The sequence below is a fragment of the Nonomuraea sp. NPDC003709 genome, from assembly GCF_040610775.1.
GTDB classification, from domain to species: Bacteria; Actinomycetota; Actinomycetes; order Streptosporangiales; family Streptosporangiaceae; genus Nonomuraea; species Nonomuraea angiospora_A.
Genome location: NZ_JBEXMW010000032.1, coordinates 57,672 through 115,342 on the forward strand (window position 1 = coordinate 57,672; position 57,671 = coordinate 115,342).

Below are 57,671 nucleotides of genomic sequence, written 5' to 3' on the forward strand. Positions count from 1 at the left end.
GGCACCGGACAGGTGAGCGCGGCGAGGTAGGCGCAGGTCACGGCGTCGAAGGCATCACCGTCCAGGCGGGCGAGCAGCCGTCCAAGGGTGCTGGCGGCCAGCTGGACGGTGGCTGGGAGCCCGAGGTCGGGTGCGCAGGCCGGGGGTTGTATCCGGCGATAAACCGGGTGATCTTCGCCAGGGATGTCGCTCCGCTGAGGACGGCGAGCAGGGATAACGCGAGCAGCGGGCCGAGTCGGTAGCGACGTCCTCGGCGGTGCCGAGGGTCGGGTACGGCATCCAGCACCTGGGCCAGGGTGGGCAGGTCGGAGGCGGGGTCGGTGAGGGCGACGTGCTCCAGGTGGCGGGAGAGCACGTCGATCGTGGATGATGGCACGCGAACGCGGCCCCTGTTCTTGATCGACTGGCTAGACACCGACGATCATGAGGGGTCGCGTTTGCCATATGCGCACCGAGGCGCCCTACTCGCCCACCCGGCTCAGGGGTACAGCAGTCTCACCAGTCGAGAACGCAACGGCCCTGTCGTGACAGGCGTGATCGAAGGCGCCTGCCGCCATCTGATCGCCGACAGATTCGATCTCGCCGGGGCACGCTGGGGCCTGGCCGGAGCCGAAGCCGTCCTGAAACTCCGCGCCCTGATCGCCAACGGTCACCTCGACGAATACTGGCGTTTCCACCTCGCCCGGCAACACGAACGGGTCCACCAGAGCGACTACCAGGACGGATACTCCCTCACGGCTTGATCGCTCCAAGTCGTTGAGGAAGAGCCACACCCTTTGTCGCTCTACGTCCACGTCCTGACACAGATAACGATCTTTACTTTTAGTTCCGCTTTATGTGATGATCATTCCGTTTTGTCCGGTTATTGAAGGGTTGTGAGTGAAGAAACACCGCAATGCATCAGGTTTATCCATCCGGACGCGCCACCGAGCCGCTCTGATCGCCGCCTTTTCGCTGCCCCTCTCGTTGATGACGGCACCGGCGATCGCTCAGGACCTCACGCCACCCCCAACGCCGTCTGCCCCCTACAAGGTCACGGAAGCTGCCCCCAGCACGCCGGCTGCCGCAGCAATGGCTCAGGCCAAGGAGGGCAATAAGCGCGTCGAGATCGAGACGCTGCGCTCGGAGACCGGCACCTACTACGCCAACCCCGACGGTAAGACTCTCACTGCCGAGGTGGCCAGCGCCCCAGTCCGGGTGAAGAGGAACGGCGACTGGCAGTCGATCGATCCGACCTTGATCGAAGAGAACGGCGTTCTGCGGCCCAGAGCCACCAAGGGTGACATCACTTTGTCCCTCGGGGGCGACACGACCGCCGTGGCCTACAGCGGCGAGAAGGGCAAGGGGAGCGTCTCCGTCCCGGACGTGCTGCCGAAGCCGGTGGTTAAGGGCAACACCGCAACCTACCCCGACGTCTACGGCACCGGCGCCGACCTCGTCATCAGCGCCCACCCGGAAGGCTTCCGGCACGAAATCGTGCTGCGGCAACGCCCCACCAAGGAGCTCAAACTTCGCATCCCGCTCGGCCTACCCAAGGGGCTCAAGCTGGGCAAGGGCAGCGACAAAACGCCAAGGGTGCTGGACAGCAAGGGCAAGGAGATCGCCGACCTGTCCTCCACACTCGTACTGGACGCCACCGAGATGCGCGAACCCGCCACCGGGCGCATGAGCCAGGCCAAGACCAGCCTGGACGGCGACGGCGCTCTGGTACTCAAGCCCGACGCGGACTTCCTGGCCGACCCGGCCGTCACCTACCCGGTCACGCTGGCCGCGCCGCTGGAGGACTGGGTCGGAACGGGAATCGCCGGCGACACCTTCGTCAGCCACAGCTACCCCAGCAGCGCCAGCAACAAGGGCCTCAACCGAATCATCGTCGGCCGCTCCAACAGCGGCACGGTCACCTGGCGCGGCTACATCCGCTTCAACATCAAGGGCACGCCGCTGGAAGGCGGCACCGTCGACAACGCCGACCTGCGGCTGTGGAACTACGACACAAACGACTGCAGCGACACCGCCACCGCCGGCATCGTCGTCCGCCGCATCACCAAACCCTGGGACATCAACACGATGACCTACGGTAGCGGACAACCCGACGTCACGCCCAACGGCCAGAGCGGCGAGAAGGGCGCCTACGGGGTGGACTGCCCCGAAGGCGAAGGCGAGATATGGCACACCATAGAGAGCATCACACAGGAATGGATGAACGGCGCCGACGACTACGGCGTCCAACTGTCCTCCGCCAGCGAAAGTGTGCCCACCAACTGGCGCTGGTACCGCTCCGACGAATACGGCGGCTACGACACCTACCCCTTTACTCCCCGCGGCCCCGTCCTCATCATCAAGTACACGCCCAAACCGGTAGAGCCTCTAGGCGCCGTGGCCTGGACCGATCCTGACGAGCCAGGCATAGAAACGCGGGAAGACATCGAGCGGATCAACGCTGACCCGGACAGCGTCGGTGCCACGGATACTGAGCCTGCGGTGCCGTCGATCACGGACAGAGAGGCGATCGAGGCAAGAGAGGAATCGCCTCAGGACACCATCGACGTATCGGTCGAAGACGCTGCTCAGGACGACCCCGAAGCAGACGAGCCAGGACCTGCCCCCAACCCGGACAGCACGGCTCCGATGGTCCTCTATACCGATCCGCGCACGGGCGCTGAAGGCATCTACACCGATTCCGCGGTTCAGGTGACTTTCAGCGAGGGGGTGACTGGTGCGGCGGTGACGTTGACGAGTCCTTCGGGGGAGGTCGTCGCCGGCACCACCACGATGGGAGAGGCCGACAGCCTTCTCGTCTTCAAGCCTACTCAGAACTTGAGCGAGAACACGGTCTATTCGGCCACCGTGAAGGATGCCGCAGACACTTCCGGCAACACGATGACGACCCCTTACACATGGTCGTTCACCACAGGCGGTGCGGCACCGGCGGAGACCACGGTCACCCTGCCCCTGCAGACTGACCTGTTCATCAACGATGATCTGTACGGCGATGATCAGGGAGACTCGCTGTGGGTGGGCCGGTACGACGACGGTGACGATACGTCCTGGCACGAAGAAGCATATCTGAAATTCGATGCCGGCCAGCTCGCAGGGAAGACTGTCACCGAGGCCAAACTCCAACTCTGGAACAGCGGAACGTACGGATGCGGTGATGAGGCGTCAGCGATCGCCGTGCGCCGTGTCACCGGAAACTGGAGCGCCACCACTATAGATTGGAATACCCGTCCTTCCTCGACCGATGAAGGGCAGGCCTTGGCCGATGATGGCGAGGAATGCGAGAAGTACGATTCTCAGTGGGAGTGGCCGGCAACGGACATAGTCCGGGCGTGGGCCTCCGGCCAGCCCAACCACGGCCTCGTGCTACGCGGGACGGATCAGTCGGCCGATGCTCCCTTGTACGATCGTGGGTTCCACTCGTCGGAGTCGTCGGTAGACGCTTCCCGACGCCCCACTCTGGTCGTGACCTACACGGGCCAGGGCAGCCCTCCCCCAGGGGACGACACGCTGCCGCCATCAGTCGTTGAGGTGACGCCGGAGGACGGCGCCGAGGGCGTGCCGTTCGACACAGCGATATCCGTACGGTTCAGTGAACCGGTATCGCACGCGTCGCTGCTGTTGCGCGAGGTCATCTTCGAGGAGGATGTGCCAGGCACCGCCACCCTCAGCGATGACAGAACGGTGCTCACGTTCGAGCTCTCCCAACCCTTGGACGGGTTCTACTACGAGGCCACCGTCTCCGGAGTCGAGGACGACGCCGGAAACTCGATGCCCGACTACATGTGGTCGTGGTACACACAGGACTGGACCAGCGCCGCCGGCAAGGCGAAGTCAGCGAGCGCGGCACCGGTAGTGAAGCAGCCTCGCGTTCGTGCGGCCGTCACCTCAGAGGCTACGACTCCCTCTTTGCTGGTGAACGTAGACGGCCCGCAGCGCCTCGCATCGTCGGTGACCTTCGAGGTTGCTCAACCACCTGCTGGTTCGTTCGGCGCTCGCAACACCATCTGGTCCACGACCGTTGACCGAGTGGCCGCGGGGCAGATCGCAAGCGTGCGAGTGCCCGCTGACAAGCTCATGCCGAATCGCGTCGTGCACTGGCGCGCCCGCGCCGAGACGGCAGGAGCGGAAGGATTCTGGTCGGACTGGCAGACGTTGACCACCCCGGCAGCTCTGCGCGCGCGGGAATCGGCGTCGGGAACCAGCGCCGCGGCGTTGTGGCCGCCCGCGGAAAATGTGCCGAAGAAGGCATCTCAAATCTTCGAACGGCTCACACCTGCGAAGTGCGCCGAGCGTAAAGCGCTCTCCGGCCGGGGAATCGGGTGGATCTCGAACCACTTCTCCTGGTGTCAGATGGGAGTCATCACAGCTACCTACGACTACGGTATGCAGTTCGAAAGATACAAGGCCGATGTGATACTGATTGGGTACACGTTCAACGGTAAGGGGGACCGCAAGAAGCAAGGTGAGACGTCACGCGATCTGGTGGTGGAGGCTTATCTCTATAACCAGGAGGTGCGCGGCACCCCGGTCGGTGCGAGGACCATGGTCCTCAACATGGACATCGGGAACCGCCCGTACTGCGAGAACGTCACATCCTGGAACGGCAATACCGTCTCGAATCGCCAGTCGCGTCTGATCAGCTCATGGGCGGTAAACGGGCGAGCGACGTTCCGCTTCAAATGCGATCCGCTCAAGGCGGCAAGCAAGCGCGAGATCAAGTGGAACGAGGCGAACAGCCAGGGAAACACTTACGAGCAGATCGACAACGATGATCGTGTCTCCTACGGCACCTTCCGGGCGTGGGCTGAATTCCCCAACTGGCCTGGCACCACGTACAGATACGTGATGGCCAACAAGGACGTGCAGGGATTCAAGGGAAATACCATCCGCTGCGACAACGCGTCGGGCACCAGATACTCGACCGGCGGATGTATCTTCTATCTCACGCGGGCAGCGGTGCAGTGGAAGTTCACGGCGCAGGCCAAGGACCGGGTCCTGTACATGAAGCAGGCATACTTGCATTACTGGAATGCCTGCTCGGACGCGGACGGTGAAACGTATCCGGATAATCCCGACAAGATAATCAGCGGTTGCGACGTCCCGGGATCGGGGCGACCCCTTGACAAACAATACATACAGCGAGTATCCGCAACGGAGACGGAGAGCAATCACAACAAGACGACCCCTATATGCAAATCTATATTCGGCACGGCATATCCGGGCCAGGGGAAGGAGTGTGATGAGTTCCCCTTCGCCTCGACCCGTGAGCGCACCAACGGCCCCAACACCGGCAATTGGTCGTTCTGCCCCATCGCGGCCCAGCAGAACGGCGATGCCGGTACCGCCCTTCAGGAGTTCTATCAGAAGGATCGCGTCATCCTCGGAGACGAGTTCACCAACAGATTCGCCGAGACCGATATAGAGGCCCTCTCGAGGGAGAACCTGTGTGGCGGCCCCTAGACCGTCGCATATAGGTGATGATAGGGTGCGGAATGCCGCATTCCGCACCCTATTCGTGTGAGATCACCCTTGAATGTTCGTGAAGTTATTGAGCATTACGACTCTGTTCTGACAGTGGATGAGTGGATTCTCTGGAACCCTGTGACCTGGATGGTGGCCGAGCCGTTCGGCGGCCCATGGTCGCTTCAGGAGATCGGAAACAAGGTGTCGGGCGAGCACGACTTCCACGTGGAAGGCATACATGTCAAGGAGGGAATGGAAGACGAGGACAATCCTCATCTGTTCATCGACTTCCAGGGGGATGCCTTCTTCCTGTTCGACACCTACGACATCACCGATCGGCATGGACGACTGCAACGCCTTCTGGGGGACGACTCGCTCGTCTGGAGCGTGCATTTTGCGGGGCCGGCGCGGTACACGTTCAATTATCTGGTCAACGGGCAAACCCAGATGAGCACAAACGACATTCTTCGTGAAGATACACTTGGCGTGGGTGTGCCGTTGGCGGATGACATCGAAGAACTTCGTGTCGCCTGGCGGGCGCAGCCCGGTAAGTATTTGAGCTCGGCAGCGCTCACCATCATGTCCACGGCGAGCGGCGTCACGCTCTCGAGTGAGTGGCTTGACAGCGTTCAGCGGACATTGGTGACGGAGAATTTCCCCTAAGCGCCTATCCAGAAATTCTCCGCGTAACGGGGTATCGGATCATCCGCCCGCGGCACCGGCCGCCGAGGACTGGGCCGCCGGTCACGCTCTGGCCCTGCTGGCCGGGCACACCGGCCACGTCATCACGGCGCTGACAGGCCAGGTCATCACCACGGCCGCCCACCGCCGCGAGGGCATCGACGCGTGCATCCGCTTCCTCACCTACAACCTTGAGTACCTGCGCTACGACCAGGCGCTGGAGGCGGGCTGGCCGATCGTGACAGGCGTGATCGAAGGCGCCTGCCGCCATCTGATCGCCGACAGATTCGACCTCGCCGGGGCACCCTGGGGCCTGGCCGGAGCCGAAGCCGTCCTGAAACTCCGCGCCCTGATCGCCAACGGTCATGTGCCGTTCGAATATTGAGTTATGGGTCCTGAGCTGCGGTTAAGCGGCGTGGTGGTATTCGCTGATCATGCTGGCAGCGACGGGTTTTCGGCGGACGATCCGCTGGTCGTTGAGGTCGGTCACGTCGTGAGCGGGCTGCGCTGCGATGTCCGGGGGACGTTGCTGCCGGGACTGGTGCGGCCGGTGCCGGTTGTAGTGGATCAGGTACTCCTGGAGCACGCGGGCCAGGTGGCGTTCATTGAGGATCAGAATCCGCTCCAGAAGTTCACGGCGCAGCGTGCCGATGACGCGCTCGCAGATGGCGTTCATCCTCGGCGTCCGCGGCAGCGTAGTGATGATCGGCAGCCCTTCAGCTGTGAAGACCCTGAAGGGTGTCAAAACTGGGCCCAAGGCCTTGACCTGCTCTTTCTTAACTGCATCCAGTTGGTCAGCTGGCTCGCTGGTATTCGTTGATCAGCCCGTCGAGGATTTGGCGGCGCTCGATCCGGCCCAGCGACAGCGGGATCACGTCGGAGTCGTCGTCGTTGGGAGGTCGGAGGCCGAGGGAGCGGTGCGGGCGGTGCCGATTGTAGTGATCGGTGTATTCGGCCAGCACGGTGCGAAGGTGTCGTTCGCCGAAGATCAGCAGTCGGTCGGTGCACTCCGTGCGTGCGGTGCGTACCCATCGCTCGGCGAACGCGTTCGCGCGAGGCGACCGTGGCGGGATCTTCAGCACGTCAATGCCGTCGCCTGCGAACACCTCATCAAAGCTGTCAGTGAACTTCGCGTCCCGATCCCGAATCAAGGACCGGAACGTCGCTGCCCGGTCCTTAAGATCGGCGAGAAGGTTTCGGGCTTGCTGGGCAACCCATGCGCTATCAGGGCGGGCGGTCACGCCGAGCACGTGCACGAATCGGGTGCCGACCTCCACCACGAAGAAGACGTACAACCAGCGCAGCGTGACGGTGTCCACCGTGAAGAAGTCACACGCCAGCGTGCTCGCGGCATGGGCGCGGAGGAAATCGCGCCAGCGGTCGTCGGCCCGTCGCGGCGCCGGACCCAGGCCGCTCGTTTCAGGATGCGGCGGATCGTCGCACCACTCACCTGGTGGCCCAGATGCCGCAGTTCGCCGCGGATGCGCTCGTAGCCCCAGCGCGGATTCTCCCGCGCCAACTACTGGATCAACGCCACGACCGCCGGATCGGTCGCAGGCCGTCCCATCCCTCGGTTCGGGTAGGTCCAGTGACGCGCGATCAGACGTCGGTGCCAGCGCAGCAGCGTCCCCGGCGTCACCAACCGGTGGGCACGTAGCGTCGCCGGCAGTGCCCGGGCCAGTGCGGACATGATCGCTCGATCCGCCCACGACAGCCTCGGACGGTCTACCCGGCGGCGCAGCACCGCGACCTCGTGACGTAGCACGAGGATCTCCAAGGTCTTGGACGCGTCGCTACGGGGCAGCAGCGTCAGCCAGCTGACTACTATGCGGCAGAAGATCATGTAGAAGAGACGGAATGCCACGAGCCTCGAGCATGCCCGACTTCGCCCACTGCTTCGGTCAGGGGGCCTGGACAGACCCGCAGCTCACAACCGTGCACGGAGTATTGACACCCTTCAAGCGGTGGGTCGGCAGCGTACGACGCGAGTTACTCGACCGGATCCTCATCCTGAACGAACGCCACCTGCGCACGATCAGGCAAAGGCAACCAGCCGCCAACCTGGCAGAAGATCGTATCGACAAGACACAGCGCCACGAGTACCCAGCATGCCCGATACCGACACCGCTTCGACTAAGGATGCGAGAACATCACCGCAGGTCACAGCCATGAATCGAGTATTGACATCCTCGCCCATACTCAGCAGCTCAGACCGATGACGGGATATTGGCACCCCACGGCCTTGGGTTCCAAGGCGCTAAGGTGCGCAAAAGTCACATATGGGACAGCAGCTCAGTCGTCCGCCGCGACCTGTTCGATCATGAAAGCTTGTACGGCGGCCAGCACGGCGGCGGCGAAGGGCAGGGAGTGATGCGTGGCTCCCCAGCCAATGCCGAACACCACGGAGGCGGGATCGTTGTTGGGGTTGGAGGGGGCCTGCTGCCCACGGATGCGCAGCCGCAACGACCCGCGAGCCTCCTCCAGTGCGTTCCACTCGACGCCCTCGATCTCGGTGATCGGGTAACGCCGGTCGCCTGCCGTGAACTTGGCCGGCGAAGCTCCAGACGAGAACCAGGTGAAGGTGACAGCCTGCCCGTCGAAGGCGGCCTCACCGTCCCATGCCTTGAAGCTACGCGGCACCGAGGGGCCGGCGATCAAGAACCGCTCAGCCGGACCGCGCTCGGACAGGGCCGCGCGCATCTCGTCGGCATACTGGTCGGCCAGCCTCTTCGTGGCGGCGGGCAGCACCAGCCGGTACGGATCGAGCGACTCCTGGAGCTGCCCCGTTGCCGCGGACATGACCGGATCGGCTTCCTCCCGGGGAACCACCCGCAATACCACCCTGCCGCGTGCACCGGGCTCCATCAAGACATCGGCCAGCGCTTCGTACGGCACGAACCGCTCACCGAGCTCCATGCTCAGCTTCGACGCCTTACCCGGCTCAGGCGTAATGCGCAGCCCCTCGTCCTCGAACTCCCACGCGCAACCTCGCCCTTTCAGTACGTCACCCATGCAAGCAGGATAGGTGCTCGACAGTGGCGGCTGCGCGGACGTGCGGCCACCGTGATGAGCCGGCTGGGCCCGCGCACGTCGCTGGCCGCCGCGTTCGGCTCCGTCCCTTACCGGCTGGAATCACCACTTCTCAAACACGCCCGACCTCCGATGACCGCGGTACCGGTGATGACGGTCGGGGCCTTCCCGACTCACGTCCCGGTGGGCTCGAGACCCGCGCGCAACGCCTCATGTGAGAGTTGACCGAGGTGAGGTCCCGTGACGACGTCGACGACGGTGAGAGCCATCGCCAGGGCGCCGTCGATGGCGGCGCGTTCCGCAGCCGGGCCTGTCGCGTCTGCGGCGAACTCGGGGGTGTGTGGCGAGGACGTACTCCCGAGGACCGCGATAAGAGGGTGAATCGATGGCACCACGTGCGACACATTTCCCATGTCGGTGGACCCAGCCGCGGGGCGCGGCCGTTCGCGTATTTTGCGGCCGAGCGATGCAAGGCTGCGGTCCCATGCGGCTGCCAGGATCGGATCCTGCCGCATATCGGCGTATGTCGGCTCCGCTTCATCCCAGCTCCATGTGCATCCCGCCGCCGTCGCTCCTCCCTCGAAGCAGGTGAGAATTCGTCGTCGTGTCTCTTGCAGGTCCTCAAGGGTGTCGGCCCGAACCTCGACACGCACGGCGGCCGCGGCGGGGATGACATTGGTCGTCTGCCCGCCCTCGGAAACGAACGCGTTGGCGCGAACGCCGTCGGGGAGATGCTGGCGGAGCAGACCGAGGGCGACGAGTGCGATTGTCGCCGCGTTTGAGGCGTTGTCGCTGGTCGGAGTGGGCCCGCCCGCATGTCCCGGCCGGCCTTGGAACATGATGTGCAATCGGCACACGGCCTGCGTGCGGACATCGAGGCAGCGGACGTCCTCGCCGAGAGCACCGTGCACCATCAGGGAGAACGTGACGTCGTCCCACGCGCCCGCGTCCAGCATGATCGCCTTTCCGCCGCCGTGCTCCTCCGCGGGGGTGCCGAGCAGCTTGATACGGAGGCCGATTCGATCGGCGACAGCCGTCAGTGCGATGACCGCGCCGACGGCTGCCGCGCCGATGATGTTGTGACCACACGCGTGACCGATGCCGGGGAGCGCGTCGTACTCGGCGCAGATCGCCACGGTCACGTCGCCGCTCCCATAGGTTGCCTCGACCGCGGTGTCGAGTCCGTACGCGCCGATCGCGACGTCGAAGCCCGCCGCCTCGAGCTCTCGCGCGACGAGGGTCGACGCGTGGCGCTCCTGGAAGGCGATCTCGGGAACTCGGTGTATCTCTCGGCTGAGTGCGATCGCAGACTCCTCCCATTCCGTCCGGGAGGCGAGGATTGCCTCCCGGACAGAGCTGGACGATTCTGGACTGGAAGGGCGTTCTGCGATGGTCATCTTTCCTCGATCGGTTCGGCGGTGGATGTCTCGTCGGTGTCCGGTTCTCTCGCCACGCGCATCCGCAGGGCGAGGGTGGAGAGCGCCAGGGAGATCGCCAGGCAGATCCCCCAGACGGCGAAGAACGACAGGGGCGTCGAACTCACTGCGGTCGATCCTTCGACGCTCCGCGTGGTGACGAAGAGAGACATCACCAGCGCGAAGATGGCGCCCGCGGCCGCGCCCGCCGCAGTGCGCGCGGTGTTGAACAACGCCGAGGCGATGCCCACGGAATCGGCGGGTGCGTTGCGCACCACGATCGAGGGGAGGACGGCGAGGAGGACACCGGCGGAAAGACCGCCCAAGGCCATCCAAGCGATGAACATCGCCGCCGATCCGGAGAAGATGATCATGATGGCGAAGCTCGCCCCCGCGACGACGCCGGCCAGCGCGACGGCTCTCGGCGGGGCGACCCACCGTGCAAGGCGTTCGCCGAGCAGCGTCCCGGCGAACGCGGCGATCGCGTAGAGCACGATGATGGCACCGGCAGCGGCCGGGGGCAGACCGAGTCCGTATCCCTCCCGGGTCGGATCGCTGAGAAGCCAGAGGAAGCTCGCGGTTTGCCCGCCGTAGGTCTGCGCTCCGAAGAGGGCGGATACGACGATCGGCAAGCCGATGCCGCTCTTCGCCAGCATTGACAGATCGACCAGGGGGTTCTCCACCCGGCGCTCCACGAACACCCAGAGCGTGAGCACGGCGACGCCGCCGAGCACCAGAGAGAGGGTCCTCGCCTCGAGCCAGCCCCAGGCGCCGCCGTTCGAAATTCCCGTGAGGGTGGCGAGGAGACCGGCCGTGAGCAGGATCGCGCCCGCCCAGTCGATGCGGCCTTTCTTGCGTACGGTCGTCTCGGGCACGAGGAAGATCACCACCGGAACGCACAGGGCGATGAAGATCGCGGGGAACAGCAGGACCACGTTCAGGTTCTGCGTCGAGGCGTACAGCAGGCCAGAGGCGAGCGAGCCGACAGCTGCGCCAAGAGTGAGGGCACCGACCAGGACGCCGATGTTCCTGCTTGCCGACTTCGCGTCGCGGGAGCGGACGATCGCGAACTCGAGCGGCAGGAAAGCCGCAAGCGGCGCCTGAAGCGCGCGACCGAGAAGGAACAGCTCGAAGGTCGGCGCGAGAGCGACGACCAGCGAGCCGACGGCAACGAGTGCTGCCGCAGCGACGAGGAGCCGCTTGTGACCGAACATGTCTCCGAGCTTCGCCAGGATCGGGACGCACGCGACCGTGACCAGCATGTACATCGCGTTGACCCAGTTGAGGGAACTCGCACTGATGGAGAACTGCTGCCCGATCGCGGCGAGCAGAGGCGAGAACCACCCCTGCAGCATGCCGCTCCCCAGCTCCATGACGACCAGGAAGCCCACGACGCCAAACGGCGATCGGGAGCGGAGGGCGAATCGCATCATCAATGACTCCAATGTCAGCACGGACGTAGACGCTTCATCTCACGCAGGCGCTCGCGCGCGCCGTCGCGCAGGTTCACGGGTCGGTGCCGCACGTCACGGTGACGGTGGAGCCGATGCCGCCACCGGCCGGGGTGATCGCGCCCGGCGTCGCGGTTGCCCGTGTAGACGGAGTGGGTGCGGACGTCGATCAGGCTCGGCGTGACGAGCGCACCGCCGAGGTTCTCCAAGTCCTCGCGGTGACCGTATCGCCGAGACCATGATCAGGTGATTTCCGGCCGGTTATGTGCTGATAGTCGTACGCTGACGGCACTAAAGTGACGGTTTATGGATGAAGAAGACATAAATCCGCAGATTCGCGGCCTGGATGAGATCGACCGGCGACTGATCCACGCGCTTCAGATCCACCCTCGGGCGCGATGGGCGGCGATCGCACCCATCGTGGGGGTGGATCCGGTGACTCTTTCCCGCCGCTGGGAACGCTTGTCCGGCGACGGCCTTGCCTGGATCACCGGGCATCCGGGGGCTGACGCTCGCGGACCTTCCGCGATCCTCGAAGTGGAATCCCACCCTGGTTCGACCCTTGAGATCGCTCGGGCACTGGCGGCCGATCGGGAGGCGTTCACCGTCGACCTCACAGCAGGCGGCCGCGACATGCTGGTCATCGTGGGCGCCAAGAGCCTGGACGCCCTCGGCGAGTACGTCATGACCCGGATGAGCCGGCTTGAGGGCGTCCGCACGACGCGGACACATCTCCTCTCCTCGCCGTTCACCGACGCGGGTCAGTGGCGACTCCGCTCGCTGAGCGCCGCCGAGGTCGCCGCGGTCAAACGCACGGTCTCGGCTGACACGCCCGCACCCGCGCGCATCGACCCCCAACTTGAGCGTGAACTTCTGAAACTGCTCGGTGTGAACGGGCGTGTGACCATCGCCTCGATGGCGAGGGTTCTGGATGTCAGTGAGCGGCGCGTGCGGGAGACCATGGCCGCGCTGGCGAGCAGCGGCCGCCTGGTGGTTCGTCTCGACCTCGCGCGGGCGCACTCCGGCTGGCCCGTGCACGCATGGTATTTCCTGCGGGTCCCTGCCAGGTTGACCGCTCGGGCGGGGGCAGCCCTCGCCGGCATCAGCGAGATCCGCCTCGCCGTCTCGACTATCGGCCCGTCCAATCTCGTCCTCTCCGTCTGGATGAAAACGCTGGCGGACGTTCAGAGGCTCGAGGTGGCGATCGAAGAGAACATCCCGGAAGTGGCTATCGCGGATCGATCGTTGGTGCTGCGGACGCTCAAGAAGGAGGGCCGCCACCTCGACGCGAACGGGAATGCAACCGGCGATTTTGTGCCGCTTCCGATGTCTTCCCCACGTACGGGAGCGCCTCTGCGATAGAAACCTGCATCGCATGGATCGGGACCGCCATGGTGCGTACGGTCGCCATTTATGACTGTCTCGGAGCCAACTGTCGGCGTGTTCGACCTTTTCAAGATCGGTATCGGCCCTTCGAGTTCGCACACGGTGGGCCCCATGAGAGCCGCTGCCGAGTTCGTCGATCGCCTCGCGGGCGAGACGATCATCGATCGGGTGGACAAGGTACGCGTGGAGATCTTCGGTTCCCTCGCCGCGACCGGTGCCGGACATGGCACATTCAGTGCCGTGCTCCTCGGGCTGGAGGGAGTCCGGCCCGATGCGGCGACCCCAGCGGAGGTCACTGCAAAGCTCGCCGTGATCGAGGACACGGGGTCTGTCGCTCTCGGCGACCGTCATCGCATCCGCTGCCGCGTCGAAGACTTCGTCCTCCGCCCGCTGACGGTCCGCGCCCGGCACAGCAACGCGCTGTCCTTCACCGCGTTCGACTCCACCGGCGCGGAGCTTGCCACGGATACGTACTACTCGATTGGTGGCGGCTTCGTCGTGCGGGAGGGTGACGAGGAAAATGCTGGACCTCCGGCGGCGCGTCGGCCCTTTCCGTTCCGCACCGCGGCCGAGTTGCTCACCGTCTGCGAGGAGACCGGGTTCAGCATCGCTGAGGTAATGATGGCGAACGAACGGGTCCTGCGCTCGGAAACCGACATTCGGCACTTACTGCGAGGTCTGTGGGAGGTCATGGAGTCGTGTGTCCGCTCGTCGATCGCCCGCGACGGCATTCTGCCTGGCGGCCTTGGCGTACGCCGCCGCGCCGGGGAATGGGCCGCCCGTCTCGCCGCGGAAGACCCCGACCACGCCAACGGGTACTGGCAGCAACGAGTCAACCTCGTCGCCCTCGCCGTGAACGAGGAGAACGCGAGCGGCGGACGTATCGTCACGGCGCCTACGAATGGCGCCGCGGGCATCATCCCCGCCGTGCTGTACTACGCCTTGCACAACACGCCGGCCAGCCGATCCACGACCACCAGCGAAGACGACATCGTCCAACGGTTCCTGCTTACCGCCGCGGCGATCGGCACCCTCTACAAGGCGAACGCGTCCATCTCCGGCGCAGAGGTCGGCTGCCAGGGCGAGGTCGGCTCCGCCTCGTCGATGGCCGCCGCCGGCCTCGCCGAGATCCTCGGCGGCACGCCCCAGCAGGTCGAGAACGCCGCCGAGATCGCCATGGAACACAATCTCGGCCTCACCTGCGACCCTATCGGCGGACTCGTCCAGATCCCGTGCATCGAACGCAACGCCATCGCCGCAGCCAAAGCCATCAACGCCGCGAACATGGCGCTCTGGGGGGACGGCGAACACCACGTCTCCCTCGACCAGGTCATCGCGACCATGCGGGAGACCGGCGCGGATATGAGCGACAAATACAAGGAAACCGCCCGCGGCGGCCTCGCCGTCAACGTCGTCGAATGCTGATCGGCGCCCCATGCGCCCAGCCGGATCAGTCCAGGAGAAGCGAGCCCGCATGCACTCTCGTACCGTGTTCAAGAACGGCGTCGTCTTCGACGGCACGTCCGTCTCCGACGCCGATGTCGCCGTGGCCGGTGACCGCGTCGTCGCGATAGGCGTGGACCTGGATGGTGACGAGGTCATCGACTGCACCGGAATGTCGATCGTCCCGGGCTTGTTCGACTGTCACGTCCACGTGATGGCGCGCGATCTCAACGTCGCGCGCACCGAACAGCAAGCCTTCTCGCTTCAGTACTTCGAAGCCGGTCGCAATCTGTCCCTGCTACTGGACCAGGGCATCACCTCCGCGCGAGACGCTGCGGGGGCGGACCTCGGCGTCAAGCAGGCGATCGAGCGCAAGCTCATCGAGGGGCCGCGGCTGCAGATCGCCATCGTGATGCTGTCACAGACCGGAGGGCACAGCGATCTGCATCTCTCATCGGGCGGAGAACGCTCGGTGCCGATGATGCTCGAGCATCCTGGCCGACCACGCTCGATCGTCGATGGCGTGGACGGCCCCGGCGGCGTCCGGCGTGGCGTCCGGGAGGTCCTGCGCGCCGGCGCCGACGTGATCAAGATCGCTACGACTGGCGGGGTCATGTCGCCGGGAGACGATCCTCGGCATTCACACTTCCGTGACGACGAGCTCGCAGCCATCGTGGCGGAGGCTACGGCAGCCGAAACCTACGTCTTCGCTCACGCGCAGGGGACCGAGGGGATCAAAGCGGCATTGCGTCACGGGGTTCGCTCGATCGAGCACGGCTACTATCTCGACGACGAGGCGGTCGCCCTCATGCTGAAGAACGAGGCCTGGCTGGTCCCCACGCTCTCGGCGACGCGCGCCATCATCGACGCGGCGGCAAGCGGGGTACCGATACCGGCCGAAAGTCTCGCACTCGCCCAAGAGGCGCTCGAGGCTCACCGCGCGAGCTTCGCGCTGGCGGTCGACGCCGGCGTGAAGGTCGCAATGGGAACGGATACCCCGCCGTACTGGAGCCCGTCCGCCAGCAACCTGGACGAGCTGGGACTCATGACCGAGGCGTCCTCCATGTCGGCGATCGAGGCGTGGCGAGCCGCGACGTCGAGCGCGGCGAAGCTGCTCGGGCACGACGATCTCGGCGTCATCGAGCCGGGCGGGCTGGCTGACATCGTCGTCGTGGACGGCGACCTGCTCGATCTTCGAGGCATTCGAGGCCGGATCCGTCAGGTGTGGCTCGCGGGTGTTCGCGTCCGCTGAGAGCTCGTTCAGGGAACGGATCCCCGCCGGGGACCCGTTCCCTGCACTAATCCGAGCCGGTCAGGAAGGCTGCGATCAGCGCGGCCGCCGATTCGGGTCGTTCGCTCTCCCATGCGTGACCCGCGTCCGTGAGCTGCAGAACGCTGGCGCCGGGGATCTCCTCCGCCATCGCCAGGACGTCGGCGACCCGTATCGTTGCGTCCCGTCGACCGTGCACCACGAGGGTCGGCGACGTGACGGAGCCGAGGAGGCCACGCGTGTCGAACCCGCGCGTGGCGGCAAACCGTCGCACGAGCTGCTCGCTCGCGGACTCCGGCGGATCCTCTTCCGGATCCCGCGATCTCGCAGCGGCGGGGGCCATCTGAGCCAGAAGAGTTCGGGCTCGCGCGTGATCGCCCGTTTCAAGCGCCCCGAGAAGGGCGCGGACGCCGTCAGGAAGCCGGTCGGGGTCGAAGGGGAACCGATTCGTGGAGCCGAGGATGAGCCGGTCCAATCGATTCGGATGCCGCAGTGCGAACGCCTGCGCGATCATTCCCCCGTAGGAGGTGCCCAGGACGTGGGCCTGGTCGAAGCCGAGAGCTGAGATCAGCGCGGCGAGATCATCAGCAAGATCGTCGATCGTGTACGGCTCCGGGGCGAAGACACTGGCACCCCGATCGCGCTGATCGTACGTTACGACCGTGAACGTGCCGATGAGGTGACGGCGGAGTGCGTCGAAGAGGTCCTGCCCGATCTGCAGTCCGTGGACGAGGACAACCGGGGGCCCCGCTCCGTCGATCCGGAAGGAAGTGCGGCCACCGTTGGTAACGGTGACCGCCCCCTCACCCCCGGGCACCGTCTCACCAGACCTTGCGCTGGCGGGCGTCCGCGACCAGATCAGGGTCGGGGATCAACGCCTTCGACCCGACCGTCGCGAGCGACTGCTGCGAGAAGTGGAAACCGAAGTCCTCCGCGACGAGCTTGCGCCAGGGGCGGTTGATGATGTTGTGCGTCGCCCATCGTGCGAATCGCGGCCGCTTCATGATCTCGCGCGCGAGCTCCCACGCCTTGGGCAGCAGTTCCTCGCGAGGCAGGACGTCGCTCACGAGCCCGTACTCAAGCGCCTTAGGTGCCGGGATGGAGCTGCCCCTGTAGATCGCGTAGGCGGCGCGCTTGCTCCCCATGAGATGCTGCAGCGCGAGCGCGAGACCGTCACCGGGGGCGGTGCCGACCATGAAATGGGGATCCATGAAGTCGGCGTCCTCGGCGGCCAGGGTAACGTCGCACATGAGTGCGAACTCGGTGTGAATGCCTGGCCCGTTCACCGCGGCGATCGTGGGGATGTCGATGTTGTTGACGAAGTTCTCAATCAGCTTCCAGGCGTCGATCGTCTGCTGAAAGATGAAGTCGGGTTCCTCCTCGACCAGCGGCTTCGGCCACGTCTGTCGCGGGTCGCCCTGGAACCAGGTCTCACCCGTGCCGGTGATGATGAGCACGTGGTTCTCCGAGTCGTTGCCCACGTCCTGCCACACGCGGCTCCACGCGTTGTGGGCAGCCCAGTTGTGGACGTACGGGCCGCCGTCGGTGTGGAGCCGCAGCTCGATGATCCCGTTCTCGCGACGCATCTTGAAGAACGCCGCGTACTTCTCGGAGTACTCCTCAAGCGTCGCGGGCGGCACGTGACCGGCCCATCCGAAGCTGGACGCATTCGCCATCATGGCTCCTTTCGCCGAAGCGAGCCGACCTCGCTCGTTAATGAGACAAAGTATCTCTTTAGGTGCGGTCGGTCGGCCTCCACCGCGCGGCGCGCAGGGAACGGCACTCGAGCGCGCGCTCGCGAAGATTCCGAGACCTATACGGCATCTCCGTGCCGCAAACCGGCGAGGACCACGCCGACGACCTTGTCCGCGTCGTCCCTGGTGAATGGTCGAGTCCGGCGGACAAGGAACCACTGCACAGGTCCGGCGAGCATCATGTTGACGAAACGCGCATCGACGGCTGGAAGCTGGCCAAGGGCCGCTGCCGCATCGAGCCGGAGTTGCAGATCATCCGTGCGCCGCTCAAGAAGTTCCAGGGCTACCTCGCGCAGGCCGTCGCTCTCGTCGGCCTTCCGCATCAGGATTTGCAGGACCGCGCGACCTTCCGGAGTGGCGGAGGCCTCGGCGAAGGCATAGACGAACGCGACCAGATCGTCGTGGATGTCACCGGAGTCGTGGAGGGGGACAAAGGCCTCCGCGAACCGCGCGAGTATGTCGCGGAACAGGTCCCCTCGATTCGGCCAACGTCGGTACACCGTCGCCCGAGCGACCTGTGCTCGCGCGGCGAGGTCCTCGTACTGGAGGCCGTCAACCCCCTTCTCGGCCAGGATCTCGAGCGTGGCCGCCCACAGACGCTTGCTGATCAGCCGCGTGCGGCCCCCCGGCCGGCGTGCCGGTTGTGGTTCTGCGCTCATTCTCGTCGCATCGACGCGGATCCGGCCGGTACGGCCGCATCGATGACTCTCCCTCCGCTTCTCGTCGGCGTGTACCGCCCGAATATTGAGTTACGTGCTTTGAGCTGCGGCTATGCGGCGTTTGGTATTCGTTGATCATTCCTGTAACGACGGGTTTTCGGCGGATGGATGGTAGGTCGTCTAGGTCGGAGGCAGGCTGCGTTGCGATGTCCGGAGGGCGTTGGTTCCGGGACTGGTGCGGACGGTGCCCGTTGTAGTGGATCAGATACTCGCGGAGCACGAAAGTCAGGTGGCGTTCGTTGAGGATCAGGATCCGGTCCAGGAGTTCGCGGCGCAAGGTACCGATGACTCGCTCACAGATCGCGTTCATTCTCGGCGTCCGCGGCAGCGTGGTGATGCTCCGTAGCCCTTCAGCTGCAAAGACCTCACGAAAGGCCGAGGTGAAGAGCGGGTCCCGATCGTGGATCAAGAACCGCGGCCCGGAGATGCGGTCACCCAGGTCCATGACCAGGTTGCGGGCCTGCTGCACCGTCCATGCTCCGGTTGGGCGCGCGGTTACTCCGCCCAGGTGCAGTCTCCGGGTGCCGTGTTCGATGAAGACCAGCACATACAGCCGCTTGAGCAGCACCGTCTCGACCACCAGGAAGTCGCAGGCGATGATCGCGTGGGCTTTGGCGGTCAGGAATTGCCGCCAGGTCGGCCCGCTCCGGCGGGGCGCGGGATTGATGCCGGCGCCGTGCAGGATCTCCCACACCGTGGAGGCCGCTATCGAATAGCCCAGGCGCGCCAGCTCACCCTCGATTCGCCGGTGCCCCCAGGCCGGGTTCTGCTGTGCCATCTGCACGACCAGTTTCTTGACCGGCTGGCGAGCGCAAGGGTGTCCCGGGTGTCGTCTGTCAGTGAAGGTCCACTTACGCCTCACGAGGGTGCGATGCCAGCGTAAGATCGGTCGCCGGAGTGACCGGGAACATCTCCGCCCACGGGCAGCGGCTGATCAACCGCGACAACGCCGCGAGCCAGAGCCGGTCGGCGTGTCCCCACCGCGGACGGCCATTGAGCTGCCGACGGAGCGCCTGGTTTTCCTGGCGGAGCACCAGCAGCTCAACGTCCTTGGACAAATCAGAGCGGCTCAGCACGGTCAGCAGGCCGAACAAGCCCCTAAGTAACCGGTAAATCAGCGACAACAACACCTCGAGATGGTCGCGGCCACCGCTCTGATCATGCAGTAAAAACCCAGCTCACAGCGCAAAACCGTGTTTTCGAACGAGACGGCCTCGTGACAGTACGGGCGTTGCCTGATCGGACCGCCTTCCCGGACTGCAGGGGGCTGGCCTCGCATCACTGCGTGCAGGTGTCTTGATACGGCAGGGCGGGTATGTAATGGGTCCACTGTTCGTGGTTCAAGCCGCCGCCGGTCACCAGGCACGCGGTCGCGGCCAGCCGATGGCGTAGGTCGTACACCGGACGCAGGTCCCATAGGGCGACGTCGCCCTGGGTGCCGGAGATTGCCAGCGTGTCGCCGTCGGCGGAGAACACCATGTGCCCGATGGCGTCGAGATTGGCGGCCAGGGCGATGCCCAGTTGCCGGGGGAGGATCCGGTTACCGAGGTCCCACAGGAACGCGTTTCCGTCGATGCCGCCGGTGACCATGATGTCGGATGAAGGGGCGACCGCCAGGCTGAATCCATTGCGGCCGTACGGAACGAACGGGTCGCCGAGTCGCCGGGCATGGACGGGGTCGCTGAGGTTCCAGAAGATTGCGGCGCCCTGATTATCGGCAGTGATCAGCAGGTCCCCGGACGGCGACAGCGCCGCACTGGCCACGTCCCCGCGGTGCCCGATCAGCCCGAGGCCTAACTGCCGCGGATGCGCAAGGTGGGTAATGTCCCACAGCCTGGTGCCCTTCTGGCCGTTCAGGCCGCCACCTGCGGGTACGGCTAGCGGGTCGTGGAGGCCGGGCTCGGGCTCGACGCCGGTTCCCCGGACGACGGCCAGTATTCGGCCGTCCTTGACCTGCCAGATGCCGATCACCTGCAGTTGTTCGAGTATCAGCGCCAGGCGGCGTGCCCTGGTCGGGTTGCGGACGTCCCAGAAGATCGTGCCGCTGTCGCCGCCCACGATGAGGGTCGCGCTGTCCGGGGAGTACAGGAGTGACCGGACGATGCCGGTCGGCCCGGTGAGCGAGGGCGCCAGCCGTCGAGGGCGCGCCCGGTCGGCCAGGTCCCACAGGATCACGGTTCCGGTGCCGTCGCCGGTGGCCAGCATGGTGCCGTCCGGTGCGAACGCGACGCCGCCGACCGCACCGGTCTCGTATGGGCCGTGGTGGCCGGTGAGCGCGCTGAGCCTGCGCGGCATGGCCGGGTCGGCGGTGTCCCACAGTTCGACGGTCGTGTCCCGTCCGCCGGTCGCGACCATCGAGCCGTCCACCGCCAGCGCAAGCGCGTAAATATCCTTATATTCACCGTCCTGGTGCCCGACAAGAGGCGGGCCGTACGTGGCCGGCCGACCAGCTCTCTCCAGGTTCCACAGCGTGATTCGGCCGTCGCTGTCGCCGCCCGCGATCATCCGGCTGTCCGGAGAGAACGCCAGGCGGCCTTGGTCCGCATCCACGCGCAGTTGGTCGGGTTGCCGGGGCGAGACGGGGTTGGCCGTGTCGTAAAGGACTACCCCGGTGTCGCGCAGGCCCTCCGCGGCCAGGGTGGTGCCACGCGGGGCGAACGCCGCCCTGACCGCGAGTACCGGGATCGTGCCTACGGCCTGCGGGGCGGCAGGGTCGCGTATCTGCCACAGCGCCACGCCCTTGAACCAGCCGCCCAGGGCAAGCTGCTCACCGTCCGCGGAGAACGCGAGGCTACCCACGATGTCGTTCTGCTTGGACAGGCTGCTGAGCAGCCGCTGCCGTTTGAGGTCCCAGATCGTCACCGCGTCGCTCGGGCCGTTCCCGGCCATGGCGACCCGGCCACCGTCGGGGGAGGACACCAATTGGTCGATCAGTGTGCGCGCGCCGAGCCGGGCTCCGAGCTTGCGGATCCGGCCGGGCTGCGAGAGATCCCACAGTTGCAGTCCGGGGGTCTTCTCGCTGGATGTGCCGAGCATCGACCCGTCCGGCGACAGCCACGCGCCCGCCTGCTGGTTGGGCTCGCCGATCACCCTCCGGCCCAGCCGCCGTGGTCGTGCCGGATCGGCCAGATCCCAGATCGTCACGGCCGCGTCGGCGACACCGGTGATCAGCTGGTCGTCGCCCGCCGAGAACCCCAGCACGCCCACGTACGGCGCGTAGATCTCGGCGTTGCCGGGATCTACGAACGGCGTGCCGACCTGACGCGGGCGAAGTGGATCGCCCAGATCCCACAGCATCACGGCACCCGAGCTGAAACCGGCCGCCAGATAACGCCCGCTGTGCGCGTACGCGATCGAGGAGACCTCGCTGCGAACCCCGGTCAGCTGCCCGGCGTACGGTGTGGTGGTGATCGCCCGCTGAAGTGCGGAGTAGGTCTCCGGGTCCGGGTGGATCCGGTGCGCGGTCACGTTCAGCATTAGCGCGGTCTGCGGGTCGGTGTCCAGCGCCGCCTCTGCCTTGGCGATCAGCTGCCGGGCGATGGCGACCCGCTGCTGTTCCTGCGCCGCCTGCCGCTCCTGCCGCACCGACCGTACCTGGACCACAGCGATCCCGGCCAGCAGCACCGCGACAGTGAGCAGCCCGCTGAACAGGGCGCGCACCCGACGGCGCTGCCGCCGGCTCCGGGTTTCCGCGCGGACTCCGGCGTCTAGGAACCGCGCGGCGGTTCCGGTCAGCGGGTTGTCCCGCCAGCGCGACCTGGCGTTCAGGACAGCGGTCAGCCGCTCCCCCCGGTACAGGTAGGCGGCAGCCTGGCCGCTGGCGTCCCAGTCGAAGGCATCGTCGATCAGCTGGCTGCGCAGCGCGTGGCCGGCCAGGTCGGCCTCCAACCAGCCGCGCAGCCTGGACCAGTTCGTCAGGAGCGCGTCGTGTGCGATTTGCGCGGAGCCGGTGTCGGCCACGATTAGCCGCCGCCCGGCGTACACCTCGAGGACCTCGGCGAGCCCCGGCTCATCGGTCAGCGCCATCGTTCGGCGGGTCAGCCGCCCGTCGGGGGAGACGGCCGTCAGCCGCTGGAACAGCTGCCGGGTCAGCTCCCGCCCGGCCGGGTCGAGGCCGTCGTAGGCCAGCTCCGCGCTGGTCGCCACGGCCCGGTTGACGCCGCCGGTGCGCGCGTACCCGTGGCTGGTCAGCCGGTCGTTCTGACCCCGGTTGCCACGGTGCTGAACACGTGTTTACTATAGTAAACGTGTGTTCAGCCACTTCGGCGGATCTGACCGCCCAGGCCAAGATCCGTAACGCCGCCATCGCGCACTTCGCCCGCGACGGCTTCCAGAAGACGAACCTGCGTGCCATCGCGGCCACCGCGGGGGTGAGCGCCGCCCTGGTCATCCGGCACTTCGGCAGCAAGGACAACCTGCGGAGCGTCTGCGACGAGCACGTTCTGCAGATCCTGGTGCGGAGGGCCCGGACCGTGGCCGACCTGATCGGCATGCGGGATCTGTCCCAGGAATATCTGTCGGACTCGGAGGAGTACCGCCTCCATGTGCAGTACATGGTGCGCGCGATCGAGGAGGACTCCTCCGCGGCCACCACGTTCGTCAACACGCTGGTGGAGGAGACCGAGCAGCTCTTCCGGGACGGGATCGCCGGCGGCTCGATGCGCCAGTCCTCCGACGTGCGGGCGCTGGCCGTGCTCACCGTGCTGGTGAGCCTGGCCACGCTGACCATGGCGCCACCCCTGGCCCGCGCGCTCGGCTTCGAGCGGATGGGTCCCGACGTGCTGCGGCGCATCGGGCTGCCCATGCTCGAGATCTACACCCACGGCTTGTACGCCGACGACACCATGGTCAAAGCCGCCCAGGCCGCCTGGGAGGCCCAGCGGGGAGACGATCTCTAGCCCTCTCCTCATCACCACCACGCAAGGACACTCATGATGACTGAGACCGATGCCATCTCCATGGCCGGATTGGTCAAGTCGTTCGGCCCGGCACGGGCACTGAACGGCCTCGACCTCGTCGTACGGACTGGCGAGGTGCACGGCTTCCTCGGGCCCAACGGCGCGGGCAAGAGCACCACGATCCGGATTCTGCTGGGCCTGATGTGCCTCGACGCGGGCACCGCCCGGCTGCTCGGCGGCGACCCCTGGACACAGACCGCTGAGCTGCACCGCCGCCTGGCGTACGTGCCCGGCGACGTCACCCTGTGGCCCAACCTGTCCGGTGGCGAGGCCATCGACCTGCTCGGCCGGCTGCGCGGCAGCCTCGACCGGCGGCGCCGGGACGAGCTGATCGAACGCTTCGACCTCGACCCGCGCAAGAAGGGCCGCACCTACTCCAAAGGCAACCGGCAGAAGGTGGCCCTGGTCGCCGCGCTGGCCTCCGACGCCGAGCTGCTCATCCTCGACGAACCCACCTCCGGTCTGGACCCGCTGATGGAGGAGGTCTTCCGGCAGACGATCCAGGAGGTGCGGCGCGCGGGTGACCGTACGGTGCTGCTGTCCAGCCACATCCTCTCCGAGGTCGAGGCACTCTGCGACCGGATCACGATCATCCGCGACGGCCGTACCGTCGAGACCGGCACCATGGCCGAGCTGCGGCACCTCACCCGCACCTCCATCGACGCCGAGCTGGCCGCCCCACCGGACGGGCTGGCCGGCCTGCCGGGCGTGCACGGCCTGCGCGCCGACGGCGGCCGGGTACGCTTCAGCGTCGACGCCGCCGCGCTGGACCTCGCACTTCGCCACCTCACCAAGGTCGGCGTGCGCAGCCTGGTCAGCCGGCCTCCGACGCTGGAGGAACTGTTCCTGCGGCACTACGACCGCGCGAACGTCAAGGGCCGGCACACGGAGGCAGGACGATGAACGCGTTCGCCGGCACGGGAAAGCTCATCCGCCTGGTGCTGCGGCGCGATCGTGTGCTGCTGCCGCTGTGGGTGGCCTTCATCTGCATGATCCCGGTGGTGTTCGTCGGCGCCTTCACCGGCGCGTACCCCACGGCCGAGGCCCGCCAGCACTACTACGAGACCAGCGTCCACACCAGGGCCTTCACCATCGCCTACGGCGTGCTGAACGGATCCAGCCTCGGCGAGCTCGTCGCCTGGCGGTCGGGATTCGTCACGTTCATGGTCGCGCTGTTCGCCCTGCTCACGGTCATCCGGCACACGCGTACGGAAGAGGCGGCCGGGCGGCGCGAACTGGTCGGGGCCACAGCGGTGTCCCGCCACGCCGACCTGGCCGCCACCCTGATCGTCACCTGCGGGGCCGCCCTCGTCCTGGGCATAGCCTCGGCGGTGGCGCTGATCGGCCAGGGCCTGCCCGCCGCCGGCTCCCTGGCGCTCGGACTCGGGTTCACGGTGGCCGCCTGCGCGTTCGCCTCGATCGGCGCGGTGACGGCGCAGCTCACGACCAGCGCGGGAGGCGCGCGCGCCATCGGGATCAGCACGCTTGGCGCCGCGATCCTGCTGCGCGGCGTCGGCGACGTCGCCGCGCAGTCCGGTGACGGGCCTGCCTGGGTGTCCTGGATGACGCCGCTCGGCTGGGCGGAGGCGCTGCGGCCCTACAGCGGCGAACGCTGGTGGGTGCTCACGCTCGCGGCCGGCGCTGTGCTGGCGCTGATCGTGCTGGCCGTGGCGCTGTCGGAGCGGCGCGACCTCGGCGCCGGCATGTTCCAGGCCCGCCTGGGCCCGGCCGCCGCCGGACCCCGCCTGCGCAGCCCGCTGGCGCTGGCCTGGCGGCTGCACCGCGGGCCGCTGATCAGCAGGCTCGCCGGACTCGCCCTGGTCGGGCTCGTGGTCGGCGCGATGTCGGCGAGCCTTGGGACGCTGATGGACAACAGCGGCGCCGCGGCCCGAGAGGCGCTGGCCCGGCTCGGCGGTCCCGGCACGCTCGTCGACCAGTTCCTCGCCCCCATGATGACCATGCTCGGCCTGGTCAGCGCCTGCTTCGCCATCCAGGCCGCGCTGCTGCTCAGGAACGAAGAGCGCGACGGGCGGGCCGAGCCCCTGCTGGCCACCCCGGTGCGCCGGCTGCGCTGGGCGGGCAGCCACGTCGCGTTCATACTGCTCGGCCCAGTGCTCGGGTTGATCGCCTTCGGGACGGCCGCCGGTCTGGCGCACGGACTCAACACCGGCGACGTCGCCCGTGAGCTGTCCCGCCTCCTGGCCGCCGCTCTCGTGCAACTCCCTGTGGTGTGGGTGTTCACCGGAGTCGCGTTCGCCCTGTTCGGGCTGCTGCCCCGGCTGGTCGCCGGCACGTTCGCGGTGGCCATGGTGAGCATGTTGTTCGGCTGGGTCGGCCTGGAGTTGCAGCTCGACCAGTGGGTCATCGACCTGTCGGTCTTCGAGCACGTACCGAAACTCCCCGGCGGGGTCATGACTGCCACGCCACTGATCGTCATGACCGTCGTCGCGGCGGCCCTCGTCGCGGCCGGCCTGGCCGGATTCACCCGACGCGACATGCCCACCACCTGAGCCTGGAGGACATCATGGGGGTGACCCTTCCTACCCTGACCCCGCTGCAGGAAACCCTGTGGGTGACGCTGTGCGGCCGGGCGCTCGACAGCCGCCTGCCACGCCCCGTACTCGGCGACCGCATGGCCTACGAGATCATCCACAAGACCGGCTACGACCACCGCAAACTCCGCTGGAGCGCGGCCTCGGCCATCGACGTCGCCCAGCGCGCCAAGAAGCTGGACGAGGTGGCCCAGCAGTTCATGGCCCGCCACCCCGACGCGATCGGCATCGATCTGGGAGCCGGCCTCGACACCCGGGCCCTCCGCATCGACCCGCCGCCCACAGCGGACTGGTACGACGTCGACTTCCCCGAAGTCGTGGACGCCCGGCACCGGGTCATCCCCGATCGGCCGCACACGCACAGGATCGGCGCGGACCTGACCGAGCCCGGCTGGCTGGAGGCGCTCCCCGCCGACCGCCCCGCCGTGATCGTCGCCGACGGCGTGCTGCCCTTCCTCTCCCAGGAAGAGATGATCACGCTGCTGGACCGTCTCACCAGCCACTTTCCCAGTGGGGAGATAGCGTTCAACGTCTACACCAGATTCACCGTCTGGGCAGCGAAACACTACTCCGGCAGCCGGTTCCTGGTCCCGCTCTTCAAGTCCCCCGGCTTCGACCGCCTCGACCCCGTACGGTGGAACCCGCGACTGACCCTGATCCGGCACATCCTGCTCACTCGGGAGCCCGAGGTCGACCAGTTCCCTCCGGCCCTGCGCCTGTGGACCCGACTGTCGGCGCTCAGCGCGGCCTTCTCCAGGCTGGGCACCACGGTCGCGCACTACCGTTTCTGACGATTCCGGTCGGCGACTCACGCCGGGTCGGGCAGGTCCATCGCCGCCAGCCGGGCCGGGTCGACCAGGGCCGCGATGCCCGTGATCCGTCCGTCGGCGACGATGAACATGAGGACCGATAGTGGAGTGCCGTCCTCGCGCCGGGAGAGCATCCCGGGGAGGCCGTTGACCAGCACCGCCCGCCCCGCGTGGCCGAGCCGGAGAGCAGCTGCGCGCGGCCTGCGATCTCGGTGGCGCCGAGGGCGACGACCACGCCGCCGGGGGTGTCGACGGCCAGCTTCACCTCGGGGTCGAGCACGCGCAACCGCGCGGTGGCTCGACCGAGCACAACGGCACAGTGAACGCGCCGAGCTACGGACACTGGCCGCCACCTGCCCGGTGCCGGTTCGCCTCGTCACCGGCGAATTCGATCCGCTGATCGACGCCACCCTCGACGCCCGGGTGACCGTCATCCCCGGAACCGGCCACCATCCACAGCTCACCCATCCGGCCCACGTGGCCGCCGTCGCAAAAGCAAACGTCCCGATCTGCTGATCCCAAAAACTGGGGAGAACCTCGCGATCGAGATTGTGGATGCTGCGCTGAGATCTCGGCGATTCTCTGCGCTGGACATCCCGAAATACGCCGGTAACGCTGACTTCTGCGCTGACTTTGAGAAATGAGGATACGGGTGAATGGAGAACAAACGTCTCGTTCGCGTGTGATGACTTGGAGAGACTGGGCCGCTGGCGCGGATATGAGCCGGGAGATCGACAGGGGGGATCTCTGCGCCAGCGCACGTGTGCTCGATCTCGGCGTGGCCGTGCTGGAGGTGAAAAGGTTTCATCCGGTGACGGCTCAACGCGAGCCGTGCCGCGCGGGCTCCGAGCATGAGGACGTGGTCCATCTCATTGTGCCGCTGCACGGCACCGTGAACGCGACCTGGTCGGGGCTGCAGGACACCGTAACCGTCGGTGATCTTTACGCGCACGACCTCGCCGGGCTGGAGGAGATGAGCTTGCAGACCGACGGACGTGACACGGCCGGGTTCATCCGCAGCTCTCCGATCCGGGCGAGTTGTTACCGGCCCCGGTTCCTGGAGGTGCCGTGGCCGCCCACGTCGGGCGGCGGACCGGCGGCGCCCACCGGTCTGCGCGTGAAGACGTCCAGCGACGGCACCGCCACGATCAGTTGGACGCCTCCGGCGGGCAACTCACTCGAGTACTGGGTCTACCGCAAGAACCTCAGCAACGGCCAGACGCACTTCGCCCGGACGGGCTACCCCACCGCGCAGCGGAGCCTGCAGGATGCAGGGCTGGACGCGGGCGTCGACTACGCCTACTACGTGCGGGCCGTCAACGCCGCCGGGGTGGAAGGGACGCCGACCGGCGTGGTCACCACCCGCGGCAGCAGGTCGGCCCCGCCCGCGCCGACGAGTCTCAGCGCCACCGCCGGAACGACGGGCGACGTCACGCTGACGTGGACCGCGCCGGAGGAGGAGGTGGCGTACCTGGTGCACCAGCGGGACATCACGGCAGGCGAGACGGAGTTCACGCAGGCGGCAGTGGAGGACGGTGAGGCCACCACGCAGAAGATCGAATCCCTGGAGACTGGCCACCAGTACGAGTTCAAGGTGACGGCGAGCAACACCGTCGGGGAAAGCGCACCGAGCAACCTCGTCCAGACGACGGCGAACTTCGCCGTGCCGGGGGCTCCGACGGGCCTGACCGCGACGGCCGGGGCGGACGCGACGGTCACTCTCCGGTGGACCGTGCCGGCCGGAGCTGCACCGGACGCGTACCAGGTGTATCACCGCGCCGCGGGCACAACCGACTTCACACCGCTCGACCTGCCCGCCGAAACCACCACCGTACGGACCTCACCGCTCATCTCGGGCACCGCCTACGACTTCAAGGTGACCGCGCTCAACACGGGGGGCGAGGGGCAGGCGAGCACCGTGGTGAGCGCCACCGCTCTCATGCGCCCGCCCGCGGCCCCGGCGAACGTGACCGCGACCGCCACTACTGACGGCACGATCAAGCTCACCTGGAACGCGGCCGAGCGGGCCGGTGCCTACTGGGTGCACCGGCGCGACGTCACGGCGGGGCAGACCGCGTTCTCCCCGATGGACTCGCCCGTCGAGGCCACGACGACGACGGCCGATCGGCTGCTCAGCGGGCACACCTACGAGTTCAAGGTGATCGCCGTCGGCGACGGCGGGGAAGGCCCGGCGAGCGCCCCGGCCAGGGCGGTGGCCGACATGCCGCGGCCGGGAGCCCCCACGGGCCTGTCCGCCGCCGGCGATCGGAAGGTCACGCTCACCTGGCAGAAGGTGGCCACGGCCGGCCACTACTGGGTGTACCGGCGGGATGTCACCGCCGGCGAGACCGGGTTCGTCAAGCAGTCCTTGCCCGCTCTTGAGCCCCGCGCCGATCTCGGGCTGCTGGTCAACTCCCACACCTACGAGTTCAAGGTAACCGCCGAGAATGAGGGAGGCGAGAGCCCCGCGAGCGCGGTGGTCAGCGCGCGGCCCATGCCCCCGCTGCCGCCGAAGGTCACCGGGTTGACCGCGACCGCGCGGGCAGGCGGGAAGGTCGCCCTGTCATGGAACGCCGTCGAGGGGGCCTTCTACTGGGTCTACTACCGGGACGTCACGGCCGGGGAGACGACGCTCACGAAGCTCGAATATCCGGCGACCAGCGCGCAGGCAGAGGTGGGGCCGTTCACGGGCGGGCACGAGTACGAGTTCGCCGTCGCGGGGACCAACGAGGCCGGCGACGGGCCGCTGTCGGACCGCGCGCGCGTCACCGTCACCGCCTCCACCGCTTCCGGGTCCGCGTCCAGGCCGGCCACGCCGTCCATGGTGTCCCAGCCCGCCGCGCAGACGCCAAGGCCCGAGGCCGACGACATCCCCGGATTCCCCGGGCCACCCAGCAACCTGAGGGTCACCCACGTCGGCGACGGATACGTCGACCTCGACTGGGACCCCAGCCGCGATACGGAGGCCCTGGTATCAGGTTCACTTCAAACCGTACGGCGGCAGCGGATGCTACATCCTCCCCCTCAAGGCCCTCGACTCGAAGGCACGGGCGGAGAAACCGTTGTGGAACAACTTCCGCTACGAGTTCCGGGTCGTCGCGGTCAACCGCTACGGGCCAAGCTCCGCCACCAACACGGTGGAAGCCACTCCGAGGATGACCCGGCCCCGGGCCCCCACGGGTCTGGCAATCACGGGCACCGGCGATGGCAGGGTCGAGCTGTCCTGGCAGCCGAGCCCGGATCCCCCCGTCTATTACTGGGTGTTCTTCAAGTCGGCCACCTCCAGCGACTGGTACTACTTCCAGGTCCCGACTCTGAAGACCTCCGCCCGGCTCGGATACCCGCTGTGGAACGACCAGCCGTACGATTTCAAGATTGTCGCGGCGAACCTCGTCGACCAGAGCCCAGCGTCCAACGTGGTGCGCGGCGGGCCTAGACCCCTACCCCCCAGGCACCGACCGCGCTCAGGGCGGATGGCCACCTGGGATACGTCAACCTCGACTGGAATCCGAGCTCGACGAGCAACGTTTATTACTGGGTCTGGTATCGGCGAGTAGGCGGTTTCTGGCGCCGGGCGGTTACCCGGTCGTGAGGACCTCGCTCACCTTCAAATACGTCCAGTGGGGCGACTACGAGTTCAAGGTGACGGCGGAGAACAGGGCGGGCACCACCGACAGCAATGTCGCGTACGGCACCCTCTGGACCAGTAAACGTTCGCTGTTGTACCTCATGACGTTGAACACCGATTCCAGCCGCAACATGTTCTGGCAGGCGCGAAACACCCTCGACCACTACGGGGTTTACAACTTCAACTGGAGCACCGACCTCTGTTCGCGCCCCGGGCCCGACCAGCCGCCGGTCTGGGGGTGGGGGCCTATATTCGGGTTCAAACGGGTGGACTTCAGACCGCCATGCACCCGCCATGACTTCAGCTACCGCAATTACCCCGACGTCGGCTGGACCAGTGCCAGTAAAAGGCATCACCTTGACACCGTCTTCTATGCGGAGATGCGGCGCGAGTGTGATATCCAACTGGATTGGCGGTACAACGCGAACTGCTATCTGGTAGCCCACACCTACTGGAGCGCAGTACGGATGCGCGGCCACTTCTGATTCATTCGTCTTCGTCCGTCATAGTCAGCCAGCGGAACCGGCCGGAGCCGGCAGCGTAGGTGGCCTGGAACGTGCAGGCGCGCTCGCTCCGGATCTGGCCGGCGGCTCGAAGCGCTCCTTGCCGGCCCCGGAACGAGGCCCTGCTCTCGAGCAGGGCTTCGCCGCCTGCCGGAACGATGACGAGGCACAAGGGTTGTCGGTGTCGAGCGTCCCCCTCAGCCCACCCTCCTGACAGCGCGGGGGATGCCGAGCGTACGGTGAACGTATGGCGAGTTCTCGCCGGTGTCGGCAGTGCTGGCGGCCGTTACGTGCCACGGTCAGAGCCGACGCCGAGTACCGCGGCCCTGCCTGCGCGCCGTTCGGCCGGGCTTCGGTCGAAGCCACCAGGCGTCAGCCGAGTGCTCGCAGATGGCGGGCCGTCAGGGAGCCCGGCGCGTGGACGAGGTCGCGTGGCGGGCCCTGGAAGACCACCTGCCCGCCGTGGCGGCCCGGCCCGGGGCCGAGGTCGATGACCCAGTCCGCCTGGCTGATCACGTCGAGGTCGTGCTCGACCACGACCGCCGTGGCGCCGCCGTCGACCAGGCGGTTCAGCAGTTCGACGAGGCCGGCGACGTCGGACATGTGCAGCCCCGCGGTGGGCTCGTCGAAGATGTAGACGCGGCCGGGCCGGTCAAGCTCGCTCGCGAGCTTGAGCCGTTGCCGCTCCCCGCCTGACAGGGTGCTCAGCGGCTGTCCAAGCGGCAGGTAGCCGAGCCCCACGTCCACGAGGCTCTCGAGCACCCGGCGGATCCGCCGTTCGGGGAAGACCTCGAGCGCCTCCCGTGCCGTGAGGTCGAGCACCTCGCTGATCGTGCGACCGCGATGGCGGTACCGCAGGACGCGAGGGGTGAACCGGCGGCCGTCGCACTCCTCGCAGGTGCTGACCATCGGGTCCATGAACGCCAGATCCGTGTAGATCACGCCGAGCCCGCCGCACCGCGGGCACGCGCCTTCGGCGTTCGGGCTGAACAGCGAGGCGCTCACCCCGTTCTCTGCGGCGAAGAACGCGCGGACGGGATCGAGGATCCCGGTGTACGTCGCGGGGCTGGAGCGGCGGGACCCGCGGACCGCGGCCTGGTCGACGAGCACGGCGTCGGGACACACCTGGGGCAGGAAGCCCCGGATGAGGGTGCTCTTGCCGGACCCCGCGACGCCGGTCACCACGGTCAGCGCCCCGACCGGGATGTCGACGTCGACGCCGTCCAGGTTGTGCCGGGTGGCGCCGCGGATCTCGATGAACCCCGCCGGGCCGCGCGTGACCGCCTTCGGCCGCGGCCGGTGCCGGAGGTGCCGCCCCGTGGCCGAGCCGGACTCGGCCAGCCCGGCCACGTCGCCCTGGTAGACGATCTGGCCGCCGTCCAGGCCGGCTCCCGGCCCCAGGTCGATCACGTGGTCCGCCACCGCGATGACGTCGGGGTCGTGCTCGACGACGATGACCGTGTTCCCCTTGTCACGCAGCTCACGCAGGAGCGCGGTCAGCTGGGCCACGTCGTGCGGGTGCAGGCCGACGCTCGGCTCGTCGAAGAGGTACGTCATGTCGATGAGACTGCTGCCCAGGTGGCGTACCATCTTGACCCTTTGTGACTCACCGCCGGACAGCGTCGAGGTCGGCCGGTCCATGGTGAGGTAGCCGAGCCCGACCGAGATCAGGCGCTCCAGCTGGGTGATGACGGCGGCGGCCACCGGCCGCGCCTCCGGGGCGTCGAGTGCCCTGATCACCTCGACCAGCTCGCCGGCCTCCATGGCCGCGCACTCGGCGATGTTACGACCGCCGACCCGGCTGGACAGCGCGGCCTCGGAGAGGCGGGCGCCGTGACAGGTGGGGCAGGGTCCCGCGGTGACCACCCGTTCGTAAGCCTCCCGGGTCCTGCCCCTGAGCGACTCGACGTCCTTGGGCAGCCAGATCCGCTCGAAGCGCGGCAGCAGCCCCTCGAAGTTGGCGGCCGGCCCGCTCCGGCCGCGCGGGCTCGCGGGCACGCCCTCGCCGTGCAGGAAGGCCTGCCACTCCCGCGGCGTGTAGCCGGACAGCGGCTTGTCGAGGTCGAACAGGCCGGATTCGGCGAACGTCCGCCACATCCAGCTTCCGACCTGGAACGTGGGGAAGCGGATGGCGCCCTCGTTGAGCGACAGCCGGCGGTCGACGAGCCGGTCGACGTCGACGGTACGCGTCGTGCCCAGGCCCTCGCACCGCGGGCACATGCCTTGCGGATCGTTGAAGGAGAAGGCGTTCGAGTACCCGGCGAACGGGCGGCCCGCCCGCGACCAGAGCAGCCGCATGAGCGCGTAGATGTCGGTGATCGTGCCGACCGTCGAGCGGGCGTTGCCGCCGAGGCGCCGCTGGTCCACGACGATGGCGGCGGACAGGTTCTCGATCTCGTCCACGTCCGGCCGGCCGTAGCGGGGGAGCCGGTTGCGGACGAACGCGGTGAAGGTCTCGTTGAGCTGGCGCTGGGCCTCGGCCGCGATGGTGTCGAAGACCAGCGACGACTTGCCGGAGCCGGAGACGCCGGTGACGACCGTGAGCCGGCCCTTCGGTACGGCCACGGTGACGTCCTTCAGGTTGTGCTCCCGTGCTCCGGCGATGCGGATGTGATCGCGTGCCATGCGGTGAAGCTAGGCCGGGTTGTGGTCAGATCATGGCCACAATGTGCGAACCTGGCAGAATGCCCGATCCGAGCAAGCGGCTGCTGGAGCTCCTGTCGCTCCTGCGGGACGGCCGGGCCTGGCAGGCCGCCGCGCTCGCCGAGGCGCTGCGTACCTCTCCGCGTACGCTGCGGCGCGACATCGAGCGGCTGCGCGACCTCGGCTATCCGGTCTCCTCGCTCCGGGGTCCGGGCGGCGGCTACCAGCTCCTGGCGGGCCGCGCCATGCCGCCGCTGGTGCTCACCGACGACGAGGCCGTGGCGACCGTGGTCGGACTGCGCTTCGCCGCGCTCTCCCGCGCCGACGGCGCCGTCGCCGCGGCGGACAGCGCGCTGCGCAAGCTCGGCCAGGCACTCCCGCCACGGCTGCGCCATCGGATCGAGGCGCTGTCGGCCTCCACCGAGGCCGTGTCGCGGGTGGCCCGGCCGTTGGACCTGCGGACCGTGCAGCTGCTGGGCACCGCCGCGCACGCGCACCAGGACGTCCGTTTCCACTACACCAGCCGCGCCGGGCGCGGTACGGAACGCCGGGTCCAGCCGTACCGGCAGGTGCTGTTCGGCGGCCACTGGTACCTGCTCGGCTGGGACGCCGACCGCCAGGACTGGCGCACGTTCCGCCTCGACCGGATCGATCGCCTCGCCGTTCCCGGCACCACGTTCATTCCGCACGAGCCGCCCTCCGGCGAGGCTGTGGTCTTCCCGCAGGGCAGCCCCTGCCATGGCGTGGTGCGGTTCGCCGCCCCGCTGGCCCACGTCTCCGGACGGCTGATGGCCCAGGCCGGCTCGCTGGAGGCGATCGACGACGACACGTGCCGCTACGTCACCGCCGCCGACTCCTGGGAGTGGCTGGCCGTCATGCTGGCCGCGGTGGGCGTGCCGTACACGATCGAGGGGCCGCCCGAGCTGGTCGCGTGCTCGCGGCAGCTGGCCGAACGCATCGCCGCTGCCACGCGACAGAGCCCCGGTGTTGACAGTTCGGAGAGTCGGCGGCGATCTTAACCACACGAAGATCAATAGGGCCGAGCGGAGGTGAGCGATGAAGCTGATCAGCCTGGGGTTGCTCGCCGGTGTTCTCGTGACGGTGACCGCCGCCCTGGTGGCTCGCCGGCGCTACGTGGTGGTCACCGTCAACGGGACGAGCATGGCCCCGACACTCAGCGACGGCGACCGCGTCCTGGTCCGGCGGCGCCGGCTCGACCAGGTGTCCAAGGGCGACGTCGTGGTGCTCGAGCCCCCGCTCGATCCCACCGGGAAGATCCTGCCCGGCCCTCCCGGTACGGACGGCCGGCACTGGAACATCAAGCGCGCCGTCGCCCTCCCGGGAGACCCCGTGCCGCCGGGGATCGACGGCAGTGTGGACCGCGTGCCCGCGGGCTCGCTGGTGGTCTACGGCGACAACCCCCATAGCGTCGACTCGCGGCAGCGCGGCTTCTTCGCGGGCGATCGCCTGCTCGGGGTCGCGCTGCGAAGGCTGGGCGGATCCGCCCTGTAGGCGGCGTGAGGTGAAGTTCCGGCTTCTCGGGCCGCTGCGGACGCCGGATACCTGTTACGGGTCGAGCCGGAGGAGTTCGACCTGCTGCAGTTCGAGGCGCTGTCCGCGCACGGCCGCCAGGCGCTGGCCAGGCGGGATCCCAGCGGAGCCCTGGACGCGTACACCCGGGCCCTCGCGCTGTGGCAGGGGATGGCGGCCGAGGACGTGCCGCTGGGGTCGACCCTGCGGGAGGTGGTCGCGCGCCTCACCGACCACTACTTGTGCGTCGTGGAGGAGCACGCGGAGATCCAGCGGTCAGCGGCGCCGGGCTGCTCTGAGCGGTGTACTCCGCCCTGTCCGGCCGGCTCACCCTCGGCGATCCTTCACAAACTCCGCTGCCGCCCTCTTCTGGCAGGTCAACTGGTGAAAGCCATCCTCGTGCTACAGCTGCGCGAAGCCGGATGAAAAGCCCTCACTCACGAGGGAGGATGGGGCGCATTGGCACGTATCGGGGGAGAATCTCGCCGTTGGCTGAAAGCCACCGTTGACTCCACTCGCTCGTCACAAGCCGCAAAGGGCATCTCATGGAGATCGAGGACATCAAGCCCTGGGACCCGAACGACTTCCGTCCGGGTCGGACCAGCCGAGACCGGTGCACATGGGGAGGGAACGGATCCAACGACCCTTGCACCGAGGACATCAAGTACACCGTAGTTGACAGCATCGGCCGACGCTGGTCCAGCTGCGAGTCGCACCTGAACGCCTATAAGAGGTCTCGGCAGATGGACGACCTCTAACGCGCGCGTTGGGACGGGGCGCCGCAGCGAAGCATCGGCACCCCGTATCCCTTCCCGATTCAACATCACGACGTGACGGCCTGGAGAACGAGGGATCTGGAGCCCGCCACCCCTGATGAGATTGACGCGCGGCCTGGTAGAAGCAATCTCTCGCCCTCATCGAAGCGCTGGATCGCTGATTCCCCACGCGTCCAGTCGACAAAGAGCCCTTGCGCGAAGAATACGACTTGGTTGGCTGCCGTGTGCCCTTCTCGCGGCGCATGCGCCCGGGTTCGAAGCCTGACGTCTATGAGAACGGGTACATGTACGGGTGGTCTTTCACCCGGTCATAGATGCGACGCAACCACGGCTGCCGAACCGCCGCCAGCCGCTCTAGCGCGCTGAGAAATACCCGCCCATCAGGATGGAAAAGAGTGTGCGGCAGCAGCGGGGGCGGATCATCACGGCGAACGTCCGCAGGCATCCCGTACGCCGCCGGCACGAGCCGCCGATCATCGTTGAAGGCCATGTACGTCCACACGTCCGCGGCCAGCGGCACCACCACATCTGCCTCGCACGGCCACACCTCACCGGTCTGCGGATGCCGCGGCACCAGGGCGATGTCCGTGATCGCGGCAGACAGGCCGGGCCCGGCCAGGACGAGGTGTCGTTCCGGTGGCCCCGGAGGGAGCAGACTGTCGATCGCCCGGCGAAACGCCTCTGCGACAGGCCTATCAGGGACAGACACCCGCTTACCACCCGAGACCACCAGCAGGTGCGCCAGTGCCACCGCGACCGCGGCCTCCCACTGTGGGCTCCAGAAACCGCGTGGATCAACGGGCGGTGTGCTCGGCAGTTCCTCCCAGTCCATCACCCGCTGGACGGGGCCGGCGACGGCGACGGGGCGCACGGAGTCCGGTTCCAGCCACACCACCTGCCAGAACCCGCAGTCGTCGACACGGGTCGCCACCGGACTGCCGCACTCCGCGCACGCGAGGTTGGGACCGTACTGGCCGTCCCAGCCGCAACAGCAGCCGCCTAACCGCTTCGGGATGAAGGTGGTTTCGCGGACGTCGCCCGGCGCGATTCCGATCCTGTTCGGGGGTCCTGTGATGCAGTACGTCTGTAGTCGGACGCCATGCTCTTCCGGCTCGGGTTGCAATGGTTGCCAAGGCCGGCCGTCTCCAGTGTCCACCGCGTATGTTCCTGGCTCCAGAAGACCGGAGAGGAGGACATGGCCGTACTTCTGGCCAGCGTGGTCGGGAAGCGCCACTCGCGCCACTCGCGTGGTGATCATCGCGCCGCATCCTGCGCAGGCGAAAACGACCAAGCAGCCTCCCTTGCCGGAACGATGCGATCATGGTGGCATAAATCTCGCTTTAGAGTTCAGGTTCATGAACGCTGATGATGGACCTGCCCGAGGAACTGGTGCGCGAAGCGATCTCCGCGTTGGCCCTGGGACAACGTCACTGTGACAGGTGTGGCGGGGAACCCTCTAACAGGCGAGGAGGGAACCGTCATCTCCCACGCCTGCGGCGTCTGGGCACGTCTCCAGCCGCTGAAGCCCGGTCGGCACACACTGACCCTTCGAGGATCCTCCGCCGAATTCCACACGGGCGTTGAGTACACGCTCATGGTCGAGACCGAGCAGGGCCAAGGGGCGACCCACGACGACGAGGCCGCCGTCGCCGTCCTGGTGCGGTGATAGCTGGGCACCGGGCCGGGGGAGCGGACCTGGTCGCGCGGGCTCGGGTGGCGAACGCAGCCAGCACCTCGTCCCGGTCGGCCGGCGTGCCGCCATCGCCCGCGTCCGGGCCTCCGGCGGCGGTGCAGATCGCGTCGGCGAGCTCGGCGGCGGGCCGCTCGTCCGCCGGCAGCCGCTCCGGCTCGTGTGCCTGAGTCACCTGCATGCGAGCCGCCCACGGGGCGACGACGCTCTGCACCAGCGGTACCAGGATCTCTGCGTCTTTGGACGCCTGTGATCGGGCGAGCAGCGCGATCCAGCCGAACACTCGTAAGACGATCAAGTACAGCAGCCGTAAAGCCATCCTGCGATCCCGCCGGAGTCGTGCTATCGAGCACAGCAAAGCCCCAGATCAAGCCCTGTGACACGATATTCGGCACTCACAGGCAGCGTGGGACCCTTCCCCGCGTGCGCGGGGAGCACGACCGGGGGGTCGGCGACATGTTGGTCACCAATCTTTCATGTGGCGGCGTCGATGAAGGTGCCTGGGCAGACTGTGTCGAGTGGTCGTTCGGATCTTTGGGCGACTCGTCTCTGCGAGCATGGCCCGCCAGCACCTGACCCTGACGGCGGACTACCGCACTTGGACAAGGATCTCTCGGGTGCTGGGTTTCAAGCCGAGAATCGCTGATCATTCTCCCGAAGGTGCTTAGGGTGTAAAAGGTGAGTGAGTGTAGTGTCTAGTATGCTGAGGCTGTGAGTGAGGTGTACGTTCAAGCGCTCCCGCTGCGGGAGCGCAAGAAGGCTATGACTCGCGCGGCGATTCTCGAGGCTGCTGAACGTCTGTTCGAGGAGCGTGGCTACGACAATGTGACGGTGGCCGAGATTGCTGACTCTGCGAACGTGTCGGTCAAGACGTTGTTCGTTTACTTCCGCTCCAAGGAAGACCTGGTGTTCACCGACACCTGGCGGCTGATTGACGCCGTCCTGAAGGCCATGAAGAACCGTGCGCCGTCGATCTCCCACGGCCAGGCGGTCGGCGAGGCCCTGATCGGAGCGTTGCGCTCCAGCGGGCAGGCGCCCGGCGAAGGCATCGAGGGGTTCCACCGCGGCTACGGGCAATCGGATGCGCTGCGGTCACGCATGCTGAAGATGTGGGCCGACTACGAGGATCGGATCACCGCATTCCTGGCCGAAGAGGCAGGCGCCACGCCGACGCCGGCAATGCGCCTGCAGGCCATCTGGCTCGTCGGCCTCATCCGCAGCGTGACCACCCTGGAGGTGCGCGCCATGATCACTGGGCTCACGCCTGAACAGACCTTGACCGCGCTCAGCGACTGGCTGCGGGCTGCCGCGTGCGGAGACGGCTCCGTGCCGCAATCCTGACGGCGCGCATCCGCGGGATTCCTGCAGATGCCCGCCACAATGCTGTCGCCGATCAGGTTGTGGCCACGACGGCGAGACCGCTCGTAATCGCACCACGGACGGCTCGCACGGAGCCACGTACAGCAACGCGGAGGGCGGGGAGGGACGCTGGCAGGGCGCGGGCGTGGGGGATGCCCATCCCCTCCGTGGACCTGGTGATCAGTGCGGACTTTCCTGCAGGTCGCGTCATGTCCATCTCCTTTTTCGGGAGTTTGAGAGGGGAGCGAAGCGCGCGGATCAGGCGTGCTGGGGCTGTACGGGTGCGCCGAACCAGTTGGTGAGGGCGAGCCGCAGGCCATCGATGTCGCTGTGGGGGTGATCGGTGGCCCAGGCAATGTAGCCGTCGGGCCGTACCAGCAGGGCGTGCGGCGTGTCGAGGCCCGTATGGGAGCTGAGGGTGACGGGAGTGACCCGGTTACGCCATCCGTCCAGGGCTCCGGCGAGTTCGGCGTCCTCCGAGGCGGTGATGAGCAGACCCTGGTGCGTGGGGGTGCTGGCGTGTTCGGCGTCGTGGCCGTAGACGTCGAAGACGGGGGAGAAGCGGCCGACCTGGGGGTGTTGTCCATCGGCGTGTCCGTAGTCGACGAGGGCGCTGGCAACCATGTCGGCGAAGTACGCCTTGGCCTCGGTCAGGTTCAAAACTTCGGCGAACACCTCGCGCAGGGCCTGGGACTGGGCGTCGGGCCGGAACAGGACGCTCTGCGCACGGCTGTTGCGCAGTACGAGCGCGGCCGGTGGGTGGCGCTCTGTGGTGTAGGTGTCCAGCAGGGTTTCGGGTGCCAGACCGCGGACCACCAGGGCCAGTTTCCAGCCGAGGTTGGCGGCATCTTGGAGGCCGAGGTTGAGGCCCTGCCCACCGACGGGCGGGTGGACGTGGGCCGCGTCGCCGGCCAGCAGGATGCGCCCGTGGCGGTAGGTGTCTGCCTGCCTGGCGTGGTCGGTGTAGCGGTAGGCGTTGGAGATGCTGGTGACGGTGACGTCGGTTCCGCTGACTCGGCGCAGGCTGTTCTGGAACTCCTCACGGCTGACGGTGGCCCGGCGGTCGAGCTCCTCGGTGCTGGATTCCATGACGCGAATCGAGCCGGGGTAAGGCGTGACCATCAGCAGGCCCCGCTCGGTCGCGGTGACGCCGTTCGGCAGGGCGGAGGGAGCGTCGAGTTCGACGACGGCCGCGCGGGTGACCATCGTCGGGTCGGTGCCGGTGAAGGGGATGCCGGTGGACTTGCGGACGTTGCTGCGTCCGCCGTCGCAGCCCACAACCCACCGGGCCTCGATCCGCTCGCCGTCCTCCAGGACGACACGGGCGCCGTCGGCGGTGTTCTCGACGGAGGCCACCGTCGCGCCGTGGCGGATCGTCACACCGGCCGCGCGGGCGTGAGCGTATAGCAGGTCGAGGAGGTCTTCCTGCTGGACCACCAGCGGGCCTTTGCGGTCTCCGAGTTCGCCCTTGTCTGCCACGATGGACAGGGCGGCGAAGTGACCCAGGACACGCTTGCGGTTCTTGCCGATGTCGGCGAGTAGGGCCTGGAACTGTGCGCCCATGGTGCTGGTGTCCGCGCTGAGCATGCCCGACAGGGCGTTCAGGTGCCGCTGGGCTTGGCCGCTGACGTTGATCAGGTCGGTCTCGGTGATGCCGCGAAGCGCAAGGGTGCGTATGGTGCGCTCGTTCATGCCGCGGTTGCCCTGGACAGTGAAACCGCGCGGGTCGGTCGCCCACTGGCCCTCCGGTTGGGCGCTTTCCAGCACGAGTGGATTGAGACCGAAGGTGCGCAGCTCGGAGGCGAGAAAGAGGCCGACGGGGCCTGCACCGGCGACGAGGACGTCGAATGTCACGCTGTGTCCTTTCCACCTGCCCCTTGCTCAATAAGGGGCAGGGCGAGGCGGCGGGGATACGTACGGGCTTCGGTCAGTACTCGGGGACTTCGATCTTGCCCTCGACCACCTGGACCATCTCTTCCGACAGGGGCTTCTCCCGCATGACCAGACCCAGCAGCAGGGCAAGGACCATGAAGGGCAGCGTCCACAGGAAGACGGTGTGGAAGGCGTCGGCCGGGCGTGCGGCGTGTCCCATGGCGTGGGTGAGGATGGTGCCGAACAAGGCCGCGCCGAAGGCTCCGCCCAGGCTCTTGAAGAAGTTCAGGGTGCCGGTCGCCACGCCGAGGTCGCTGTAGTCGGCCGCGTTCTGTCCGGACAGCAGCGCGACCTGGACGAAGAAGCCGATGCCGATGCCGGCGAAGAACAGCGCGGCGATGAGGCCGATCGCTCCGGTGTGTGCGTCGGCGCGGCTCATCCCCCACATCGAGACGCCAGTGATCACCGCGCCGGCTGGCGGGTACCACTTGTAGCCGCCGGTCTTGGAGATCCGGGCACCTGCGACCGAAGTGGCGGCGACCAGGCCGATCAGCAGTGGGATGACGTAAAGGCCTGCGTCGAAGGCCGATTTGTGCTGCACGGTCTGCAGGAACAGCGGCGTGTACAGCATGGCGACGAACAGCACCATCGTGGCGAGCAGGAACTGGATCGCGGAGATGTTGAAGACGCTGCTGGTGAACAGCCGCAACGGGGTGATGGCCTCTGGCGCCCGCGCCTCGATCACCAGGTAGGCGATCAGGGTGACGGCACTGACGGCGATAAGCGAGACGATCACCGGCGAGTCCCAGGCGCGCTTGGTGCCGCCCCACGTCGTGAACAGCAGCACCGTGGTGGTGAAGACGGACACGACGACGCCACCTAGGACATCGACTCTGCGGTCTTGCCTGTCGGCCGGGCGGGGTAGATGCAGGCGCGCGCCGACGATGAAGACCGCCAGGGCGCCGACGGGGATGTTGATGAAGAAGATCCACCGCCACGACAGGTCGTCGGAGAACACACCACCCAGCAGCGGTCCCGAGATCAGGGCGAGGGTGGCGACCACGCCGAGCGCGGCCTGGTACTTCGAACGCTGCTTGGGCGGCGCTACATCACCGATGATCGCCATGACCAGAGAGTTCAGACCGCCGCCGCCGATGCCCTGCAAACCGCGGAAGAGCACCAGCCACAGCAAGTCGCCAGAGAGGCCGCACAGTACCGACCCCGCCAGGAACACGATGATCGACACCTGGAAGATCCGCTTGCGCCCGTACATGTCGCCGAGCTTGCCCAGGATCAGGGTGCTGACCGCCGTGGTCAGCAGATAGCTGGTCGCGATCCACGGCGCACCGGACAGGTCGTTCAGGTCGCGGCCGATGCTCGGCAGTGCCGTCGCCACGATCGTCTGGTCCAGGTTGGAGATGAACAGCACCAGCATCAGCGGGACGAGGACCACCATCATCGAGCGGGTGGCCCCTGCCCGGGGCGGATCGAAGGTTCTCACGGACATGGATTGATCCTTCAAAGGGAGGTTTCTCCCTCGATAAGGTAAGCGACTTACCTTTGCGCGGCAAGTCAAAAGGTAAGTCGCTTACCCTGCAGTCCGTCGGCGACGTGCGGCGGCGCCCACGCCGGCTCACGCTCATACAGCGCCCGAGTCGACCTCAACGTTGTCCTTGCCGAAAACTTCATCCGGCCTGGTGAGCCGGGGGTCGCAGTGTTGATCGCGGCTGCGGGGATGGGGGCCGGGTGCACGGGTCGACCGCGCGGCATGATGCAGGCTCGTACTGTTGCGACTGGGCTATCTGGCCGTCTCGAACGCGTTCGTGGTGCTGCGGCTGCTGCCGACTTGCGGCATTAGATCGCCGCTGGAACATCAACTCGGCCAGCGGCGGGTGCACTTCACCGCGGCAGACCGGGCGTTGTTGGCCGCGCTACTGCACCTGCTACCACAGCAGACGCTGCGGAGACTGCGGCTGCTCGTACGCCCGGACACCCGGAACGCGGATGTTCGTGCTCGCGGTGATCGAGCACCACCCGCGGCGGGTCCGAGTTAAGAGATAAGTCTTGGGTTCCTTGAGGTCTTTGTGGCCTGACTAGTCCCTGGACCTGCACCTTCTGCTTGGGGCTCCGGGAGTTTTCGAAGTTGATGAGACTTCAGGGATTCTGAAGGTCTATCGTTCTCCTCGATCGTCTGACATCGCCGATGAAGACGAGGAGGCGTGGGTTGAGCCTGTCCGTCGTGCGAGACCTCCGTGAGGCACGTGCCCCGGTCGGCCCTGAAGAGCTGGTTGAGTTCGAGACCGACGTGCTGGCCGGGTTCGTGCTCGCGCGTGCGGCTGCCGGCCTGTCAGACGCCACGATCAGCTCCGAGGTGATCCACATTGAGCAGGTCCGGGCATGGCTCGGCCGGCCATTGTGGTCGATGGAACCGGCCAACGCCGACGCCTACTTCGGCCAGGTACTACGCGGTGCGGCCAAGGGCACCCGCCTGTCGCGGGCCTAGGCGATCAAGACCTACTTCTTGTTCCTGGAGCTACGACACAAGATCGAGATCCATCAGCTGACCGGGCACGTGGTGGAGTGCCCGATCGATGAGATGAACCGGCCGCGCGGGCAGAAGGACGCGGCGCTGCGGATCCCGCCCAGCGCCGAGCAGATCACCCGCCTGTTCGCCGGCTGGCGCGCAGAGCTTGCCACCTGTCGCAAGTTCGCCCCCACAGCCCGCAACTACACCGCGGCCCGGCTGATGGCCGAGGTCGGCCTGCGGGTGAACGAGGCCCGCAGCCTGGACCTGGCCGACGTCAAATGGGAGTTGGGCAGGTTCGGCAAACTCCACGTTCGCCTTGGCAAGGGTGCCCGCGGCTCCGGCCCGCGCGAGCGGATGGTTCCGCTGATCAACGATGCTGGCCGGACGCTGCGCTGGTTCGTCGAGGACGTCTGGGGCCATTTCGGCGACGACCACACCCGTCACGGCGTCCCGCTCCTGCCCTCCGAGCGCAAGAACGCCGACGGCAGCGCCGCCCGGGTCGGCACCGAAGCGTTGCGCGCCGCGCTCGCCGAAGCCGCCGCCCGGCACCTGCCGGACTGGAAAGAGAAGCTGACACCGCACGTTCTGCGGCACTTTTGCGCCAGCCAGCTCTACTTCGCCGGCATGGATCTGATCGCCATCCAGGAGGCCCTCGGCCACGCGTGGGTGGCCACCACGATGAAGTACATCCACGTCCATCGCACGCACGTCGAAGAGGCCTGGCTCGCCGGACAGCAACGAGCCGCCGACCGGCTGAAGGGATTGATGCCATGAAGTGGAACCTGCGCCTGGCCGCTGCCAACCGAGGCATCTGGAAGGCCAGCGAGCTGCAGCGTCTGCTTGCCGAACGCGGCATGGTAATCAGCGCCGGGAAGATGTCCGGCCTATGGTCGGGCCATCCGGCCAGCGTCAAGCTGGAGGATCTGGACGTTATCTGCGCCGTGCTCGGTTGCGGCATCGCAGAGCTGCTGATCCCCGAACCGGAGCTCGTGCCCGCTCCTGCCGAGAGCGGCCAGGCCCGCGTCACAGCCGTGGGCGAGACGCCTATGGTGACGCCCAAGCGGCGGGACGGACGGTCGCTGCCACCCGCCTGATGGGCTTCATCTCCCCGACCAAACCGGCGGCGACCTGCGTGGGCTGCTATGCCTGGGGCGTGCTCCCGGGCCGATACTGCCGCGCCTGCTACACATTCGGCCAACTCCACCAAGTCGGCCAGTGCGCAAGCTGTCACCGCGAGGTCCCGATCAAGAAAGGGTATTGCCGGCTGTGTTGGCTGCAGGCCAGCCTGGAGGCCAAAGACGAGGTCACCGTGCTGGAACCGTTCCTGCGCAGGCTCACCTGCCAGCAGCTGTTCCTCAGCAACATGCACCGGCAGCGATTCCAAGGTCCTGGGCCGCGCATTGGACGGCAGGGACGCCGACGCTCCCGTCCCCAGCCGCTGCCCGCTCAGCCAGAGATCTTCCCCCATCGCTGGGCTCAGCTGCGGCTGCCCATCACAGTGCGTCGCGACTACGCCAGGTTCGACCGGCGCCGGCACGCCGACCCGGCCAACCCGGCCTTACGCACGGCCCGCGCGGCGACCGCTGCCCTCGCCGAGGCTCGGGGTTGGACCCGGTGGATCATCAGCGACGTCGACCGAGCCCTGGTCATGCTGCTGTCCACCCACACTCCCGGCGACATGATCCGCTTCGCGGAAGTGTTTCCCAAGCTGCGTCACCACGGCCTCAGCGTCGGACGCACCGTCGAAGTCCTCGCCCACATCGGTCTGCTCGATGATGACCGCGTCCCCGCCTTCGACAGCTGGCTGGCCGGCAAGCTGAGCGGTATCGCTCCCGGCATCGCCGCCGACGTCGAGGCATGGGCCCGCCTGCTGAGGGCGGGCCTCGCCAGCGAGCGCGCAGCATCCAGACCGTCTGGAGCTACGTCACCGAGATCCGGCCTGTCCTGCTCGCCTGGTCAGGAACCTACGATCACCTGCGGGAGGTCACCCGCGACGACATCGTGACCATCAAGGACACCCTGCAGGGCGCCAAACGGGAGAACACCATCGTGGCACTGCGCTCGCTCATGCGCTTTTGCAGGAAGAGCGGGCGGATCTTTCGCGACCCCACCATCCGCATCCGCATCGTTCGCCGGCCGGAAAAGGTGATCCTCCCCCTCGCCTCCGGCGAGATCGACCGCGCCGTCGCCACCGCGACGACTCCGGCGATCCGCCTTATTCTCGCCCTGGCCGCCGTCCACGCGGCCCGACCCAAGATGATCCGTGACCTCCGGCTCGACGACATCGACCTGGGCAACCATCGCATCACCATCGGCGGTCATCCTCGCCCCCTCGACGAGCTCACCCGTCAAGCGCTCCTCGCTTGGCTGGACTACCGGCGCAGTCGCTGGCCGAACACCGCTAACCCCCACCTGCTGCTCACTCAGCACACCGCGATGGAGAACTTCCCGGTCGGCAAGCTCTGGGTCACCAACGCCGTTCGGGGCCTGACCGCCACCCTGGAGCGCCTTCGCATCGACCGCCAACTCGAAGAGGCTCTGACCCGCGGCCCCGATCCCCTGCATCTAGCTGCGGAGAAGTTCGTGGTGGGGGTGGCTGGTGCGGGGGAGCCTGTACTTCCAGTCGGCGTTGACGGTGGGGTCGACGCGGGTGACCGCTGGGGTTCCGGTGAAGGTGTTGTTGGTCCAGAACTGTGCGGTCAGTCCGGTGCCTGTGCCGACGGGATGGGCGGGTGGCGGCGTGATGTCCAGTTCGATCACCGAGGCGATCGGATCCGGTGCCGAGCCGGTCGGCCGCAGGTCGTAGCCGTCTCCGGAGGCGGTCACCGACACCGCCACACCCGTGGCGAGCATGCGGGCGCCGGTCACCGTGAACGGGGACTTGGCGGTCAGATGCAGTGCTGGGCCGGAGGCGGGCCAGGTATAGACGGATGCGTAGAGCTTGTTGCCGTTGCGACTGACCACGCCCCAGGAGGGTTTGGCGACCAGGCCGGTGTAGGAGGCGCCGTAGACGGCCGGACCGTTCGCGCGGAGCCAGTCTCCCATCCCCTTGAGCCTGTCGAGCTTGTGGTTGAGGGGATGACTCCCTTTTCGTCGGGGCCGACGTTGAGCAGGTAGTTTCCGCTGCTCGCGGCGATGCCCACCAGATTGCGGGTCAGAGTGGTGGTGGACTTGTAGTTGGTGTCGTATGCGGCATATCCCCACGTGCCGTTGATCGTCATGCAGGATTCCCACAGCTGGCCGTCGGTCGGGGCCGCGGGAATCTCCTGTTCCGGGGTGCCGTAGTCACCGTCCGAGATGCCCCGTTTGGCAACCCGATTGTTGACGATGGTGGTGGGGGAGAGGGCCCGGACGTACTCCTCCAGACGCGCGCCCTCCTGCGCGGTCCACGGGTCCTCCCACTCGCCGTCGAACCACAGGACGGCGATGTCTCCGTAGTTCGTCAGCAGCTCTTTGAGCTGCGCCTTCATCCGTACTACGTACGCGGCGTAATCGGTGGAGCCCGGCTGGGCATCGGGGTCGTGCCAGTCCCAGATGGAGTAGTAGAAGCCGAGCTTCACGCCCTGGGCATGGGCGGCGGTGGCGAGTTCGGCGAGGATGTCCCGCTTGAACGGCGTGCGGTCGTGGATGTTCCAGTCGTTCACCTTGGTGGGCCACATCGCGAAGCCGTCGTGGTGCTTGGTGGTGATGACGAAGTACTTCTGCCCTGCGGTCTTCGCGGCGCTGATGGCGGCGTTGGCGTCGAAGCCGGAAGGGTTGAACGTGGTGGCCTTCGCCTCGTAGCGGGTCCACGGGATGGCGCAGTTGCGCTTGATCCATTCCGCGTCGCGGCAGATCGTTCCGTCGGGGCGCCGGTACTCGCCCCGGAAGGCGCTGTAGAGGCCGAAATGCATGAACATCCCGAAGCGCCCGTCCCGCCACCACTGCGTGCGTGCCGACGTGAACACATCATCGGGCGCGTAGTTGTCACCGGGCTCCGCCCAGACGGGCTCACCGGTCAGCGCGAGGGTGAAGCAGAGGATCAGCGAGGTCAGTATGGATCGGAGTCGCATGGCCTACCTCCCTAAACGGGGGTCCGACGCACTTCGCTGTGCTCTCTTGCTTGGCGATGGAGCAGTACAAATGCGGCAGCGTGTCCCCGTCGACAGTGCGCGCCGCGCCCGCGTACTCGGCGGTGTGACTGAACGGCTTCGTTCGGGTCGCCCAATACCGGCCGGTGTCGGACCGCCAGACACGCCAGCCGGCGACCAATGGGCTGGCGGCCGGTGTTTTGCTTTGGGCCATTGGCCGGGAATCAACTCCTGATCAAGGGGACCCGTACGGCGTCAGCAGCGCCGACGAGTCCCACCGATGACGGGCGACACCGAAGAATCAGCCGATTCAGCCTGAGAAGGAGATCAGCCGACCTTGGTGAGACGGAACTTCTGGTTGTCGGCGTTGGTGCAGTTCCATTGGATGACGGCGCCGCCGTCGGCCTGGGAGACGCCGCTGACGTCGAGGCAGAGCCCGCTCGCGGCGGCGGTCACCTTGTAGGTTCCGTCGCTCGCGACGGGGAAGAACCGCTGGTGGACGAGGTGGGCGTGGCCGGATGGGTGGCAGGACCACTGGACAAGCTGGGTGCCGCCCGTGGTGGAGCCGTTGGGGACGTCCAGGCATTTGCCGCTCTTGACGTTCTTGAACTGGTAGCCGCCCGCGGCCACCGGGATGGCCTGCCATCTCTGCTCGTCGCCCGTGCCCGCGGCCGTCTGCACGATCAGCGCGTTGTCGGCGACGGAAGCGTCCTTGGGAGTGACGTTCTTGCCGCTGTGTTGTGCGGTGATGGTGTAGACGCCGGCAGCGGGGCCGCCCTGGGTCTCGCCCGCGAACTGGATGGCATCCAGGTCGAAGCCGTTGTTCTGGCTGTTCTTGAAGACCGCGTAGATGGACTTGGTTCGGACGTCCGACTTCACCGGGACGGCGGCGGTCATCTGGTAGTTGTCCCATCCGCCGGTGTTGTGGACGGGTGCGGTGGCCAGCAGGGTCCCGGTGGGAGAGTCGGCGTGGAGCTCGATGCTGCCGCCGCCGGACGGGCTGGAGATGCGGAAGGCGGCGGAGGTGATGGCGTTGAGGTCCATCGGGGTGAAGGCGATCCAGTCGTTGTTGCTGATGTCGCCGATGCGCTTGCCGCTCTCGGCGCCCGCCTGGTCGATGACGCGGATCCCGGACATGGTCGTGAAGTACTCGGCCTGCTTGCGCTTGGGCTGCAGGACGGCCTTGGTGTATCCGGTCAGCGGGTATTCGCCCTGGTCGGTGTAGTGGGCGTTGATGGCGTAGTAGAGGTTGGCGCCGGCGGGGTGGCCGCCGAGGTCACTGGTGGGGATGGTGCCTTCGCAGCCGGGCTTGTCGACCGTCTCGTGCTCGTGGTCGTCGTGGCCGAGCGCGGGGTTGACCATGACCTTCGAGCAGTCGACTGTGCCGCCGTCAGGGTCGGTGACCTTGACCTTGTACGGAATGTCCTGGCCGAACTCGATGAGTGTGCCGTTCAGGGGAGTTTCGATGGTCACCACGGGCTTGGAGTTGCCGACGGTGATCTCGACGTTGGCGAAGCCCTCCTTGCCCGTGGAGTCCTTCACACGTAGCTGGGCGGTGAAGCGTCCCTTGGCCTGGTACGTGTGCGACGCCTTGGCCGCAGTGGAGTCGACGGTGCCGTTGCCGTCGAAGTCCCAGGCGATGCTGATCGGATCGCCGTCGGGATCGGAGCTGCCCGCGCCGTCGAACTCGACCGTCAGGGGTGTGGGTCCGTCCGTCTTCGACGCGGTCGCCTTGGCGATGGGGGCGCGGGCGCCAGCGGAGTAGTCGATCCGGTAGAGGCCGGAGTCGCTGTTGCCGCCGCCGAACTGGCTTCCCCACTCCAGCAGGTACATCGACCCGTTGGGGCCGAACGTCATGTCCATGGGCTTGGTGAACGAGCCGAGGAACGGGTCGATCTTGAGCACGTTGTCCTGGTCGTCCAGGTGGATGGTCTTCACGAAGTGCCGGGACCACTCGTAGAAGAAGTTCTTGCCGTCGAAGTAGGCCGGGAACTTCGTGGCGGAGGGGTTGGCGGCGTTGTACCGGTACACCGGTCCGGCCATGGGTCCGGCACCGCCGGTCCCGAGTTCGGGGAAGGTCGGCGAGGCGCCGTAGCCGTACCACATGACGGGCTTCTGGATCGGCGGCAGGTCGGTCAGCCCGGTGTTGTTGGGGGAGTTGTTGACGGGTGCGGCGCAGTTGAACTTGGGGCCGACGACCTTCGTGTCAGGGTTGTAGGGAGCGTAGGGCTGGTTGTCGCCGTGGCAGAACGGCCAGCCGTAGTTGCCTGCCTTCTTGATGATGTTGTACTCGACCAGTCCCTCAGGCCCGCGGTCGGTCGTGGGCCCGCCGCGGTCGGGGCCGTAGTCGGCCGCGTGCACGTATCCGGTCTTCTGGTCCACGGTGAAGCGGAAGGGGTTGCGGAAGCCCATGGCGTAGATCTCGGGCTTGGTCTTGGCTGTTCCCGGCGGGAAGAGGTTGCCCGCTGGGATGTCGTACGTCCCGTCCGTCTTCGGTTTGATGCGAAGGATCTTGCCACGCAGGTCGTTGGTGTTGCCCGCGGTGCGGGCGGCGTCGAGCATCTGCTGCCCGGGACGCCAGTCAAGAGGTGCGTACCCCTGCCAGTCGGGCGACAGATTCGGCGGGACGTCGTCACCGGTGCTCAGATAGAGCGTTCCGTCCGGCCCGAACTCGATGGCGCCGCCGGTGTGGCCGGGCTCGGGATAGGTGCGCTGCCGGTACGCGGGCACCTCGAGGATCTTCTTCTCCGTGGCCAGGTCGATCTTGTCGCCGCTGACCGTGAAGCGGGAGAGCCGGTTGACATCGGTGGCGCTGCTCTCCGGTGACCAGTAGACGTAGATCCACCGGTTCTGGGCGAAGTTCGGGTCGAGCTCCATGCCGACCAGGCCGTCCTCGCCGCCGGTGTAGACGTTGAGCGTGGCAGCGGTGACTGTCGTGTGCGTGTCCGGCTTGAAGATCTTGATCTCGCCCTTGCGCTGCACGTAGAAGACCCGCCCGTCGGCGGCGACGTCCAGCTCCATCGGGTCGGCGGTGTTGTCGTCCAGCGTGATCTTCTCGAAGCTGCTGGTGACCGTGCCGCCGCAGTCGCCCTCCGCGGCGCCCGCGGCCCATTGGATGCCGCCGAGCACGTGCTGGCGGAAAAGGGGCTCGGCGTAGGCGGCGGTGTCGTGGCCCATGGCGGTGGCCCAGACCTTGCCGCCCTCGGCCTTGCGGCACCAGGAGATGGGGTGGTCGGCTCCCATCTTGGATGGCCCGGGGTCGTAGGTGGTCTCGTCGGCAGAGACCAGGACGTGCACGTTGCCGCGCGGGTTGGGCGCGAAGTTGTACCACTCCTCCGCACGCTGCCAGCGCAGCGGCAGGTCCTTGGTGGAGGGATGGACGCGGTCGGTCACCTTGGCGGTGCCCTGCAGCACGCCCGGAGAGTGGGCGGGCATGTGCGCGCCGCCGTTGATCAGGCCGTCCCACCAGGGGAACTCGTTCTCGATGCCCATGTCGAGGGTGTTGTGGATGCCGACGATGCCCTTGCCGGAGCGGACGTATTTCTGTACGGCCTGCCGCTGGGTGTCGTTCTCCCAGACCATGCCGGAGTTCTGCAGCATGATCAGCACGTCGAAGGTGGCGAGGTTGGCGTCGTTGAAGGCGCTGGAGTCGTCGGTCTGGACGACCTCGAAGTGGTTGGCGGCTCCAAGATCTTTGATCATCTGGATGCCGGCGGGGATGGAGCCGTGGACGTAGCCGACGGCCTTGGTGAACAGCAGCGCGCGGAAGAGGTCGTGCTGGGCGGTGACGGCGACGGCTGTACCTGAAGGTAATAACAGCAGGAAGGGGGTGATCAGGGCAGCAAGAACTCGACGCATGGGGGTCTCCGGGGTCAGAGCTGGGGCGAGGGCTGGTCGGCCGGTGAAACAGCGCCAATGACGCCCCAGCGCAGGGCATCAGCCGATTTCCGGCCTATATCCCTCATATTGCCGGATGCTATGGCGGCTTATGCCGACCGTCAAGCATAAGTAGGAAAGTAGACGGCACAACCCTGCGGAGGTGTCCGCTCTGCGGTTAGTGGCTCAGGTGTGCCGAAAGATCTTGCAATGCGCGTAATCACCCAGGTCTCCTGCCACTCTCCCGAGATAGGAGAGTTCTGTCCGCGTACAGCGGCGCCGTCTGTCATTCGGCGGGGTGCTCAGAGCATCGGATGATCAACATGGCAACTTTCGATTCTTATCAGCGAAACATGCTGGACTTAACCGCGCTCTGTGTCTAAATTCAGGTGAAATTCGCCGCAACGCCCTCGTAACGAAGGATCGCGCGCATGTTTCGTCGAACCCCCCGCTGGCTCGCTCGCCTGAGCGTCTTAGCCCTGGCCGTTTCTGGCATGACGGCCATGGTCCTGCCGGCCCGAGCCCACGACGCCATCGATCCAGCCGACTACCAGACCGTGACGCTGGCCAAAGGCGCCGCTGAAACAGGCGAACCCATGAGCCTCGCCGTGCTACCTGATCTGTCGGTCCTCCACACCTCGCGTGACGGGACGCTCCGCCGTACTGACAAGGGTGGAAACACCCAGGTCATCGGCACGCTGCCGGTCTACAGCCACGACGAGGAGGGCCTGCAGGGAGTGGCCGCCGACCCGGGCTTCGCCACCAACAGGACGATCTACCTCTACTACGCGCCCAAGCTGTCCACCCCGGCCGGTGACGCACCGGCCACGGGCACGGACTGGAGTGCCTGGCAGGGGGTGAACCGGCTGTCGCGTTTCACCTTGAAGGCCGACTGGACGCTCGATGTCGCGAGCGAGAAGAAGGTCCTGGACGTCACTGCGGATCGGGGCATGTGCTGCCACGTCGGCGGCGACATCGACTTCGACGCCCAGGGCAACCTCTACCTGTCGACCGGCGACGACACCAACCCCTTCGACTCCGCCGGCTACGCGCCCCTCGACGAGCGGACCGACCGCAACCCCGCCTACGACGCCCAGCGCACCTCGGCCAACACCAACGATCTGCGGGGCAAGATCCTCCGGATCAAGGTGAATCCCGCCGACGGGTCCTACACCGTGCCGTCGGGCAACCTGTTCGCGCCGGGCACGGCGAAGACCCGGCCCGAGATCTACGCCATGGGCTTCCGCAACCCGTTCAGGATGAGCGTCGACAAGAAGACCGGGGTCGTCTACGTCGGCGACTACGGCCCGGACGCGGGCGGCACCAATCCCGATCGCGGGCCCTCAGGGCAGGTGGAGTTCAACAAGGTCAGCCAAGCAGGCAACTTCGGCTGGCCCTACTGCACGGGGACCAACACGTCCGCGGAGACCTACAACGAATACACCTTCCCCTCCGGGCCTTCGGGCACCAAATACGACTGCGCAGGAGGCCCGGCCAACAACTCCTTCCGCAGCACGGGCCTGACGAAGCTGCCGCCCGCGCAACCGGCCTGGATCAGGTATGGCGGCGACGCGGGCAGCCCGCCAGAGTTCGGCACGGGGTCGGAGTCGCCGATGGGCGGCCCTGCCTACCGCTACGACCCGGATCTGCAGTCGGAGGTGAAGTTCCCGCAGGAACTGGACAACATGGTCTTCCTCGGCGAGTTCGGCCGCCGCTGGATCAAGGCCGTCAGCCTGGCCGACAACCACATCCTGAACTTCCCGTGGAGCGGCACCCAGGTGATGGACCTGGCCTTCGGCCCCGACGGCGCGCTCTACGTGCTGGACTACGGCACCGGCTACTTCAGCGGAGACGCGAACTCCGCTCTGTATCGCATCGAGTACATCAAGGGCCGCGACCGGAGCCCGACCGCCAAGGCGTCCGCGGACAAGACCTCGGGACAGCCGCCGTTGACCGTCGCCTTCTCTTCCGAAGGCTCGAGCGACCCTGACGGCCAGGCGCTGACTTACACCTGGGACTTTGGCGACGGCGGCACCTCGACCCAGGCCAACCCCACGCACACCTACACCGCCAGAGGCGAGTTCCAGGCGACACTCACCGTGAAGGATCCGGCGGGAAATTCAGGCACGTCAAGCATGCCGATCACCGTGGGCAACACCGCGCCGACGATCGCATTCCAGACGCCGCGCGAGGGCCAGCTGTTCGATTGGGGCGACACGGTGCCCTTCAAGGTCACCGTGACCGATCCGGAGGACGGCACGATCGACTGTGCGGCGGTCAAGGTGACCTACATCCTCGGACACGACAGCCATGGCCACGCCATTACCTCGAAGAACGGCTGTGAGGGCACGCTGACCATTCCCAAGGACGGTGAGCACGACAGTGCGGCCAACATCTTCGCCGTGTTCAACGCCTCCTACACCGACAAGGACAAGCTGACCGGCAGCAAGGAGCACATCCTGCAGCCCAGGCACCGGCAGGCCGAGCACTATGCCGCCGCCTCCTCGGGAGTCGAGCAAGTGAACAAGCCGACGGCCGCCGAGGGCGGCAAGACGGTCGGGTCCATCGAGAACGGCGACTGGATCTCCTTCAAGCCCTACGAACTGAGCGGCGCCAAGACCGCCCGCTTCCGGGTCTCGTCAGCAGGTGCGGGCGGAAACATCGAGATCCGTACCGGCTCGCAGAGCGGGCCGCTGGTGGGCAAGGTGGCAGTGCCGAAGACCGGCGGATGGGAGACCTTTACGGACGTCGAGACCGCACTGACCGGTGTCACCACCAAGACCGACAGCCTGTTCCTGGTGTTCACCGGAGGCTCGGGCGCGCTGTTCGACGTCGACTCCTTCATCCTGTCGCCCGAGGCCGGAACGCAACCCGTCACCGGAACGATCGGCGGGCCCGGCGGCGGCTGCGTCGACGTCGCGGGAGCGAACGCCGCCGACTCCACCAAGGTGCAGATGTACGAATGCAACAGCACCGACGCCCAGAAGTGGACCATCGACAGCACCGCCGGCACGATCAAGGCGCTGGGCAAATGCCTGGATGTCAGGGGAGCGGTCGCCGCTGACGGCACCGAGGTGCAGATCTACACCTGTAACAACACCAACGCCCAGAAGTGGACCGTGGACGGCACGTCCGGCACGATCAAGGCGCTCGGCAAATGCCTGGACGCCACTGACCGGGCGCAGTTGGTCATCCGTACCTGCGACGGGGGTGCCAACCAGAAGTTCAGCCCGCCCGGCAGCTCGCCCGCCGACGGCGGTGACGTGCTGGTCTTCAGCCGCACGACGGGATTCCGGCATGACTCCATCGCGGCCGGCATCCAAGCGATCAAGAACATGGGCTTCAAAGCGACTGTCACCGAGGACCCAGGCGCCTTCACCACGGCGAATTTGGCCTCGTACAAGGCGGTGGTTTTCCTCAACACCACCGGTGACGTGCTGAACGCCGACCAGCAGACCGCCTTCGAGTCCTACATCAAGGCGGGCGGCGGGTACGTGGGCGTGCACGCGGCAGCCGACACCGAGTACGACTGGCCGTTCTACGGCGAGCTCGTCGGAGCCTGGTTCTCCTCTCACCCGGCGATCCAGCAGGCCAAGGTCAAGATCGAGGATCGGGCGAACCCGGCCACCGCTCACCTGGACACCACCTGGCCCAGGACCGACGAGTGGTACGACTACAAGTCCAACCCGCGTGCCACGGCGCACGTCCTGGCCACGCTGGACGAGTCGTCCTACAGCGGCGGGAAGATGGGCGCCGACCACCCGATCTCCTGGTGCAAGACCTACCAGGGCGGCCGCTCCTTCTACACCGGTCTCGGCCACACCGCCGAGACCTACTCGGAGCAGGCCTTCCTGCAACACCTCAAGGGCGGCATCGCGTACGCCATGGGGACCGCACAGGCCGACTGCCGTCCGGAGGCCGGCTACACCGCCCTCTACAACGGCTCGACCACCGGCTGGGAGCAGGCCGGACCCGGCAGCTTCACCAACGCCGACGCCACGCTGACCTCCACGGGCGGCATGGGCCTGTACTGGTACAAGGCCAAGGAATTCACCAAGGGCTACTCGCTCAAGGCCGACTGGAAGCTGACCGGAGATGACAACTCCGGGATCTTCATCGGATTCCCGCCCTCCACCGATCCCTGGTCGGCGGTCAACAACGGCTATGAGATCCAGATCGACGCCACGGACGCGGCCGACAAGACCACCGGCGCGATCTACGGCTTCAAGTCGGCCGACATCGCCGCACGCGACAAGGCGCTCAACCCGCCCGGCCAGTGGAACACCTTCGAGATCAGGGTCGAGGGCGAACGCGTCCAGGTGCTGCTCAACGGCGTCAAGATCAACGATTTCACCAACACCGATCCGGCACGCTCGCTGAAGGACGGGCACATCGGCCTGCAGAACCACGGCAACGGCGACACCGTCTCCTTCCGCAACATCCGCGTCAAGGAACTCGGCGCGCCCACCGGCGACACCGTCATCCAGGCGGAGGGCTGGTCCCAGGCCAACGGCGTCCAGACCTACCCGCACACCCCCGCACACGGCGGCACCGTGCTCGGCTTCGTCAACCCGGGTGATTGGGCGGCCTACGACGAGGTGGACCTCACCGGCGTCACCTCCTTCACCGCCCGCGTCGCCTCGGTCAACCCGACGGGGGGCTTCGAGATCCGCACGGACTCGCCGACCGGGCCGGTGCTGGGCCGGGTGACCGTGCCCAACACGGGCGGATGGGAGTCCTACCAGGACGTCTCGATCCGGCTGACCAACGTGCCCGGCAAGACCGTCAAGCTCTACCTCACCTTCGACGGCTCCAGTTTGGACGTGGACGACTTCACGCTTCGCCGCGACTGACTCCGAGACGGAGCCGGCGCAGGCTGACGCGCGGCGCTCCTGACGGCGACATTCGGTCCCGAGTGCGTCGGCAGGGGCGCGAGCCTCCTCCGGGATGGCACGACGTGTCCCGTGCCAAGCGCGCCACGACGACCGAGTGCGCTCACGAAACCGCGTAATCCGTACGGGGCGACGAACTCCTTCTTGGTGAGCGAAGGGAGTGCTGCTGAGCGAGAGGAGATCGGAATCTCTTGCTGCCAATGGTGTCAAGAGCGGGTGCGCCGAATCGAATCACGCCACGCACGCATGTCCTCGTGATCCCTTTCCTGACGTCTGGGACGCAAGAGGCGTCCCACGACAGACCAAGGAGTTCCCCTTTGCATCGCATCCTCGCTGCCGGTGGCATCCTCGCGACCGTCGGCCTTCTGTCCTCGGCACTCATCGCTCCGGCTCAGGCCGCCCCTGAAGGGGCCCCCGCATCCGGAGAGCCGGTCGCCGCCCAGGACGCCTTCGATGTTGTCTCGTTCTGGCTGCGAAGCAACGGCAAGGCCCTCAAGGACTCCGAGGAATACCACCCGGACTACAAGGTCAACACCCGCACCGCTCGCCTGAAGTCCACGGGCGCTCCCGCGAGCGACGGCAAGCCGGGTGCCATCCCCGCGATCGGTGACGAGCGGACGAAGACCGCCAAGTCCAAGAACATCAACCTGCCCAAGACCGTGGGCAAGGTGTTCTTCGTTCGTGACGGCAAGCCGTACTGGTGCTCGGCCACTTCTGTGCAGTCCAAGTACCGCAACCTGGTCGCCACCGCCGGCCACTGCGCCTACGACACCGACGACGACGGCCATGTCCTCGACCGCTGGGTCTTCGTCCCGGGCTACTACCAGGGCAGGGCCCCGTGGGGTATCTACGCCGCCAAGCAGGCCTTCACCCACTACGACTTCGACGTCTACGAGGACTTCGACCGTGACTATGCGTTCGTCTCGGTCTACAACGGACTCAAGGTCAAGCTGGTCGGCAGGGGCAGCAAGGCAGAGTACGACGCCTATCTGGGTCCGAAGTGGACCTACAACGGCGAGTGGCGCTACGCCGTCTTGGAGGACGCCGGTCGTCTGGGTGACGCTGTCGGAGGTCAGGGCATGGCCTATAACATCAAGCCAGGCCAGAAGATCTTCGCGTTCGGTTACCCGGCCGGTGAGCACCCCGACGGTGACAAGCCCTACACCGGCGTCAGCCCCAAGTGGCTCTACGGCAACACCAGCAAGACAGTGGTCGACGCCACTCTGAAGATCGAGGAGCAGATCGTTCTCAAGGGCGCGGCCACTTACGGCTTCGACGGAGGCCCCTGGTTGCTGAAGTACAGCAACGACAAGCGCCTCGGCTACGTCAACGGCGTCACCTCCACCTTCATCGACGCCGACGACAACGGCCGCT

At 67.0% G+C, this 57,671-nt stretch carries 45 protein-coding genes and 4 pseudogenes (1 of these 49 only partly in view); 25 read left to right on the top strand and 24 right to left on the bottom strand.

Features of this window, described 5'->3' with window-relative positions:
- Nucleotides 1-37: 37 nt before the first annotated feature.
- A complete protein-coding gene (locus tag ABZX61_RS56480; RefSeq protein ID WP_355209118.1) occupies nucleotides 38-376 on the bottom strand; it encodes a transposase family protein in 339 nt (112 codons plus the stop codon).
- A gap of 142 nt (nucleotides 377-518) precedes the next feature.
- Here ABZX61_RS56480 and ABZX61_RS56485 point away from each other — a divergent pair.
- From ABZX61_RS56485 to ABZX61_RS56500, 4 genes and pseudogenes are all read left to right on the top strand, one after another.
- Nucleotides 519-743, top strand: a pseudogene (locus ABZX61_RS56485) (ISKra4 family transposase); the annotation flags it as partial.
- 136 nt (nucleotides 744-879) lie between these two features.
- Nucleotides 880-5,460 (top strand): DNRLRE domain-containing protein, encoded by a 4,581-nt coding sequence (locus ABZX61_RS56490; RefSeq protein WP_355209120.1) that lies wholly within the window; start codon nucleotides 880-882, stop codon nucleotides 5,458-5,460.
- Between the two features lie 57 nt (nucleotides 5,461-5,517).
- Complete coding sequence (locus tag ABZX61_RS56495) at nucleotides 5,518-6,126, top strand: hypothetical protein (RefSeq protein ID WP_355209123.1); 609 nt, start codon at nucleotides 5,518-5,520, stop codon at nucleotides 6,124-6,126.
- Nucleotides 6,127-6,292: 166 nt separating this feature from the next.
- Nucleotides 6,293-6,508 (top strand): annotated as a pseudogene (locus ABZX61_RS56500) (ISKra4 family transposase); the annotation flags it as partial.
- A gap of 42 nt (nucleotides 6,509-6,550) precedes the next feature.
- On the opposite strand, the gene ABZX61_RS56505 reads toward ABZX61_RS56500, so the two are convergent.
- The 7 genes and pseudogenes from ABZX61_RS56505 to ABZX61_RS56535 all read right to left on the bottom strand — a co-directional run.
- Nucleotides 6,551-6,901: an integrase core domain-containing protein gene (locus ABZX61_RS56505; RefSeq protein WP_355209126.1), complete on the bottom strand. Its 351-nt coding sequence runs from the start codon at nucleotides 6,899-6,901 to the stop codon at nucleotides 6,551-6,553.
- A 37-nt stretch (nucleotides 6,902-6,938) separates the two neighbouring features.
- On the bottom strand, nucleotides 6,939-7,463 hold the full coding sequence (locus tag ABZX61_RS56510; RefSeq protein ID WP_355209129.1) for an integrase core domain-containing protein: 525 nt from the start codon (nucleotides 7,461-7,463) through the stop codon (nucleotides 6,939-6,941).
- A gap of 200 nt (nucleotides 7,464-7,663) precedes the next feature.
- Nucleotides 7,664-8,008, bottom strand: a complete 345-nt coding sequence (locus ABZX61_RS56515) for a hypothetical protein (protein WP_355209132.1) — start codon at nucleotides 8,006-8,008, stop codon at nucleotides 7,664-7,666.
- A 428-nt stretch (nucleotides 8,009-8,436) separates the two neighbouring features.
- On the bottom strand, nucleotides 8,437-9,156 hold the full coding sequence (locus ABZX61_RS56520; protein ID WP_192787247.1) for a DUF4429 domain-containing protein: 720 nt from the start codon (nucleotides 9,154-9,156) through the stop codon (nucleotides 8,437-8,439).
- A gap of 191 nt (nucleotides 9,157-9,347) precedes the next feature.
- Nucleotides 9,348-10,571 carry an amidohydrolase gene (locus ABZX61_RS56525; RefSeq protein ID WP_355209135.1) on the bottom strand — a complete coding sequence of 408 codons (1,224 nt, stop codon included), beginning with the start codon at nucleotides 10,569-10,571 and terminating at the stop codon, nucleotides 9,348-9,350.
- Nucleotides 10,568-12,022, bottom strand: coding sequence for an MFS transporter (locus tag ABZX61_RS56530; protein WP_355209138.1), 1,455 nt, complete (start codon nucleotides 12,020-12,022; stop codon nucleotides 10,568-10,570). Before ABZX61_RS56530 ends, ABZX61_RS56525 begins: the two co-directional genes overlap by 4 nt.
- A 41-nt stretch (nucleotides 12,023-12,063) precedes the next feature.
- A pseudogene (locus tag ABZX61_RS56535) lies at nucleotides 12,064-12,255 on the bottom strand (imidazolonepropionase); the annotation flags it as partial.
- Nucleotides 12,256-12,346: 91 nt separating this feature from the next.
- On the opposite strand from ABZX61_RS56535, the gene ABZX61_RS56540 reads away from it, so the two are divergent.
- From ABZX61_RS56540 to ABZX61_RS56550, 3 genes are all read left to right on the top strand, one after another.
- Nucleotides 12,347-13,402 carry an Lrp/AsnC family transcriptional regulator gene (locus ABZX61_RS56540; protein WP_355209141.1) on the top strand — a complete coding sequence of 352 codons (1,056 nt, stop codon included), beginning with the start codon at nucleotides 12,347-12,349 and terminating at the stop codon, nucleotides 13,400-13,402.
- 51 nt (nucleotides 13,403-13,453) lie between these two features.
- Nucleotides 13,454-14,851 (top strand): L-serine ammonia-lyase, encoded by a 1,398-nt coding sequence (locus tag ABZX61_RS56545; protein ID WP_355209144.1) that lies wholly within the window; start codon nucleotides 13,454-13,456, stop codon nucleotides 14,849-14,851.
- 64 nt (nucleotides 14,852-14,915) lie between these two features.
- Complete coding sequence (locus ABZX61_RS56550; protein WP_355209147.1) at nucleotides 14,916-16,121, top strand: amidohydrolase family protein; 1,206 nt, start codon at nucleotides 14,916-14,918, stop codon at nucleotides 16,119-16,121.
- Between the two features lie 46 nt (nucleotides 16,122-16,167).
- Here the strand turns inward: ABZX61_RS56550 and ABZX61_RS56555 are convergent, their stop codons facing one another.
- From ABZX61_RS56555 to ABZX61_RS56585, 7 genes and pseudogenes are all read right to left on the bottom strand, one after another.
- The gene (locus ABZX61_RS56555; RefSeq protein WP_355209149.1) at nucleotides 16,168-16,956 is read right to left on the bottom strand and encodes an alpha/beta hydrolase; all 789 of its coding nucleotides are present in this window, start codon (nucleotides 16,954-16,956) and stop codon (nucleotides 16,168-16,170) included.
- 4 nt (nucleotides 16,957-16,960) lie between these two features.
- A complete protein-coding gene (locus ABZX61_RS56560; protein ID WP_355209152.1) occupies nucleotides 16,961-17,818 on the bottom strand; it encodes an enoyl-CoA hydratase/isomerase family protein in 858 nt (285 codons plus the stop codon).
- A 134-nt stretch (nucleotides 17,819-17,952) separates the two neighbouring features.
- A complete protein-coding gene (locus tag ABZX61_RS56565) occupies nucleotides 17,953-18,393 on the bottom strand; it encodes a TetR-like C-terminal domain-containing protein (RefSeq protein WP_355209237.1) in 441 nt (146 codons plus the stop codon).
- 18 nt (nucleotides 18,394-18,411) lie between these two features.
- Nucleotides 18,412-18,468: pseudogene (locus ABZX61_RS56570) on the bottom strand (hypothetical protein); the annotation flags it as partial.
- The gene (locus ABZX61_RS56575) at nucleotides 18,446-19,390 is read right to left on the bottom strand and encodes an integrase core domain-containing protein (protein ID WP_355209240.1); all 945 of its coding nucleotides are present in this window, start codon (nucleotides 19,388-19,390) and stop codon (nucleotides 18,446-18,448) included. The pseudogene ABZX61_RS56570 and the gene ABZX61_RS56575, both read right to left, overlap by 23 nt.
- A 73-nt stretch (nucleotides 19,391-19,463) precedes the next feature.
- Nucleotides 19,464-19,742 (bottom strand): hypothetical protein, encoded by a 279-nt coding sequence (locus ABZX61_RS56580; RefSeq protein ID WP_355209155.1) that lies wholly within the window; start codon nucleotides 19,740-19,742, stop codon nucleotides 19,464-19,466.
- Between the two features lie 148 nt (nucleotides 19,743-19,890).
- Complete coding sequence (locus ABZX61_RS56585) at nucleotides 19,891-22,803, bottom strand: hypothetical protein (RefSeq protein WP_355209243.1); 2,913 nt, start codon at nucleotides 22,801-22,803, stop codon at nucleotides 19,891-19,893.
- 56 nt (nucleotides 22,804-22,859) lie between these two features.
- Here ABZX61_RS56585 and ABZX61_RS56590 point away from each other — a divergent pair, with 56 nt between their 5' ends.
- Genes ABZX61_RS56590 through ABZX61_RS56605 form a run of 4 tightly spaced genes read left to right on the top strand, consistent with a single transcriptional unit; the run spans nucleotide 22,860 to nucleotide 26,913 of the window.
- Entirely contained in the window at nucleotides 22,860-23,510 is a 651-nt protein-coding gene (locus tag ABZX61_RS56590; RefSeq protein WP_355209158.1) for a TetR family transcriptional regulator, read from the top strand.
- Between the two features lie 36 nt (nucleotides 23,511-23,546).
- Nucleotides 23,547-24,473 (top strand): ABC transporter ATP-binding protein, encoded by a 927-nt coding sequence (locus ABZX61_RS56595; protein ID WP_355209246.1) that lies wholly within the window; start codon nucleotides 23,547-23,549, stop codon nucleotides 24,471-24,473.
- Nucleotides 24,470-26,080, top strand: coding sequence for an ABC transporter permease (locus ABZX61_RS56600; protein ID WP_355209161.1), 1,611 nt, complete (start codon nucleotides 24,470-24,472; stop codon nucleotides 26,078-26,080). The genes ABZX61_RS56595 and ABZX61_RS56600 overlap by 4 nt, the downstream gene beginning before the upstream one ends.
- A gap of 20 nt (nucleotides 26,081-26,100) precedes the next feature.
- Complete coding sequence (locus ABZX61_RS56605) at nucleotides 26,101-26,913, top strand: class I SAM-dependent methyltransferase (RefSeq protein WP_355209164.1); 813 nt, start codon at nucleotides 26,101-26,103, stop codon at nucleotides 26,911-26,913.
- A gap of 17 nt (nucleotides 26,914-26,930) precedes the next feature.
- Here ABZX61_RS56605 and ABZX61_RS56610 read toward each other — a convergent pair whose 3' ends face one another.
- Entirely contained in the window at nucleotides 26,931-27,089 is a 159-nt protein-coding gene (locus ABZX61_RS56610) for a hypothetical protein (protein ID WP_355209255.1), read from the bottom strand.
- Between ABZX61_RS56610 and ABZX61_RS56615 the strand changes: the two genes are divergently transcribed.
- The 3 genes from ABZX61_RS56615 to ABZX61_RS56625 all read left to right on the top strand — a co-directional run bounded on the left by ABZX61_RS56615 (nucleotide 27,022) and on the right by ABZX61_RS56625 (nucleotide 31,044).
- A complete protein-coding gene (locus tag ABZX61_RS56615) occupies nucleotides 27,022-27,447 on the top strand; it encodes an alpha/beta hydrolase (protein WP_355209249.1) in 426 nt (141 codons plus the stop codon). The genes ABZX61_RS56610 and ABZX61_RS56615 overlap by 68 nt on opposite strands.
- A 343-nt stretch (nucleotides 27,448-27,790) precedes the next feature.
- Nucleotides 27,791-30,367, top strand: coding sequence for a fibronectin type III domain-containing protein (locus ABZX61_RS56620; protein ID WP_355209167.1), 2,577 nt, complete (start codon nucleotides 27,791-27,793; stop codon nucleotides 30,365-30,367).
- Nucleotides 30,368-30,519: 152 nt separating this feature from the next.
- Nucleotides 30,520-31,044: a phospholipase A2 gene (locus ABZX61_RS56625; RefSeq protein ID WP_355209170.1), complete on the top strand. Its 525-nt coding sequence runs from the start codon at nucleotides 30,520-30,522 to the stop codon at nucleotides 31,042-31,044.
- A gap of 390 nt (nucleotides 31,045-31,434) precedes the next feature.
- On the opposite strand, the gene ABZX61_RS56630 is transcribed toward ABZX61_RS56625, so the two are convergent.
- Nucleotides 31,435-33,687, bottom strand: a complete 2,253-nt coding sequence (locus tag ABZX61_RS56630; protein WP_355209173.1) for an excinuclease ABC subunit UvrA — start codon at nucleotides 33,685-33,687, stop codon at nucleotides 31,435-31,437.
- A 59-nt stretch (nucleotides 33,688-33,746) separates the two neighbouring features.
- Between ABZX61_RS56630 and ABZX61_RS56635 the strand changes: the two genes are divergently transcribed.
- From ABZX61_RS56635 to ABZX61_RS56645, 3 genes are all read left to right on the top strand, one after another.
- Nucleotides 33,747-34,724, top strand: coding sequence for a YafY family protein (locus ABZX61_RS56635; RefSeq protein WP_355209176.1), 978 nt, complete (start codon nucleotides 33,747-33,749; stop codon nucleotides 34,722-34,724).
- Nucleotides 34,725-34,761: 37 nt separating this feature from the next.
- Entirely contained in the window at nucleotides 34,762-35,217 is a 456-nt protein-coding gene (locus ABZX61_RS56640) for a S26 family signal peptidase (RefSeq protein WP_355209179.1), read from the top strand.
- A 123-nt stretch (nucleotides 35,218-35,340) separates the two neighbouring features.
- On the top strand, nucleotides 35,341-35,661 hold the full coding sequence (locus ABZX61_RS56645) for a BTAD domain-containing putative transcriptional regulator (RefSeq protein ID WP_355209252.1): 321 nt from the start codon (nucleotides 35,341-35,343) through the stop codon (nucleotides 35,659-35,661).
- A gap of 618 nt (nucleotides 35,662-36,279) precedes the next feature.
- On the opposite strand, the gene ABZX61_RS56650 is transcribed toward ABZX61_RS56645, so the two are convergent.
- The gene (locus tag ABZX61_RS56650) at nucleotides 36,280-37,302 is read right to left on the bottom strand and encodes a hypothetical protein (protein ID WP_355209182.1); all 1,023 of its coding nucleotides are present in this window, start codon (nucleotides 37,300-37,302) and stop codon (nucleotides 36,280-36,282) included.
- Nucleotides 37,303-37,452: 150 nt separating this feature from the next.
- On the opposite strand from ABZX61_RS56650, the gene ABZX61_RS56655 reads away from it, so the two are divergent.
- Nucleotides 37,453-37,677, top strand: coding sequence for a hypothetical protein (locus ABZX61_RS56655; RefSeq protein WP_355209185.1), 225 nt, complete (start codon nucleotides 37,453-37,455; stop codon nucleotides 37,675-37,677).
- 735 nt (nucleotides 37,678-38,412) lie between these two features.
- Nucleotides 38,413-39,042: a helix-turn-helix domain-containing protein gene (locus ABZX61_RS56660; RefSeq protein ID WP_355209188.1), complete on the top strand. Its 630-nt coding sequence runs from the start codon at nucleotides 38,413-38,415 to the stop codon at nucleotides 39,040-39,042.
- 276 nt (nucleotides 39,043-39,318) lie between these two features.
- On the opposite strand, the gene ABZX61_RS56665 is transcribed toward ABZX61_RS56660, so the two are convergent.
- Together ABZX61_RS56665 and ABZX61_RS56670 are read right to left on the bottom strand one after the other, a co-directional pair.
- Nucleotides 39,319-40,914: an FAD-dependent oxidoreductase gene (locus ABZX61_RS56665; RefSeq protein WP_355209191.1), complete on the bottom strand. Its 1,596-nt coding sequence runs from the start codon at nucleotides 40,912-40,914 to the stop codon at nucleotides 39,319-39,321.
- A 73-nt stretch (nucleotides 40,915-40,987) separates the two neighbouring features.
- Nucleotides 40,988-42,439, bottom strand: coding sequence for an MDR family MFS transporter (locus tag ABZX61_RS56670; protein ID WP_355209194.1), 1,452 nt, complete (start codon nucleotides 42,437-42,439; stop codon nucleotides 40,988-40,990).
- A gap of 732 nt (nucleotides 42,440-43,171) precedes the next feature.
- Between ABZX61_RS56670 and ABZX61_RS56675 the strand changes: the two genes are divergently transcribed.
- Genes ABZX61_RS56675 through ABZX61_RS56690 form a run of 4 tightly spaced genes read left to right on the top strand, consistent with a single transcriptional unit; the run spans nucleotide 43,172 to nucleotide 45,464 of the window.
- A complete protein-coding gene (locus tag ABZX61_RS56675; RefSeq protein WP_355209197.1) occupies nucleotides 43,172-43,435 on the top strand; it encodes a hypothetical protein in 264 nt (87 codons plus the stop codon).
- Between the two features lie 18 nt (nucleotides 43,436-43,453).
- Nucleotides 43,454-44,233 (top strand): site-specific integrase, encoded by a 780-nt coding sequence (locus ABZX61_RS56680; protein ID WP_355209200.1) that lies wholly within the window; start codon nucleotides 43,454-43,456, stop codon nucleotides 44,231-44,233.
- The gene (locus tag ABZX61_RS56685) at nucleotides 44,230-44,553 is read left to right on the top strand and encodes a helix-turn-helix transcriptional regulator (protein WP_355209203.1); all 324 of its coding nucleotides are present in this window, start codon (nucleotides 44,230-44,232) and stop codon (nucleotides 44,551-44,553) included. The genes ABZX61_RS56680 and ABZX61_RS56685 overlap by 4 nt, the downstream gene beginning before the upstream one ends.
- Nucleotides 44,553-45,464 carry a hypothetical protein gene (locus ABZX61_RS56690; protein ID WP_355209206.1) on the top strand — a complete coding sequence of 304 codons (912 nt, stop codon included), beginning with the start codon at nucleotides 44,553-44,555 and terminating at the stop codon, nucleotides 45,462-45,464. The genes ABZX61_RS56685 and ABZX61_RS56690 overlap by 1 nt, the downstream gene beginning before the upstream one ends.
- Here the strand turns inward: ABZX61_RS56690 and ABZX61_RS56695 are convergent.
- The 4 genes from ABZX61_RS56695 to ABZX61_RS56710 all read right to left on the bottom strand — a co-directional run bounded on the left by ABZX61_RS56695 (nucleotide 45,416) and on the right by ABZX61_RS56710 (nucleotide 51,387).
- On the bottom strand, nucleotides 45,416-45,811 hold the full coding sequence (locus tag ABZX61_RS56695) for a hypothetical protein (protein ID WP_355209208.1): 396 nt from the start codon (nucleotides 45,809-45,811) through the stop codon (nucleotides 45,416-45,418). The genes ABZX61_RS56690 and ABZX61_RS56695 overlap by 49 nt on opposite strands.
- 213 nt (nucleotides 45,812-46,024) lie before the next feature.
- Nucleotides 46,025-46,423, bottom strand: a complete 399-nt coding sequence (locus ABZX61_RS56700; RefSeq protein ID WP_355209211.1) for a hypothetical protein — start codon at nucleotides 46,421-46,423, stop codon at nucleotides 46,025-46,027.
- Nucleotides 46,348-47,511 carry an alpha-L-fucosidase gene (locus ABZX61_RS56705; protein ID WP_355209214.1) on the bottom strand — a complete coding sequence of 388 codons (1,164 nt, stop codon included), beginning with the start codon at nucleotides 47,509-47,511 and terminating at the stop codon, nucleotides 46,348-46,350. The genes ABZX61_RS56700 and ABZX61_RS56705 overlap by 76 nt, the downstream gene beginning before the upstream one ends.
- Before the next feature lie 345 nt (nucleotides 47,512-47,856).
- Entirely contained in the window at nucleotides 47,857-51,387 is a 3,531-nt protein-coding gene (locus ABZX61_RS56710) for a ThuA domain-containing protein (RefSeq protein WP_355209217.1), read from the bottom strand.
- A gap of 449 nt (nucleotides 51,388-51,836) precedes the next feature.
- On the opposite strand from ABZX61_RS56710, the gene ABZX61_RS56715 reads away from it, so the two are divergent.
- Both ABZX61_RS56715 and ABZX61_RS56720 read left to right on the top strand, forming a co-directional pair.
- Nucleotides 51,837-56,258, top strand: a complete 4,422-nt coding sequence (locus ABZX61_RS56715) for a ThuA domain-containing protein (protein WP_355209220.1) — start codon at nucleotides 51,837-51,839, stop codon at nucleotides 56,256-56,258.
- A gap of 356 nt (nucleotides 56,259-56,614) precedes the next feature.
- Nucleotides 56,615-57,671, top strand: the 5' portion of a protein-coding gene (locus tag ABZX61_RS56720) for a CAP domain-containing protein (RefSeq protein ID WP_355209223.1). Its footprint extends 584 nt past the window's final position; 1,057 of the gene's 1,641 nt are visible here — the first part of the coding sequence; the start codon lies at nucleotides 56,615-56,617; the stop codon falls past the right edge of the window.

Excerpts from the sequence above, each read along its gene's own strand:
- ABZX61_RS56635 (WP_355209176.1), top strand. The coding sequence starts at position 33,747 with ATGCCCGATCCGAGCAAGCGGCTGCTGGAGCTCCTGTCGCTCCTGCGG.
- ABZX61_RS56530 (WP_355209138.1), bottom strand. The coding sequence starts at position 12,022 with ATGATGCGATTCGCCCTCCGCTCCCGATCGCCGTTTGGCGTCGTGGGC.
- ABZX61_RS56640 (WP_355209179.1), top strand. The coding sequence starts at position 34,762 with ATGAAGCTGATCAGCCTGGGGTTGCTCGCCGGTGTTCTCGTGACGGTG.
- ABZX61_RS56670 (WP_355209194.1), bottom strand. The coding sequence starts at position 42,439 with ATGTCCGTGAGAACCTTCGATCCGCCCCGGGCAGGGGCCACCCGCTCG.
- ABZX61_RS56600 (WP_355209161.1), top strand. The coding sequence starts at position 24,470 with ATGAACGCGTTCGCCGGCACGGGAAAGCTCATCCGCCTGGTGCTGCGG.
- ABZX61_RS56705 (WP_355209214.1), bottom strand. The coding sequence starts at position 47,511 with ATGCGACTCCGATCCATACTGACCTCGCTGATCCTCTGCTTCACCCTC.
- ABZX61_RS56595 (WP_355209246.1), top strand. The coding sequence starts at position 23,547 with ATGACTGAGACCGATGCCATCTCCATGGCCGGATTGGTCAAGTCGTTC.
- ABZX61_RS56715 (WP_355209220.1), top strand. The coding sequence starts at position 51,837 with ATGTTTCGTCGAACCCCCCGCTGGCTCGCTCGCCTGAGCGTCTTAGCC.
- ABZX61_RS56540 (WP_355209141.1), top strand. The coding sequence starts at position 12,347 with ATGGATGAAGAAGACATAAATCCGCAGATTCGCGGCCTGGATGAGATC.
- ABZX61_RS56710 (WP_355209217.1), bottom strand. The coding sequence starts at position 51,387 with ATGCGTCGAGTTCTTGCTGCCCTGATCACCCCCTTCCTGCTGTTATTA.
- ABZX61_RS56560 (WP_355209152.1), bottom strand. The coding sequence starts at position 17,818 with ATGATGGCGAATGCGTCCAGCTTCGGATGGGCCGGTCACGTGCCGCCC.
- ABZX61_RS56575 (WP_355209240.1), bottom strand. The coding sequence starts at position 19,390 with ATGGCACAGCAGAACCCGGCCTGGGGGCACCGGCGAATCGAGGGTGAG.
- ABZX61_RS56525 (WP_355209135.1), bottom strand. The coding sequence starts at position 10,571 with ATGACCATCGCAGAACGCCCTTCCAGTCCAGAATCGTCCAGCTCTGTC.
- ABZX61_RS56630 (WP_355209173.1), bottom strand. The coding sequence starts at position 33,687 with ATGGCACGCGATCACATCCGCATCGCCGGAGCACGGGAGCACAACCTG.
- ABZX61_RS56520 (WP_192787247.1), bottom strand. The coding sequence starts at position 9,156 with ATGGGTGACGTACTGAAAGGGCGAGGTTGCGCGTGGGAGTTCGAGGAC.
- ABZX61_RS56690 (WP_355209206.1), top strand. The coding sequence starts at position 44,553 with ATGGGCTTCATCTCCCCGACCAAACCGGCGGCGACCTGCGTGGGCTGC.
- ABZX61_RS56615 (WP_355209249.1), top strand. The coding sequence starts at position 27,022 with ATGAGGACCGATAGTGGAGTGCCGTCCTCGCGCCGGGAGAGCATCCCG.
- ABZX61_RS56545 (WP_355209144.1), top strand. The coding sequence starts at position 13,454 with ATGACTGTCTCGGAGCCAACTGTCGGCGTGTTCGACCTTTTCAAGATC.
- ABZX61_RS56685 (WP_355209203.1), top strand. The coding sequence starts at position 44,230 with ATGAAGTGGAACCTGCGCCTGGCCGCTGCCAACCGAGGCATCTGGAAG.